Here is a 57671-nt window from a genome sequence, read left to right as displayed (position 1 = left end):
ATCAACAAGGTGCTGTGGCGTATCCTCGTGTTCTACATCGGCGCTCTGTTCGTCATCATGAGCATCTTCCCCTGGAATGAAATCGGCGTGCACGGCAGCCCCTTTGTGCTGACCTTCAAGAACATCGGCATCGCCGCGGCTGCGGGCATCATCAACTTCGTGGTGGCCACCGCCGCGCTGTCTTCCTGCAACAGCGGCATCTACAGCAACGGGCGCATGCTTTACAACCTGGCTCTGCAAAAACGCGCTCCGCAGTATTTTGCCCAGACCAGCAAGGCCAACGTGCCCGCGCGCGGTATCCTGGTGTCTTCGTGCATCATGCTTATCGGCGTGTTCCTCAACTATATCGTGCCTGAAGAAGTGTTTATCATCGTAACCAGCATTGCCACCTTCGCCGCCTTGTGGATATGGGGAACCATCATCATCGTTCAGATGAAGTCCCGTGCCAGCAAGTCGCCGGAAGAAACGGCCAAGATCGCGTACAAAATGCCCTGGTATCCCTACTCCAACTATTTCGCCCTGGTCGGCCTGGTGTTCGTGTGCGTGATTCTCACCATTGGTGAATCCACACGCATCGCCATGATAGTTGGGCCGCTTTGGATTATCGGCATCAACATTGTGTACAACCTGCTCGGTTGGAACAAGAAAGACGCTTAGTAACAGCAACATGTCCAGTACAGTGTGGCGACAACCGCGCGTTGGGCGTCGGCTGCCGCACAAGAGATAAAGAGTCTCTAACGTCTCAAGGAGTCTTATAATGAAGTTTCAGGGTATGACTATCGGTGTGCCGATGGAAATCATGCACGGCGAACGCCGCGTGTCCGCAACTCCTGATACCGTCAAGAAGATGGTTGGCGAAGGGGCCACAGTTCTGGTCGAGGAGGGGGCGGGCGACGGCGCGTTTTTCCCAGACGCCGCTTATGTTGAAGCTGGCGGCAAGATTATTGAAGACGTTCAGGAAATCTTTGCCAAGGCCGACGTGATCCTGAAGGTCAAGGAACCCCTGTTCAATAAAAAGGTGAACAAGCACGAAGCGGAAATGGTGCGTGACGGCCAGTACCTGATCACGTTCCTGCATCCCGCCGCGCCGGTGAACCATGAAATGATGAAAAAGCTGGCGGCCACGGGCGTGATCAGCATCACGCTTGACGGCATCCCGCGTATTTCGCGCGCTCAGGGCATGGACGCCCTGACCTCCATGAGCACTGTGGCCGGCTACAAGGGCGTGCTCATGGCCGCCAACCGCCTGGCCAAGTTCATGCCCATGGTGGGCACGGCCGTGGGCGTCATCAAACCCGCCAACGTGCTGGTCATCGGCACGGGCGTGGCGGGCCTTCAGGCCGTCGCCACCGCCAAGCGCCTTGGCGCTGTGGTAACCGCCGTGGACATCCGGCCCGACGCGCGCGAACAGTCCACGAGCCTTGGCGCCAAGTGCTTTGACGTGGGCGTGCCCGCCGATGTGGCCATTGGCGAAGGCGGCTATGCCCAGCGCCTGAGCGATGAATGGCTGAGCAAGGAACGTGAGGCCCTGAAGCCCCTGGTGAAGGATTCGGACATCATCATCCTGTCCGCCCTGATCCCCGGCAAGCTGGCCCCCATCCTGATCACCGGAGATATGGTGGCCTCTATGGCTCCCGGCTCCAGCATCGTTGACATCTCCATTGACCAGGGCGGCAACTGCGAGTTGACCGAGGCTGGTGAAGTGGTGGTCAAGCACGGCGTGACCATTGACGGCACCAAGAACATCCCCGGCATGATGCCCACGAGCTCCACCTGGATGTTCGCCAACAACGTGTACCAGCTGCTTTCCTTCCTGGCCAAGGACGGCAAGATTGTGCTGGACAAGAGCGATCCCATTATCGAATCCACGCTGACCACCATCGACAAGCAGATTGTCCACCGTGGCGCGCGTGAGGCCATGGGACTGTAGAACCGAGCGCCAGTCTGCCGGAAATGGCATTTCCGGCAGACTCCACGCCGCTAGCGGCGCGCTGCACTCCCGTGCAGCGACAGGGCATGTGGACTTTTTCAAAGGCACATGCTCTGGGTTACAGCGAAAGTGCCCGGACGGCGCTTGCCGCCCGGGCATCCCGCATAGGCCCCGGAAAAAAAATTCAAGGAAGAGCATATGACCCCAATTACCCTGCTGGCAGTGTTCGTTGCTGCGACGCTGCTCGGCTACAAGATCATCAGCCATGTGCCAAGCCTGCTGCACACGCCCCTGATGTCGGCCATGAATGCCCTTTCGGGCGTCATCATTCTTGGTGCGGTGACGGCGACCTATCTTGCGGGCTCCGTCTTTTTCACCATCCTGGGCGCCATTTCCGTCGCCATGGCCATTGTGAACGTTTTCGGCGGGTTTGACATTACTCACAAAATGCTTCGAATGGTCGCCGGGAAAAAGAAGTAACCCTTCATTCTGGCCTTTGCTACAACCATAAATCAGAAGAAAGGGTTGCTGTGACATGAATGCACTAACCTACAACATCATTGCCGGACTTCTTGTGGCGTCGGTACTCTTTGGTCTGCGCCTCATGAACAAGGTTCCCACTGCGGTCAAGGGCAATCTTTTTTGCGCCTCGGCCATGGGCCTCGCCATTCTTGTGACCATGTTCAAGGACGGCTCCATGACGTCTCCCACGCTTTGGCTGGCCATTGCCGTGGGTATGACGCTGGGGCTTACCCTGTCCAACAAGGTCAAGATGATCCAGATGCCGCAGATGGTCGCCTTTCTGCACGGCATCGGCGGCGGCGCAGCGGCCATTGTGAGCTTTCTTGTCCTGACGGACACGGGTGCGCCCACGGCCTTTGAGCGCGGCAGCGCCTGCCTGGCCATGGCCATGGGCATGACCACCATTACCGGCTCCTTTGTGGCAGCAGGCAAACTGCATCAGATCCTGCCGCAAAAACCCATTATCCTGCCCGACCATACCCGGATCATCCTGTCCATTCTGGGCGTTATGGGATTTTCCGTGCTTATGGGCACGGTGTTTCCGCACTTTTTGTTCGGCTTTTTCATCTTCATGATGCTTTTGTCGGGCACGGCCTTTGGCATCGGGTTCACCATCCGCGTGGGCGGAGCCGACATGCCCATCACCATTTCGCTGCTGAACTCTATGGGCGGCGTCTGCGCTGCCATTGCGGGTTTTGCGGTGAGCGATCCCCTGCTGGTGGCCATTGGCGGCATCATCGGTTCTTCGGGCTTTTTGCTGACGCGCATCATGTGCAAGGCCATGAACAGAAAGCTGCTGTCCATCCTGCTTGGCGAATCCTCTGTGGTCACGCCCGCCCGTGGGGCCGCGCCCAAAGCCGCCGCCGCTGCCCCGGTTCCTGTCAAATCCACTGAGGCCGAAGTGGCCAAACTGGTCCAGAACGCCAAAAATGTGGTTATCGTGCCCGGTTACGGCATGGCTCTTGCCCAGGCCCAGTACAAGGTCAAGCAGCTTGCCGACCTTCTGGAAAGCAAGGGAGCCAAGGTGAGCTACGGCATCCATCCCGTGGCGGGGCGCATGCCCGGCCACATGAACGTGCTGCTCGCCGAAGCCAATGTGGATTACGAACACCTGCTTGAAATGGACACGGTAAACCCGATGTTCGCCGATGCCGACCTTGTGGTCATCGTGGGCGCCAACGACGTGGTGAACCCTGCGGCCAACAGCGCGGAAGGCACGCCCATTTACGGCATGCCGATCCTTGATGCCGAAAAGGCCAAGAACATCATCATTTGCAACTATGACAGCAAGCCGGGTTACGCCGGCGTGCCCAACCCCCTGTATGAGCGCGCTGGCGTGCATCTCATGCTGGGCGACGCGGCCAAGACCTTTGATACCCTGCTGCACTACGCCCAGGGCAATGCCCCGGCCGAAGAAAACGCCGCCTCGTCCGGCGGAGACAGCAAGGAAGCTGCGGCCGCAAAGCTGGTGCAGAACGCCAAGAGCGTTGTTATCGTGCCAGGCTACGGTATGGCCCTTGCCCAGGCCCAACACAAGGTCAAGCAGCTTGCGGACACGCTGGAAGCCAAGGGCGTCAAGGTGAGCTACGGCATCCATCCCGTGGCGGGGCGCATGCCCGGCCATATGAACGTGCTGCTCGCCGAAGCCAATGTGGACTACGAAAACCTGCTCGAAATGGATACCGTGAACCCGATGTTTGCGGAATCCGACCTTGTGGTGGTCATCGGGGCCAACGACGTGGTGAATCCTGCGGCCAACACCGCCGAGGGAACGCCCATCTACGGCATGCCTATCCTCAAGGCCGAAGAAGCCAAGGGCATCATCATCTGCAACTATGACGACAAGCCGGGCTACGCTGGCGTGCCCAACCCCCTGTATACCCGCGAGGGCGTAATCCTCATGACGGGCGACGCGGCCAAGACCGTGGACCGCCTGGTGAGCTTCGCTCAGGGCGAAAGCCCTGCAGCCGCCGCCCCATCCGGCGGCGACAGCAAGGAAGCCGCGGTCGCCAAGCTGGTGCAGAACGCCAAAAATGTGGTTATCGTGCCCGGTTACGGCATGGCTCTTGCCCAGGCCCAGTACAAGGTCAAGCAGCTTGCCGACCTTCTGGAAAGCAAGGGAGCCAAGGTGAGCTACGGCATCCATCCCGTGGCGGGGCGCATGCCCGGCCACATGAACGTGCTGCTCGCCGAAGCCAATGTGGATTACGAACATTTGCTTGAAATGGACACGGTAAACCCGATGTTCGCCGATGCCGACCTTGTGGTCATCGTGGGCGCCAACGACGTGGTGAACCCTGCGGCCAACAGCGCGGAGGGCACGCCCATCTACGGCATGCCCATCCTCAAGGCAGAAGAAGCCAAGAACATCATCATCTGCAACTACGACGACAAGCCGGGCTACGCCGGGGTGCCCAACCCCCTGTATACCCGCGAGGGCGTGATCCTCATGACGGGCGACGCCTCCAAGAGCTTTGACAAGCTGCTGGCCTACGCGCAGGGCGAAAGCCCGGCGCCTGCGGCGGCTCCGGCTGGCGGAGATCAGGTGGATCAGGTTCTCAGGGATGCCAAGAGCGTTGTTATCGTGCCCGGCTACGGCATGGCCCTTGCCCAGGCCCAGCATAAGGTCAAGCAGCTTGCCGACCTGCTGGAATCCAAGGGCGTCAAGGTGAGCTATGGCATCCACCCGGTTGCGGGACGCATGCCCGGCCACATGAACGTGCTGCTTGCCGAAGCCAATGTGGATTACGAACACCTGCTTGAAATGGATGTCGTTAATCCGATGTTTGCCGAAGCCGATCTGGCCATCGTCATCGGGGCCAACGACGTGGTGAACCCTGCGGCCAACACGGCCGAAGGCACGCCCATTTATGGCATGCCCATCCTCAAGGCTGGCGAGGCCAAGAACGTCATCATCTGCAACTATGACGACAAGCCCGGCTATGCCGGGGTGGACAACACCCTGTACGGCAAGCCCGGCGTCATCATGATGCTTGGCGACGCCGCCGCCACTATGGACAAGCTCATAGGCATACTCCAGAAGTAGCACCGCTGCGCAATTACCCCTGCGCAAGTATCCTGAGGGGGCGCATTCTTCCATGAGAAGAATGCGCCCCCTCGTCACTTTGGGCATTGAGGAGCGGCGGCAATGGGCGTATGCAGTGCGGACGGCGGGCTGTGCCCCGTCATATCATGACGCGGTCAGCGCAAGGATTTTGCGTCGTTGAAGCAATGCCACGTTGAAATGCTTTGTGGGAGAGGGACCCTCTTTAGACCTGATTACCTTTGAAATGTTTTACCTTTCAAAGGTGTCATTCTGCCGAAAATGCGATTTTCGGCAGAATCCACGCCACGTTGTGGCGCGCCGCACTCTTGTGCAGCGTGAGAGCATTTACCCTTTTTTATAAGGGTAAATGCTCTAAAAAAGGGCCTCCTCCCCACGCCCCCACCCCCTAAAACTCTTGGTGTATTTTGTCAGAGTACGAAGAGTTTTCTGATCTGAGGAGGGGCGGAGACAGTATTTTTCAGGCAGCACACCACCTCAAAGGGTGTTTGCTTCAGCGTAGAGGCGCTCCCTGTGCAAAGACTACAAAGCCGCGTGAAGGAAGGATTTATGACGACCCTGATCACACTTTTTGCCGTGGGCCTCGCCGGAGGCCTGGTTTTTGATTACTTTGACCTGCCGGGCGGCCCCATGACCGGGGCCATGGTGGCAGTGGTTATTTTTAAAAGTTTCGGTTCCGTCGCCACGCCGTACATGCCGCACTGGATCAGATATGTGGTGTACGGCTGCGTGGGCGTGATCGTTGGCAATATGTACAGCCCCGGCATGCTGAGCGTTGTGCGTGAAACGTGGCCCATCATGCTGCTTTCGACCTTTATCATTCTTGCCGCCGGTCTCGGCTGCTCCTGGATAAGCATGCGCTTTGGCGGCATGAGCGCCGAAGGCGCCTACCTTGCCACCAGCCCCGGCGGTTTCAACGCCATCATGGCCCTGGCCGGAGATGCGGGACGCGAAGCGCCTATGATTATGGTGTACCACCTGGTGCGCATCTATGCCATTGTGCTGCTCTCGCCGCTTATAGCCAAACTGCTGGTTCTTATGGCCAAGATATAGCGAATCCGGCTCACGCAGCCGCCGTAGCAATTACGTAAGTTGCTCCGGCGGCTGCGCCGTTTTGTCAGGCAGACAGTTCCACCCGCACCCGCAGGGCGGCTGCTACCATATTTTCCAGAGCCGGATACGCCTCTTCCCATCGCCGCGTCTTGAGGCCGCAGTCGGGGTTGACCCACAGCTGGTTTTTGTCGATGTGTTGCAGCGCCAGGCGCAGCAAGCGCACCATCTCGTCCGCCGTGGGAATGCGCGGGCTGTGGATATCATACACGCCGGGGCCGACCTCGCCCACATAGTGAAAGCGGGTGAAGGCGTCCAGCAGTTCCATGCCGCTGCGGCTGGATTCGATGCTGATGACGTCGGCGTCCATACGCGCGATGGCGGGCAGAATGGCGTTGAATTCGCTGTAGCACATGTGCGTGTGCAGCTGCGTGCGGTCTTCAATGCCAGTGGACGCCAGAAGAAAGGCGTCCACGGCCCATTGCAGATACACGGCAGCCTCGGCGGCGGTAAGGGGCATGCCTTCGCGCAGGGCGGCCTCGTCGATCTGGATGATGTGTATGCCTGCCGCCTCAAGATCGGTCACCTCATCACGGATGGCCAGAGCGATCTGGCGGCATACCTCGTTGCGGGGCAGGTCGTCGCGCACAAAGCTCCAGCAGAGGATGGTCACAGGCCCGGTGAGCATGCCCTTGACCGGCTTTTGCGTCAGGGACTGGGCATAGCGCGCCCATGCTACGGTCATGGGCGCTTTGCGGTACACGTCACCATAGATGACGGGCGGCTTGACGCAACGGCTGCCGTAGCTCTGCACCCATCCATTGCGCGTAAAGCAGAATCCGCCAAGCTGCTGCCCAAAATACTCCACCATATCGTTACGTTCGGCCTCGCCGTGCACGAGAACGTCCAGCCCGAGTTCCTCCTGCTTTTTGATGCAGGCGGCAATCTCGGCCTTGATGGCGGTTTCGTAGTCTGCCTGGGCCATCTGTCCACGCTTGAAGGCCAGCCGCGTTTTGCGGATATGGTCTGTCTGCGGGAAGGAACCGATGGTCGTGGTGGGCAGAAGCGGCAGACGCAGCCATGCCTGGGCCTGTTTGCGTGCGGCGAACTGCGATTTGCGGGCCAACATGTCCGGGGTCACGGCGGCGGCGCGTTCACGCACCCGTGCCAGCACCGTGTCGGCATGAGCCTGAGCCTCGGCCAGCACGGCGGCGTTGGCTGCAAGAATGTCCGCGCCCTGGTCTTGCGCGATGGCCTTGAGGTCGGCCAGTTCCGCGCATTTCTGCACGGCAAAGGCCATGCGGTTCTTGATGTGGGCAGGCAGGTCTGTCTCTTCCGCAAGGTCAACGGGGCTGTGCAGAAGCGAGCAGGATGAAGCCAGAAGAACACGGTCAGCGCCAAGGGCGTTCACGGCGCGGTTCATGAGGCTGGCGGCCTGCGCGTAGTCTGTCTTCCAGATATTGCGTCCGTTGACCAGCCCGAGCGAAAGGGCCGTATGATCGGGCAGGGCGGCGAGCACGGCGTCCAGCTGGCCGGGGCCGCGCACAAGGTCGATATGCAGGGCCGCGCAGCCGCTGTTTATGGCCAGGGCAAGGTGCTGGCCCAGCGGCCCGAAGTAGGTGGCCAGCAAAAGCCTGGCTGATCCGGCACGGGCCGCCGCCGCATTGAGCGCCATATACGCTTCGGCAAAGCGCGCGGCGGCAGAGGCGGGCAGAAGTTCAGTGCAGAGCACGGGTTCTTCAATTTGAATGCATGGGCAGAGCGGAGCCAGCTGTTCCAGCAGCGCCGTATAGGTTGCCAGCACTTCGTCCAGCCGCGCCCACGGGTCTGCGCCGTTCTGGCCCTTGGCCAGAGCCAGCCAGGTGAAGGGGCCGATGATGGCGGCTTTGGGCGTGAAGCCCTTGGCGGCAGCGCGCCGCGTGGTTTCCAGCACGGAGTGTTCGCCGGGCGTCCAGACGGCGTCGGCTTCGATTTCCGGCACAAGATAGTGGTAGTTGGTGTCAAACCACTTGGTCATCTCCATGGCCGGAATGTTGCGTGAGGCGTCGCCGCGCGCCAGAGCGAAATAGCGCGTCAGGGCGTCCTTGCCGCAGTGGGCAAAGCGGGCGGGCACGGCCCCGAGCATGAGGCTCGTGTCCAGCATGCGGTCATAGAGTGAAAAATCGCCTGTGGTCACGTAGCTTAGTCCGGCCTCGCGCTGGATAGCCCAATGGGTTTCCTGAAGCTGGTGCGCAGTGCTGGTGAGATCCTGGGCGGAAGTGTCGCCACGCCAGAAAGATTCGAGAGCCTGTTTCAGCTCACGCTGCCTGCCCATGGAGGGAAAGCCGAGAATGTGGGTACGCATGGTTGCTCCTTTCATATGGTGTTGAAAGGGCAGTCTTTTTCACGCTAGAGCTTGTATACCTGAAATGACGCGCGACCCGCCGGTCCCGTCGCCACTTCACAATACGGATGCAATCCGTACCGACGCGCGGCACTGGTTATGCCGCACGGCTCTGGCCGGGCGCAGCAACGCCTGACCGGGCACTTGCCTGAACGCGAGACAGTACTGCCTTGCCGCCGGATGGCGGCAGGTGATGAGGCGTCTCCTGGCTTCCGGCCCCTGCGCGTTTGTGGTTGCGCGTGGCCGTACCTTCCCGTCCCTTGAAGCAGAGCTCTGTTGGGAATACGCATTCTCAACAATGTTGCTGCTTCCGTTGGTGGACAGTGGTACGGCGCGGGTTTGTGCCGATTACAGTGGCGCGTCCGCAACGGATTTTCACCGTTTTCCGTTTCTCATCACAATATCTAGATAAATTGATATATAACGATGGGCACGGTGTCAAGCGCGGGCAGCAAAGAATGCGGGTGGCTTGTTCCTGAACCCCAAGGGCGGGGTGCTGCTGAGCCGCCACCGCAAGGCTGCTTTGATCTGGGACAGTTTTGATTTCGTGTGGGCTGCAAAGCGCGGGCATAACCGGCCACCTGCTCAGGTAGTCCAGTAACAGACGGAAATAAATAAAAGTTTTAGGGGGAGAGGGTGTGGGGGAGGAGATCCTTTTTTAGATCATTTAACCTTTTTTAAGGTTAAATGATCTAACGCTGCGCGAGAGTGCAGCGCGCCACAACGTGGCGTGGATTCTGCCGAAAATCGCATTTTCGGCAGAATGACACCTTTGAAATGTGAAACATTTCAAAGGTAATCTGGTCTAAAGACGGTCCCTCCCCCACAAAGCTTTTCAACCGCAGAGCACCCCCAAAAGAAAGTGCTCTGCGTCTAGTCCTGGCGGGTGAGATGATAGACTGCGGGGATCATATACATGAGGCTCACGAGCTGGCGCGCGGGTTCATACCGCGTGGCCACAACAACGGAGCCGAGATTCCAGAGGTGGTCGTCGTCGTTTTCTCCGGCAGAGGGCGCGCCGAAGCGTTCGCTGACCATGCGTACGATGGCCTGTGCCGTGGCCTTGTCCGGAACGGCGTACTCCAGTTCCACAAAGCCCAGGGGGGAGGGGCGGCCTGGCCCGTAGCAGAAGGCCGCCTGCCGCGCGCCGGGCACAAGCGCGCCGGGCGTGTAGGTATCGCAGATATAGGCGTCGTCCTGGCGGGATGCGCGCATGCCCGCCTTGGCGAGGGCGTCGCGCATGGCGGGCCGGGTGGCGGTATCCAGTCGCAGGCCGAAAAGCACGGCTCCAGGGCGCGAAGCGGAAGGCCCGGCCATATCTTCCAGTTCCTTCATGGCGTGGATGGATCCCCGCATGGCGGCCGCGTAGAGCAGAAGCGTGGCGCGCGCCTGATTTTTTTCCACCCCCTGACCTGTGCGGTAAAGATGGCCAAGGCGGGCCAGGGCGTCTGTCTGCTGCTGCGCCGCCGCACGGCTGTACCAGGCTGCGGCTGCTGTGTAATCTTGCGCTACGCCGTGCCCGCCCTCATACATGAGGCCGAGATTGTACTGGGCCTCGGGTTGGCCCTGACGCGCTGCGAGGTCAAACCAGCGGGCGGCTTCTTCGGGGTTGGCGTCAATGCCGCGCCCCTGTTCCAGCATGCGCCCGTAGTTGCTCATGCCGGACGGGTTCCCCGCTGAAGCGGAGAGGGCAAACCAGTGGAGCGCGCGGCCTTCGTCCGGCTCCGTACCCTGGCCGAGGTCAAAAAGCACTCCAAGGTTGTTCATGGCCTGGCCGTCGCCGCTCTCGGCCATGTGCTGCCAGATGGCACGGGCCTGGGCGTAGTCGCCCTTCTGATAGGCTTCATTGGCCTGGGCCTCGGGGCTGCCGGGGGTCACGGGACTTTCCGGCTTTTCCTCATCCTTGGTTTTTTCGTGTCCGCCATTGGCTGGGGCATGAGGCGTGGAAGCCGCCTCGTGCGCTTTGGGGGCATGTGCCGCAGGGGCCGCCTCTTTATTATTGTCGGCGGCCTTGGCGCGCGGCGCGCGCTGCGGGGCCTGGCGTCCCCGTTCCTGTCGCTGACGCTCCCTTTCCTGATTCAACTGCTGCTGGCGCAACTGGGCTTCCGGCGACTGCGGCTGCATGCCGTCAGCAGCGGGGTTTCTGGGACTGGCGGGAGCGGGAGCGGCAGGCGTTGGGGCCACAGGCGCAGGCGGCGGCACGGGCGCTGGCGAAAGGGTTGGGGCTTGCCCAGGAGCCGTGGGGGCCGCAGCTGTGTGGCCGTTGCCATTTTGTCCCGTCTGGCTGCCCTGCTGCCCCGTCTGGCTGCCCTGCTGTTGCAGTGTGGCCGCTTCGGCTTCTGACAGATGACCGCCAAAGAGAATTCCCATTATTTCGCGCCCTCTGGTGGGCTGACCATTTTCTGCCGGCTGGCCGCTGCCTGCCCAGCCCGGCCTTTGCCCGCCGCTGGAAGGTAGCAGGGCGGGAGCCTGAATTGTGGGAGCAGGAACAACAGGCGCCTGAACTGTGGGCACGGTGACGGTGGGCTCGTGAACCCTGGGCTCGGTGTTGGTTGGGGTGGGAATGGAGGCCGCCGCAGCCAGAGCCGTGTGTGGCGTCATGCCCCCCAGGGCGGCTGAGCAGAGGAGAAAGCTCCCCAGCGCAAAGGCACGCAGAAAAGAACAGGCCCGAACTGAAAAGGCTAAAGTGGCGGCGTGCAGGGCAGCAGCGCCCGGGACTGTTGCGCCCGTAACTGCTGCGCCCGGAAAAATGGTGTGCGACACGCTGTTGCGCATAACAGATGCGTGCGTGACGGAAGCTCCCGGAATCCTTACGCTCGGTATGGGGGCGGCTATGCCTGAAGCGTCCACAACAGAGTCATGCTGGGCAGAATCATGCGAACCAGAAGCGTGCTGGCCAGAATCATGCGAACCAGAAGCGTGCGGGCCAGAAGCGTGCGGGCCAGAACCGTGCGGGCCGGGATTACGTGGGTCGGCATTTCGCGGGTTGCGGTCGTACAGGGCATGTCCGTGCAGTTGGGCGTCTGCGTCAAGGCCGCAAAGAGCGTGAGCCCGCAAGGCCGTCAACGCGACCCTGCGGGCAAACAGACTGTTTTGAGCGGAACCCTGGGGCTCTGCTGTACAATTGGAAGTATTCCGGCGCATGGCTCCCATCCCTGACCAGGCCTCGCGGCCTTGGCGCTCCTGCGGCTCGGCGTTGCGTCAGTCGCTCGCGCCGGGTCCGGGTCTTGCCAGGCCGTTTACGGCCTATGGTTTACGTTTGGGACAGTTGAAATTGTTGAAATCAATTTCCGGCTTGTCCGTGAGGCGCTGGTCAAAAACCAGGGCGTGACCGCGCCAGTCGCGGATGGTCGCATTGATTTTTTCCATATTCACGTAGCCCAGCAGGGCGGGCCAGCGATCGGCCATATCCCGCAGCATACGCGCGTAGGTTACTTCGCCGCCGTGGAAGCCGTCAACAAATTCGCAATCACTGGAGCCGAAGGTGCGCGCATCCGTAAAGTCCATAACCTCAATGCCGCGTGCCAGCAGGGCTTCCCGCAGGTGGAAGAGGTGCGGGTAATCGGCCTCGTGCTGGCGTATGGCGTCCAGCACTTTCACGGACAGGGGCGAAATAAAGACAAAGGTGGCAATGCCGCGTGCCTTGAGGCGGCAGTAGATTTCGGCAAAGGCGTCCAGATGGGCGGAGCTTATGCCGCCGGGGTCACGGCTGCCTTCAATGGGCTTGGCGCGAAAAAAGGCCTTGATGCCGTGCCGTACCTGCTTGAGCGTGTCTTCGAACTGGTAGTCGAAAGGCCGCTTCTGCCCTGTGGTTTCCGCTGTGTAGTACCATGCGCCGTCAGGGCCGAACCCGTCGTCCGTCTGTTGGGCCATGATGCCGTAGCGTCCGGCGCGAAAGCCGCCAGCCGATTCCAGCAGGACGGGAGCAATAAGGTCGTGAACGGAGATCTTTCCTTCGAGCAGCCAGGCCCAGGGCTTTTTCAGGCTTTCAAACCCGTAGTTGTAGGAGCCGCTGGTGGGGGGCTCGTCCTTGAAGGGATCGGGCTGCCACTGGGGCATAAACCACCAGAAATCCAGGCCGATGATGACGGCATCGGGCTTGTGCAGGGCCAGCATGGCGTCAAGGGTGGAGCGCAGCACCGAAAGGTTGCCTGCCGTGCCGCCCACGTTGAGAAAGGATTTACGAAAGTAGGCTCCCCGGAACTGCATGACGCGGGATGAGCCCACGGCGGCGATTTCCGGTTTGACCTTGGCGTAAAGCTGCAGTTTGTAGTCCACAAAGTCCTGTGAGACGCCCGAGCCAAAAATGGCGAACTGCCCGGCGGACTGCGCCGCCACCGCGCGCTCGACGCCCACGTCGCCGCTTTTGTAGAGCCACCACAGGGTATAGGGCAGCGCCAGCAGGCCGACCACAAGGGCCAAAAGCAGCAGCACACGGAAGTAACGGGAAAGATAGGCGGATTCGGTGAGGATTTTGCTCATGATGTGTCCGCCTCTTTAAAATTGGAAGTACAGGAAGGTCGCCTTGCGCGACACCAGGATGAGCGTCACAAAGGCCAGACAAGCGAGGCTGGTGGCCCATGCCGCTGAAGGCCGCCAACTGAGGAACGGGCGCGAACCGTCGCGCCTGCCGTGCAGCATCTCGTGACTGTTGGGGAATGCCCAGCACAGCACAAAGCTTATGCCCAGCAGGGCAAAGGGCAGCCAGCCCTGAAAATAGTTGTTGGGCAGCCACCGGGTCGCCAGAACGCCCGTGGCGGAAAGCCCCGCGTAATCAGCCGTCAGGCCTGCGGCCTCGGCAGTGAAGGGGCCGGTAAACATGGCCCCGAACATGGCGGCGGCTCCGTCAAGGCTCACCGTGCGGAAGATCACCCAACCAAGGTTGATGCACAGGAAGGTGAACAGGATGAAGAAAATCCGCATGGGCGGGGTGGCCAGCACCTTTTCAAGCAAGGTGCCCTTGATGCAGGCCCGGAAAAAGTGGTTGACGCCCAGCATGGAGCCGTGCAGTGCCCCCCAGATGATGAAGGTCCAACCCGCGCCGTGCCACGCGCCGCCGATAAGCATGGTCAGAAAGAGGTTGCGGTACTGCATGAGCCGCCCTTTGCGGTTGCCGCCAAGGGGGATGTACAGAAAATCGCGCAGCCACGAACTCAGGGTAATGTGCCAGCGCCGCCAGAAGTCCACAATGCCCGTGGACTTGTAGGGCGAATCGAAGTTTTCAGGCAGGCGCAGGCCCAGCATGAGGCCAATGCCAATGGCCATGTCCGTGTAGCCGGAAAAGTCGAAATACAGCTGGAAGGTGTAACACAGGGAACCCAGCCAGGCCTCGGCTCCGCTGATGGGAAAGGCTTTTTCCGCAGCGTTGAAGACGGCGTTGGCGTAAACGGCCAGCCCGTCCGCCAGCAGCACCTTTTTGGCAAGACCAATGGTGAAAAGCGTGAAGCCCTGCGCCAGATCCTCAGCCGTGGAGCCTGAAAGCTCGTCAAGCTGCGGGCCCATCTGCTCGTAGCGCACGATAGGGCCGGAAATCACGTAGGGAAAGCAGGCCGAAAACAGCGCGTGGCGTGAAAAACCCTGCGGCACTACCTGCCGCCGGTACACGCTGACCAGCCATGCGATCTGTATAAAGGTATAGAAGGATATGCCGAGCGGAAGCCCCGGCGGGGTGAAGTTCCATTGCGTGCCCATAAGCAGGGCCAGGTTCTGGGCGAAAAACCAGGAGTACTTGAACCAGAGCAGGGGCAGCAGGTTCAGTATGAGGGCCAGGACCAGCAGCCCTTTGCGGCTGCACGCCCAGGCGCGGACTCCCTGCAGCCCGTTGCCTTGGAAAAATCGTCTGCCCCTGCGGAACTTAGCTTGGCGGGGGCCAGCGGCATCCGCCTGGGCGTCCGGGGACTCCAGGGGAGAAGCCAGCGCGTCTTCCTCGGGGATGACATCCGCATCCGCAGTTGCGCCGTCAGGCCGGTTTGGGTCGGCCAGGGCCAGCGCGAAAGCGTAGTTCATGCCCAGAATGACCGCCAGAAGCAGCAGAAAGGGCAGGCCCCAAAGAGCGTAAAAAACTACGGAAAAGAGCAGCAGAACCAGACTCAGCCGCGTGGCTCCGTAGCCTGCGGTCAGCCGCCAGCACAGCAGCAGAAGTGGAAGGAAAAGAAATATAAAGGAATAGGAATTGAACAGCATGCGCAGCTCCCGTGACGTTGACCTCGAGCATTTGTGGCGAAAAGGCCCAGGATCAGGCGATAACGCAGCCCCAGAACGGCAGAGGCCGGACACGAAAAAGCGCAGGGCAAAAAAATACCCTGTCCGTGCTACGGCTGACGGCTAAATAAAATGCGCGCCAAACCAGCGCGGCAGGGCCCGACAAAGCCCGCCGTGAAGGCGCAGGCGTGTTGTTGCCGGCTAGGGGTTCAGTTCCGAGCGGAACTTCCGCGACAGACGGAACACCATAACCTTGCGCGGGGGCAGAGTGATGGTTTCGTCCGTTTTGGGGTTGCGCCCCTTGCGTGATGCCTTGTCATAGCATTCGAACTTGCCAAAGCCGCTGATGAGCAAAGCCCGGTCCTTTTTGATGGCGGACTTCATTATGTCCAGCAGCTTTTCAACCACGTTCTTTACATCAACGCGGTTCTTGTCGGTTTCTTCGTAGATGGCCTCCACGATGTCCGCTTTGGTCAGTGTTTTTTTCATTGTGAGTTCTCCGGCGCGTAACAATGCGCTGGTATGGCTGTCACAAAACATGATCTTGACAGGTATGGCCCAACGGGCAACGAAGGCGCACTTCACATGAAGCGCACTTTTGTGTAAAATACACGCAACTAACGGGCAGAGCAAGATTTTTCTTAAAAATTGTCTTCTTACGTATGAAGAGCCATTGTGCGCGCCGTACGTGGCTTCGCAGCCATTGAGCATATATGAAAGCGGTATCTGCCCGAATTTTTTCTTCAACCTTGCCCTGGTTCATACCCCGTCCCCAAGGGCACGCCCTGATCCCCCTCTTTCTCCCTTTCAGAGGGTGCCCGGTACGTTGCGTGTTTTGCGCGCAAGACGTGCAGACGGGACTTGCTGGCTGCATGGACCCTGCCGCCCCGTCATCTGGCGCGCCGGTTTTGCCTGCGTCTTCCCTTGCGGCCCTGCTACGGCATGCCCGCGAAAATCTTGAATATCGTCACGCCACTGGCCTGCCGCCAGCCGAGCTGGCCTTTTACGGCGGCACCTTCACTGCCATGCCCGGGCAGGACCAGAACGCCTGTCTTGATCTGGCGCGCATGGCCCTTGAGCGCGGCTGGATACGCAGCTTCCGCTGTTCAACCCGGCCGGATTGCGTGGACGCGCCAACCCTTTCGCGGCTGCGCGAGGCCGGTTGCCGCTGCGTGGAGCTTGGCGTGCAAAGTTTTGCGGATGAAGCCCTTTTTGCCTCAAAGCGGGGCTATGACGGAGCCACGGCCCTTCGTGCCTGCGCCCTTGTGAAGGCCGCGGGTCTGACGCTTGGGGTGCAGCTCTTGCCGGGCATGCCGGGCAACAGCACGGAGGATTTTTTGCGCGACGTTCCCCTGGCGCTCGACGCCGGGGCGGACATGCTGCGTTTTTATCCCTGTCTTGTGCTTGAGGGTACGGCCCTTGCCCGCATGTGGCGGCAGAATCTCTACGCGCCGTGGCCGCTGGAAGCTACGCTGGACACCCTCGCGCAGGGCTGGCTTCTGGCGCAGGAGGCGCGCGTGCCCGTCATCCGCATGGGGCTTGCGCCCGAAGCCGCGCTGGCCGAGGCCGTGCTGGCCGGACCCGTGGACAATGCCCTGGGCAGCCGCGTTATGGGGCGGGCCTTGCTGCTGGCGGTGCGCCGCGCCCTGACCGCGCTGGCGGCATCCTCAGGGGGGGGCGCACTGTCGGCTTCTTCAGGCATGGCCGCGTCGCCGCGCTTGCACGCTCTGCACGTCCCCCCTTCCTGCCAGGGATATATGTGGGGAATGCGCGGCGAGCTGCGTTCCGCCTGGGCGGGCCTGGGGCTTTCGCCTGAAAGCCTGCGTTTTGATGCCGCCTGCCAGCAGGAACTGCGTTTGACCGTGACCTTTTGATTATGCGCTTTTGCTTGCGTCCTTCTCTTCTGCTCGCGTCCTTCTGATCGCGGCCTGACACTCCCGTACGCCTTTTCATCGCGCCCCAGATATCGACCTTCTGAGAATATATATATCTTAAAGGATATGGCCCGCCCTTTTGCCATGCGTGGCCGCGCGCGACAACCATGATCGCGTGCAAAACAACCACGACCGCGCTGCTGCTGGCGCGTTTTAATCGTGGCCTGCTCGGGCGTCGTGCTGCCCACTGTTTTGAAGCTGCGGTTCCCGCAGACATACAATACTGCGAATTTCGTGCGAAATGGCAGCCGTGTCGTGAGGCGCGCGCTGCCATTTTTTGGCTCCAGCCGTTGAAATTCGCCCCTGCGCCACGAGCGGGAAAAACTTTTTTGGAATAATTGCGCATTTGGCATAATATTTTTTGCAAAAAAATGCGAAAAGCTATATAGGTAATTTAACCTGGACAGCGCAGTCAGGAATCCACACCCTCCTTCCGGCTTCTTTCCTCATCTCCTTCCTAAGATATCCCTCGCATCCCAGGCTCAATCGGCGTGATTTTATCTTCCGCCAGTAATCTGAAATACACATGAATCCAGAGGTCTTGAATATGAAAATGGGAATTATGAACAAGATGATGCTTACCATTCTGGTTCCGTCCCTACTGGGCCTGACTGCGGTATGCGGTCTCAGTTATTGGCAGGCAGAAAATTCGCTCACACAGCAGGTCGCGCACGAATTCGACAGCGTTATAGACAAACAGATCGAAGGGCTGGGCTCCGTGCAAAAAATGACGCACGGCCTCATCAGAACCAATGCCGAATCGGCCCACGTCAAAAAGGCTCTGTTCGCCCGGACAGGCGATCAGGCTGCCCTTGAAAGCCTCGGCGAACCGGATGTCCAGAGCGTGCTTGACGACCTTGCGCAGCATTTTGGCATGGTTGATGGCGCGGGGCTGATAGATGCGTCCGGCATTGTTGTGGCCCATACCACCAGGGAAATGATCGGCGGCAACCTGCGGGACCGAAAATCTGTGCAGGTGGCCCTGGCCGGTCAGATGAGCATGGAAAACACCCGTAACCATGCGGGCGAAATGTCCACTATGGTGGCGGCTCCCGTTATGGCTCAGGGCAAAGCGCACGGCGTTATGTACGCTTATATGAGTCTGGCCCGTCTGAGCGCGAGCACCACAGACACCATCAAAATGGGTAAACACGGATATTGCGCGGTTTATGACAGTGCGGGAACGGCCATCATGCATCCCGACAAGACCATGCTGGGCAAGGACTGCAGTCAGGAACCCTTTGTGAAGGCAGCCCTGATGAACGGAAGCGGACGTGTGCAGTTCGCCCGTGGCGAGCAGCAAATGGTGGCCTACTACCGGCATATGCCCGAAAGCAACTGGCATGTGGTTATGGTCGCGGACAGGGATGAGATGCTTGCCCCCACAAGCAGGCTGCTCAAGGCCAACGTATTAGTGGGTATTGTTACTGCCCTTGTGCTGGGCGCCGTCATTGTCTTTGTGTCGCGGGGCATAGCGCGATCACTGAAGATCAGCGAAAAGTACGTACAGGTGGTGGCTGGCGGCAATTTTAATCCTGAGCCGCAGGAAGAGGAAGCCCTGGCAAAAGCCGCCAGCAGAAGTGATGAAATTGGCGGGCTTTCAAGCGGCATCCAGAGCATGGTGGGCAAGTTGCGTGGCCTGTTCAAGGAAAGTGAAGAGAAAACCCATCAGGCGGAGATGGCGACGGGCGAAGCCCGCGTCGCCATGGAAGAGGCCCAGGAGGCACGCAAGGAAGCCGAAACCGCACGTCAGGACGGCATGCTGGCCGCCGCCGGGCAGTTGGAAACCTCTATCGGCGTTATTTCTTCTGCTTCAACCCAGCTTGCCGCCCAGATCGAGCAGTCAGACCGCAGCGCCTCAGAGGCGGCGCAGCGTCTTTCCGAGGCCGCCACAGCCATGAACGAGATGAACGCCACCGTGCAGGAAGTGGCCCGCAATGCGAGCGCGGCTTCGGAAGCCTCGGTGCACACCAGAGAAAAGGCCCGGGCTGGCGCGAACATTGTTGAGCAGGCCGTGCAAAGCATCGAAGCTGTGCGGCGCATGTCCGAGGAACTCAAGGGCGACATGGCCGAGCTTAACGAGCACGCTCAAAGCATTTCGCAAATCATGAATGTCATTTCCGATATCGCCGACCAGACCAACCTGCTGGCCCTCAACGCGGCCATTGAGGCCGCCCGGGCGGGTGACGCCGGACGGGGCTTTGCCGTGGTGGCCGACGAGGTGCGCAAGCTGGCTGAAAAGACAATGGATTCCACAAAGGATGTCAGCCATGCCATCAGGTCCATTCAGGACAGCACCACCAAGAGCATGGGATCAATGGACAACGCGGTCGGCCAGATTGCCCAGGCCACGGACTTTGCCAGTCAGTCCGGGCAGGCCCTGGAAGAAATAGTGGCAACCGTTGAGGCCACGGCGGATCAGGTTAACGCCATTGCCACTGCCAGTGAGGAACAGTCCGCAGCCAGCGAAGAAATCAACCAGAGCATTGTGCTCGTCAACGAGATATCGCGTCAGAGCGCTATGGCCATGGCGGAAGCGACTCAGGCGGTTGCCGATCTGGCTGGCCAGGCCCACACCCTGAAGAACCTTGTGGCGCAGATGAAGCTCGGCTAGGGCAATATGACTTTGGAATGCTTTGTGGGGAGGGTCCCTTTTGCAAAAGGGGCCCCCACCCCTAAAACTTTTATTGTTTTATAGCATAGCGCAACAAGTTTTCTGGTCTGAAGGGATAAGTCCAGAGAAAAGGCCAGAGTAAAGGCCAGAGACAACATCACCGTCGCATGCGGCTCTCTTTATGAAGGTAGCGCACTTTTTGTGCCCACTGGAATGAAGAGGGCCGCTTGCCGTGTTTGGCGCGTGGGACATTTTATGCGCAATGCAAAATATAGTGTGCGTCAACCTTAGCCGCACACGGGTCCCCCTTTGCTGCTGCTGTTGTTGAGGGGCGCGCGGGGCATGTGGGAAGGCCGGATATTCCGCTCGCTTGCGGACGCTTCAGGGAAGGATTTGGGGCAGTGCCGGGTTAACGGGCGCAAGAGCCGTCTGCTCATGAAACGAGTTCACTGGACTGCAGGGATGTGCTGAAACCCCTTGCCGCGAAATGCGATCAGGCAGGCTTTTGCCTGCCGTACGCAAGCATTTCAGTAGGTAGTTGCGCTAAAATGAGAGGCGGCCGCCGGGGGCAACCGGCGGCCGAGAGAGGGAGGATGTTCCGATGGTTAGAGGTTCTGTTCAAAGGAGGAGGTTTTCGGGGGGGGGGATCCGGAGGCCCTCAATGGGGGCGGAGGACTTCACGGAAGTTTGGTGTCATGTATATCTCTACCGCCCGTCGGCGGATTGGCTGGGTTGGCGACGCGTTGACGTTATGGCCTGCCCTGTTTTGTGCGCCTCGTTTTGTCGGGCGCCTCGCTTTGGGCGGGATGCTATTGCCAATTGCCGGGTTTGGAATATCCGGCAGCGTTCACTTCTGTCGGATCCGTGGCGGCGTTGCTTACAGCCTAACTTTATAAATACAGCCAGTAGACGCTGTTCTGCCGCTTCACGGGATTTTTTCCGAAACTCCGTCTTCAGACGGATTGAGAAGCTTGCTCTTGCGCGGTTAGACTTTGTTAACTTGTTTATATGTTTTTTTCTATCCGTTTTCCGTATTCTTGTATTATAAAAAGCAATTCTTGTGCCACTATCGATATTGTGGAATGCTTTTTGATAATCGATTAAAATTATTTGAGTTTTGCGATTTAGCTTTTCGTGGGGCCGAAAACAGGGTGCATGTTTTTTATACAGTTGTATCTTTGTATGTTTAAATATTAGACAGTCGTGGTCAGGTAGAGCGGCTTCCTTTCCGGGGGCGACAAGCCAATGCCGTTCCTGTCGCCGCGCTTGAGGCCGTAAACTTATCCTGTAATATTATGGTATTCAGTTTGAGATGGGCTACTTCAGCCCGTCACGCCACAACATCTGCTCAAAGTCCATACTACAGCCTCTGCTCGCCAGTGTGCCCAATGGAATGCCTACTTCAAGGCGCATTCTCTGATCGGCATTCATAAGTACGGCGCGCAATTCGTCGCGCAGGATCTGCAGCTCACACCCCAGGCGCGGAAGCGCCTCAGGCGGCGTGTTTTGATTAAAACTCAGACCTTCAAGCTCATTTTTTTTCACATCGATAAGATGGCGTAAATAAAAACTTTTTCTCTTAAAGTCGTCCATGATGGCTATGGCCTTTGCGCATTTTTGCGGGGGGAGCTGCTCCAGCGGCCCCCCCAGTGCGCCCATGGGTATACATGGTTGAGTTTGGGGTGAAATATCATACTGCTGGTTTTGAGCCAAAGAAGATGTGGGAAGCACCAGACTGACCATAGCGATGAAATAAAAGAATATTTTTTTCATGTCGCAAGTATTCCCGAATCATTTGCATGAGCCGTTAACAGAGAGGCCAATGCCGCATGCTTCCATCTGACAATAGAGGCAGTGGCATGTTGCCTTGGCAACATAAAATGGACTATATATAAATTGCGAAGCAAGATTCGTGCAAAATATTGAAGGCCCGCTTTGTGCACAGGGTGACAGTGCGGCCTCATGACGCTATATCTGTCCTATGAGTGCAAAACACGATGAAATGTGTGAAGGAGCCGGGCCTGCCGCGCCGAAAACCCCCGTGGGGGGGCTTTACGCTTCCCTGAAGGGCGCACGGGGCGTCCTGCGCACGCCGCTTGGCCTGCTCATGGGTGGAGCCGCGCTTGTGCTGGCCCTCATGATCAGCCTGCTGGCCTATATATCCATTGAGCGCAGTGAAGCCGCCATGGGACGCTTGCTGGCCGAAAAGGGCTCATCCTTTATTATTGCTTTTGAAAGCATCTTGCGCTCCGGCATGCGTAGCGAGGCCGGGGTGCGTCTTCAGGTGCTGCTGGAAGAAATGGCGTCCAGTCCGGGCATCATTTTTATAGCGGTGACCATGCCCGATGGAACCATAGTGGCGCACAGCGACCGCTCCCGCCTGGGCGAGATACTGCGGATGGAAGGCAAGGAAATGGACGAGGCGCGCATGCGCGCGCTGAACCCCGGCATGCTGGCGCGCTGGGGCATCATGCATCTGGAGGGACGCAGGGTTTTTGCCGTGTACCGCCAGTTTTCGCCCGGAATGGCCGACGCCATGCGGGGGTATCCCACGCCCATCATATTTCTTGGACTGGATATCTCGCCCTTTGAAATTACGCGCAGCCAGAACAGGGACTATGTAGCCATGCTCTCGGCAGTGACCCTGCTTGTGGGGCTGGCCTGCCTTCTGGCCCTGTATTACGCCGAGCGCGCGCGGGAATCCCGCCAGCGGCAGCGCAAGGCCGAGGTGGAAATACGCCGCCTTGAAGGAGAGGTGCGGCGCAAGGAAAAGCTCGCGGCTGTGGGCAATCTCGCCGCCGGGGTGGCGCACGAAATCCGTAACCCTTTAAGCTCGATCAAGGGCTACGCCACCTACTTCGGACAGCGCTTTCCCGAGGGCAGCGAAGACCGCGCCGCAGCCAACGTCATGGTTAACGAGGTCGACAGACTCAACCGCGTCATCATGGATCTGATAGGCCTTTCCCGCCCGAGCGACGTGTCCCCGCGTCCTGGCAACGTCGAGGACGTTGTGCAGCATGTGGTGCGCCTTATCGGCCAGGATGCGGAAAAACGCGGGGTTGAGGTCGAGTGCAAGATCTCCCGCGAGGTGCCCAAGGCCCTGGTAGACCCCGAGCGCATGGGCCAGGCCCTGCTGAACCTCTGCATCAACGCGCTGGACGCCATGCCCGAAGGCGGGTGCCTGACCCTGGCGGCGACCCGGAACAAAAAAGGCGTATGCCTTATGGTGCGCGACTCCGGCGTGGGTATTCCGCCGCGGCAGTTGCCGCATATTTTTGACCCCTACTTCACCACCAAGGGGCAGGGAACCGGGCTGGGACTGGCCATGGTGCATAAGATCGTTGAGGCGCATAACGGCGAGATCAGCGTCGTTTCCAGGCAGGCGAAGGCTGGCGGGCAGGGCGAAACCCTGTTCCGCATCTGGCTGCCGGAGGCGCTCAATGAATCGCAGCTTTTTGTGGAGCGCAGAAAAAGAAAGCGCGTCTAACGGCCATGTTCGCCAGGGTGATGACAATCCCGATCCGGCGGCATTCGCAACAGACCAGCCGCGCCAACCGCTGTGTTGCGCGGACTGACAGTCAGCGCCGCGCACGCAGCAGACCAGGAGGAATGTGCAGAGTGAGCAACAGTATTCTTGTGGTTGATGACGACCAGGCGCACCGCGGCATGCTGCGGACCATGCTCCGCTCGTGGGGCTATGACGTGGAAGAGGCCTCGGACGGGGACGAAGCCGTGGCCATGGTGCGCGAAAAAAGTTTTTCCGTTGTGCTGACAGACGTGCGCATGGCCCGGATGAACGGCATAAACGCGCTCCGAGGTATTCTCGAATATAATCCCGCCCTGCCCGTGGTGCTCATGACGGCGTATTCTTCCGTAGAAACCGCTGTGGAGGCTCTGCGCCTCGGGGCCTATGACTATCTGGTCAAACCTCTGGATTTTGACAACCTGAAGCACACCCTGCACCAGGCCATCGAGCATTCGCGCTTGAGCGTTGAAAACCGCGAACTGCGCCGCCAATTGAGCCACACCGCGTCCGCGACGGGCATTATTGGCCGCAGCAAGGCCATTGCCCGCATGCAGGAGATCATGAGCACAGTGGCCCCCACCGAGGCTACGGTGCTGATTTCCGGCGAGTCGGGCACAGGCAAGGAGCTGGTAGCCCGCGCCTTGCACGCCTTAAGTTCCCGTGCCGACAAGCCCTTTATCACGGTTAACTGCGCCGCCCTGGCGGAGAACCTGCTGGAATCGGAGCTGTTCGGGCATGAAAAAGGCTCCTTCACCGGGGCTGAGCGTCGGCGCGAAGGCCGTTTTGCCCAGGCCCACGGCGGCACGCTTTTTCTGGATGAAGTGGGCGAAATGCCCCTGTCCATTCAGGCCAAACTGCTGCGCGCCCTGCAACAGGGCGAGGTGCAGCGCGTTGGCTCCGACACGCAACTTACGGTGGACGTGCGCGTCCTGGCCGCGACCAACCGTGATTTACGGCAGGAAGTGGCGCAAAAGCGTTTTCGTGAAGACCTGTTTTTCCGGCTCAACGTCATCAGTGTGGATGTGCCGCCTCTGCGTGAACGGGCGGAGGACATCCCCTTGCTGGCGGCCCACTTTCTTGAAGAATTCGCCAGCCGCAACAGAAAGTCCGTGCGGGGCTTTTCTGCGCAGGCGCTGGACACCATGCTGCGGTATTCGTGGCCGGGCAATGTGCGCGAACTGGAAAACGCGGTGGAGCGCGCCGTCATTCTCTGCCATGGCGACCTCATTACCGGGCGCGAGTTGCCCTCTATGCTGTCCTGCGAAACCCGGATAGAGGAACGCCCGGCGGAGCCGGACGCCTCCCTGGCGGGCCTGCCCCTGGATGAAGTGGAGCGCAGGGCCATTGAGGAAACACTGCGCCAGGCCGGAGACAACAAGAGCGAAGCCGCGCGGCGTCTTGGCATCACCCGTGCCACCCTGCACAACAAGCTGCGCAAGTATGGCCTGGAATAGCATTTTTGCAGCGGGCCGGTTTTTGCGCCCATCATCGAATCGGAACAGTTATGAGTGATACAGACAGCAAAGCAGAAGCCGGGGAGTTCAGTGCTGCCCGGTTGGAACGTCTCGTCGATTTTTTTAATGAGGTTGGCATGCTGCGGCACACGCCGCGCACCGGCTATGCCTTTCTTGGCTCTGGCAAGGAAAATGTGGCGGAGCATTCCTACCGGGTCAGCGTCATAGGCTATGTGCTGGCGCGCATGAGCGGCCTTGACCCTGCAAGGGTCACCTTTCTTTGCCTGTTTCATGACCTGCACGAGGCGCGCACAGGCGACTTCAACTATGTGAATCACCGCTATGACCAGTGCCAGGCGCGCCGCGCCCTGGAAGACTGCGTGGACGGCACCGGCCTTGAAGCCGACGTGCTGCCCCTGTGGGACGAACTGGACGCGGGCGCAAGCCCGGAATCGGTTTTGGCCCACGACGCGGATCAACTGGACCTTATCTGCAACCTCAAGGCAGAGCTCGACAAGGGCAATGCCTTTGCCGCGCAATGGCTCGAGAGCGCGGTCAAGCGGCTGCGCAGCCCCGAAGCTCAGGAACTGGCGGAGGTTGTGTTGCGCACAGACTATAATCGTTGGTGGTATGGCCGCGTGGAAAAGGACTGGTGGGTGCGCCGCGACCAGAAATGATAGTGATAGCTGTTGTTGCGACTGCTGAAATTTCTTTACAAAATATTTCAGATTAGGCTAGCCTTGGCCGCCCAGAATTGTAGGGTGCTCCATTGTGGAGCCTTGCGCCGGACCAAAAAGGGGGAGGCATGCATTTTCTGGATGATGAGAGGGGACGGTACGGGGGCGATGTCTGGCCAGCTGAACTGGCGATGGAAAACTTCGCGCCCGAACTGGACCTGAAAACCTCTGAAAGCTGCCAGATTCGCCGTCTGCTGAGCCGTATGGAGCAGTATGACCGCACCACATGGCTCATGCAGTATGAATCATTTCTGCAAAGGGCTTTGTGTGTGGTGCGCTCTGACCGTACGTCAAAGAGCTTTGGCATTCTGCATGCCGATATGCAGGGTTTTCAGGTGCTTAACCGTATTTACGGTGAGCGGGCTGGCAACAGCATGCTGCGCGCCTTTGCCGCCTTTTTGCGGCGGCGCGAAGAGTATGTGTGCGGCAGCCGCATTTTTGCCGACAGGTTCGTCATACTCTTCACCATCCCCAATGGCTACAGTCTGCAGGCCATCACCGACAAGCTCGTGGCCGAAGGCGAGCAGTTTCTTGCGGAAAAACGCAGGCTGCATCCACGCAGCCATCTGGCCTTTGTGGGCGGCGTCTGCCCGGTCGAGGGCAGGCCAGAAAGCCTGCATTCCCTTGTAAGCCGCGCAGATCAGGCACGGCGTTCCCTCAAGCCCACACTGCGCTCACGCGGCGGCGTGTTCACCGAGGCTATGGAGATCTGCCGCCTGCAGCGGCAAAGCCTTTACGAAGACGTGACCAAGGCGCTGGAGCACGGCGGCGTGTTCTTTCTGCTGCAACCGCAGGTGGACATCACCACCGGAGCCGTTGTGGGGGCGGAGGCCCTGGCCAGGATGCGCACGCCGGACGGCAAGCTGATCATGCCCGGAAATTTTGTGCCGCTTCTGGAAGAGTCGGGCGACATCACGAGTCTTGATTTCACCGTATATGGTCAAGTCTGCCGCTATCAGCAGGCACGTCAGCGTGCCGGCAAGGCATTGCTGCCCATATCCGTGAATATTTCACGCGAACACTTCAGAAACCCGGCCTTTGTGGACGAGCTTCATGCGCTGGTGCAGTCCTACGGGCTTGAGCCCCGCTGGCTTGGCCTTGAAATCACAGAGAGCGTGTTTGTAAAGAATCTTGCAGAAATCAGCGAAAGCGTGCGCCAGCTCAAGCAGTATGGCTATTCCATATGGCTTGACGATTTCGGCGCGGGCTATTCCAGCCTGAACGTGCTCAAGGACGTGCCCTTTGACGTCATTAAGATCGACAGGGGCTTGCTGGGGACGGAAGACATCGCGCCCACGAACAAGAGCATCATCAACAGCATTGTGCGCCTTTCTGAAGATCTGGATATGGGGATTCTGTGCGAAGGCGTTGAAAAAGCTTCGCAGCGCGAGTTTTTGTCCCGGTTGGGCGATATTCAGGCGCAGGGATTTCTCTATGCCCGCCCCATGAGCCCTGAAAACTTCACAAACCTGCTTGAAGGCGACAAAAAGCTCCTTCCGGTGAGCGAAGAAATCCCCAACGCATAGCGCAGGCCTTTGACGGATACTGGCGCGATCTAGTGCGCGCTGCTCTTGCGCCCATACATCCTGCCTGCTTGCCTTATTGTCCTGTCTGTTTGTTCTGGCTTGCCGCTCTGGCTGTCTGCTTTTCGACCAGCACGCTTTCGCCGGGCAGCCGCAGTGCCAATACCAGCCCCATCCTAAATTACGGCGCATACGGCGCATTTCCGCAGCAGGACGTGTCCACGCCGCGCCTGCTCTGGGACTGCGGCAGCCTTGCCCTCGTAAAGGCGTGCGCGTGGCTTGGTCGCACCGTTCCGAGTTATCCTGGCCCGCCCTGCTCCGTGCTGTTCCGCGCTGTAAAGGGCGTGCCGAAATTTTACCAGTAGCCCGGCGTCTGCCCCAACTGGCGCAGCGCGCCAACATTACCCGCGTTATCCGCGCTATCCACGCTATCCGACCCGCCCGAATGCGGCCGCTTGAAAGCTGCCGCCAACAGCAGCATACTTCAGGCGTCTTGTCTGCCCATAAAAAAATCTTCGGGCGCGTCCTTTTGCGCCCACGGGCGGCAGCCATTAATGGAGGATTTATGATCCGCAGTATTCGACTTGGTCTTGCCTTTTGTCTGTCAATGGCCTCTCTGGCCGTGCTTCCCCCGGCTTCCGTCAGCGCCGCTGCGGCGGATGCGTCCGCCCGTCGCATGAAACTGCCCGCGCCGGATAAAACCGGCGGCATGCCGCTTATGCAGGCTCTGGCCCAACGGCATTCAACCAAAAGCGGATTCGACGGCGCGCCGCTTCCGGCGCAGCAGTTGAGCGACCTGCTCTGGGCTGCCTGGGGCGTCAACCGCGCGGACGGACGTCGCACCGCGCCTTCGGCCATGAATCGGCAGGAAGTGCAGGTTTTTGTGGCGCTGGACAATGGCGTATGGCGTTATGAACCCGGACACAGCCTGACCATGGCGCAGGAGGGCGACTGGCGCTCCAAACTTGGCGGCGGTTCGCTGGTCTTGCTGTATGCGGCCCCCACGGCAGGCAAATGGTCGGGCATGCATGTGGGGTCGCTGTATCAGAATGTGGGGCTGTTCTGCGCATCGGCGGGGCTGGGCAACTATGTGCACGCCTCGAATTCTTCGGCGCTGGACGGCAAGCTGCCGCTGCCAGAGGGCTGGAGCGTGCTTATAGCCCAGAGCGTGGGTTCCATCAGGTAGCTCGTTCAACTGGCCAGCGTGCCTTGGGAGTATTCACCCAGAGGTAAGATGTTCCAAGTCTGCTTCGTAAAAATACGCCTTCCCGTCCTTGAGCAGGATCAGGCGGGTAGCCAAGGCATGCGCCATAAAAAAGAGGCAGCCGGAAATTCCGGCTGCCTCGCGATATTTTTGTGGGGTCGCATGGGCTCAGTTCATAACCACAGTGCCCAGCGGCGCGTCGTCCAGCAGATAGCGACGCAGGCTTGACGGGGAACGGCCATCAAGGATAAGCGCGCGCTGGCAGCCCGCGTCAAGAGCGTGCAGGCAGGATTCGACCTTGGGAATCATGCCGCCGGTAATGACGCCTTCGGCCCGGAGTTTTTCTATCTCTGCGCGGGTAAGGGCGGTAATGAGCCTGCCCTCGGCGTCCAGCACGCCCGGCACGTCGGAGATAAGCACAAAGTAGTCTGCCGCCAATGCTCCGGCCAGCGCGCCTGCCGCCGTATCGGCGTTAATGTTCAGGGCCTGGCCGTCGGGGCCGTTGGCCACCGGAGCCACCACGGGCACAAAGCCCCCTTCAAGCAGGCAACTGATCAGGGCCGGGTCCACGGCCTCCACCTCGCCCACAAGACCCAGGGCGGGATTTTTTACAACAGCGCGCAGCAAATTGCCGTCCCTGCCGGATATGCCCGCAGCCCGCGCGCCCTGGGCCGCAAAAGAAGCCACCACGGCCTTGTTCACCTGGCCGCACAAAACCATTTCAACGGCTTCCATTGTGGCTTGGTCAGTGACTCGCAAGCCGTTTTCAAAGCGGCTTTCAATATTCAGGCGCGCCAGCAGCGCAGATATTTGCGGCCCGCCGCCGTGCACCACCACAAAGCCCATGTCCTGGGCCGAAAGTTGGGCCAGGTCAGTGGCAAAGGCCGTGCAAAGCTCGGGTTTATCCATGGCGTGCCCGCCATACTTGATAACGACGGTGGCGTTGTTCATGCGTCTTCCTCATTTACGGGCGGTCAGCCGCGCTGCATGGGCGCGGCAAATCCCCAGTGACGTGGTATTCGATATATCCTTGTAGTTGTCTAAACTAGCACCCTGTCATGCTGCGTGCAAGCCGGCAACATGTCGGATGTGCGACAAAAGCTGTATGATTCGGGTAGTAGTCGCCCAGAAATGCCATGTGGGCACAGGCACGGGGGATGGCGCAAAACGGCATTGTATTGCCGGGCCAAAAGCGCTAGCCTGCACAACAAGTTTATGGAGGCACAATGGTGTTAGAGGCGCAACAGGGTTTTGGAGAAGGACTCGCCTGGGGGCAGGAGGCCCTGGCGGCGGCCAGCGTTGGCCTATGGGTTCTTGAGTATGATATGGGCAGCGGCCATTCGCGGCTGCTCACCAACGCTATCACCCGTCGCCTGATGGGCGTGCCCGATAACATCACCCCCGAAGAGTGCGCAACATTCTGGCGCAGCCGCGTGGACAGGCGCGATATAGACTCCATATGGAAGAAGCTTGAAAATTTCAAAAACCACGGCGAAATGCGCGAGATGCGCTACTGCTACAACCACCCGGAGTGGGGCCCCATACATGTGCGCTGCGGGGGCAGGCGTGTTTCGGGCGACGGCGAGCAGGTTTTGCGCGTTGCCGGCTTTCATCAGGACATAAGCGAGCTGCATGCGGCCCATCAGGCCCTGCGTGAGAGCCTGTCGCGGCTTTCTCTGGCCTGTCGTCTGGGCTGGCTGGGCGTGTTTGAACTGGGCCGCCGCAAGGACAGGCTGGAATTTACCTGCAACGAGGTTTTTTACGAACAGTTCGGTCTGCGGGAAGGGGCCAACGCCGAAGAACGGCTTGAGGCCGTGGAAAAGTGCATCCTGCCGGAAGACCGGCGGCGCTGGCGGAGCCTTTGCCGTTCCGAAGGCTGGACTGTGGGCTTTCAGGAACATGTGGAGCTGCGCGTCAATCACCCCTGGCGCGGCCTTTGCTGGTTCGCCGTGGCCTGCGAAGTGGTGGGCACGCCGGAAGAACCGCGCATCGCGGGCTATGTGAGCGACGTTACAAAGCACCGCCAGCACGAGCGTATGCTGCGCGAAGCCAAGGAAAGCGCGGAGGCCGCCAATGCGGCCAAAAGCATCTTTCTGGCCAACATGAGCCATGAAATCCGCACGCCCATGAACGGCATCATGGGCATGGCCCACCTTGTGCTCAATACGGACCTCAATCCGCAACAGCGGGACTATGTGGAAAAAATTCATTCCACATGTGAATCGCTGTTGGACATCATCAATGATCTTCTGGATTTTTCAAAGATTGAGGCCAACCATATGGAGCTGGAAAATCTTCCTTTCCAGCCCGAGCGGGAGCTTGAGGCCGTGCTGGCCCTGCTGCGCCCGCGAATGCAGCACAAAAACTGCACGATCGAAAGCCGCATAGACCCGCGCATACCGCCAACCCTGGTGGGCGACGCCCTGCGCCTGCGCCAGATACTGCTGAACCTTGGCGGCAACGCCATCAAATTTTCAGAACGGGGCACGGTGCGCATAGACTTGCAGTTGGTGCGCCGCAAACAGCATGACATCACTCTGGCCTGTCTTGTGAGCGATGAAGGCATAGGCATGAGCAGGGATGAACAGGCGCGTATTTTTACGCCCTTTTCCCAGGCGGACTCATCCATAACCCGCCGCTTCGGCGGCACGGGGCTGGGCCTTGCCGTTTGCCGCCGTCTGGCCGTGCTCATGGGCGGGCGCATAACCGTGCAGAGCGAGCCCGGCAAGGGCAGTGTTTTCAGGGTGGAATTGCCCTTTGCCGTGGGCCAGGAGGATATGTTCGCCCCGGCCACTATGGAGGCCGATACTGCCCTGGAGTATGCCTGTCTGCGCGGTCTGCGGGTGCTCATGGCAGAAGACGGGGACATAAACCGTGAGATTATGGAAGTGCTGCTGAGCGGCATGGGCGTGGAGTGCATGGCCGTGGGCAACGGTCAGGAAGCGCTCGATGTCTGGCGCAAGCAGGCGGACGATATTGATCTTATACTTATGGACGTGCAGATGCCCATTATGGACGGCTACACGGCCACGCGCGAGATCAGGGCCAGCGGTCTGCCCGGCGCTGTGGACGTGCCCATTATTGCCATGACGGCCTATGCCATGCGCGGGGATGCGGAACGCAGCCTTCAGGCGGGTATGAACGCCCACCTGACCAAGCCCATTGACGTGCGGGAACTGACCCTGACCCTCAAGCGTCTTGCCCGAACCTGTGATGAGCGGCGCGAAGCCGCATATGACACGGACAGCCAGGGCCTTTGAACACTCTGCCGAAGTTCGGTCAAGGTTTTTCGGGGGCGCTTGCCTTCAGAACCCGCTTTGGCCCGGGAGCGGTTTTGCAGCACCATAGCGGCGTTGGCGCAGATCGCCTTGGGAATGCGTATTTTCAAAGTTTACAGGACGCTCGCTTTGGCGTTTACCAGCGCAGGTTGCCTGCGCTTACGCCTGCGCGGCGGGCGTCTGCTCACGCAGCCGCCAGAACAATTTCAAAGTGAAATTGTCCAGCGCAGATCAATGTTGGGAATATGCATTCCCAACGTTTACAGGACGCTCGCTTTGGCGTTTACCAGCGCAGGTTGCCTGCGCTTACGCCTGTGCGGCGGGCGTCTGCTCACGCAGCCGCCAGAACAATTTCAAAGTGAAATTGTCCAGCGCAGATCAATGTTGGGAATATGCATTCCCAACGTTTACAGGACGCTCGCTTTGGCGTTTACCAGCGCAGGCAACCTGCGCTTACGCCTGCGCGGCGGGCGTCTGCTCACGCAGCCGCCAGAACAATTTCAAAGTGAAATTGTTCTAACAAAGATACGAGAACAAACAGGCTGACAGCCAGTTTGTCTCACAAGCCCAGTCAAGGATAGCAACATGACGCAAGTGGTTACACGATTCGCCCCCAGCCCCACAGGGCATCTGCACATCGGCGGGGCGCGCACCGCCATTTTCTGCTGGCTTCTGGCCCGGCATTTCAAGGGCCGCTTTCATCTGCGCATAGAAGATACAGACCTTTTGCGCTCAAAGCAGGAGTATACCGATTCAATCCTGGCTTCCATGCGCTGGCTGGGCCTGGACTGGGACGGCGATCTCACCTATCAGACGCAGCGCACAGACCTGTACAACGCCTATGTGGACAAGCTGCTGGAAACCGGCCACGCCTACTGGTGCTCGTGTACCCCTGAAGAGGTGGAGGCCATGCGCGAAGAAGCCCGGCAAAAGGGCCTCAAGCCGCGCTATAACGGCTGCTGCCGCACCCGTGATCTGGGGCCGGGCGAAGGGCACTGCGTGCGCCTCAAGGCGCCGCTGGCGGGCAAGGTGGTCTTTGACGATCTCGTCAAGGGCAAGATCGCCGTGGATGTGGGCGAACTGGACGACATGGTCATCCGCCGCGCCGACGGCATGCCCACCTACAACATGGCTGTGGTGGTGGACGATCATGATATGGGCATTACCCACGTCATCCGCGGTGACGACCACGTATCCAACACGCCGCGCCAGATCCTCATCTATGAAGCCCTGGGTCTGCCCGTGCCGCGTTTCGGCCATGTGCCTATGATTCTCGGCCCTGACCGGCAAAAACTCTCCAAGCGCCACGGCGCGCGCGCCGTCATTGAATACCAGCAGGACGGCCTGCTGCCGCAGGCGCTCGTGAACTATCTGGTGCGCCTTGGCTGGTCCCACGGCAATCAGGAACTGTTCACGCCCGAAGAACTGGTGGAATATTTTGACGGCAGCAATCTCAATCCTGCGGCTGCGGCCTTTGACCCGGCAAAGCTGGAATGGTGCAACGCCCACTTCATGCGCGAAATGCCCCTGGCCGAACTGGGCGCGCTGACGGCTCCCTTTGTGGAGCAGGCTGGCCTTGGCGTGCTGACGCAGGAAAGGCTGGAGCCCCTGTGCGCCATGTTCCGTGAACGCGCCAACAATCTCAAGGCCCTGGCCGAAAGCTTCCGCCCCTTGCTGGTGCCCGCCGCTGATCTGGAATACGCGGAAAAAGACGCCGCCAAGCACCTGACGGACGGCGGCAAGGCGCACTTGCGCGCTATGGCCGCGATATTCGCGGCTTGCGAGCCCTTTACTGCTGAAAATATCGAGGCCGCCCTTAACGCCTATGTGGCGGACAACGGCCTCAAGTTCAAGGAAGTGGCACCGCCCCTGCGTACCGCCCTTATGGGCTTTATGGGCGGCTCGCACCTGAACGAGATCATGGCCTTTCTCGGCAAGGACGAAACCCTGGCACGGCTTGCAAGGGCTGCGGGGTAGGCTGGATCACGCCTCTTTCGGTGTTTTTTCGATACCAATGCAAAAGGGCCGCCCCTGAGGGCGGCCCTTTTGCATTGGCGCAAGCCGTTTCGTTAAAGCTCTCTTGCCGTATGCGGCATGGGCATATGCGCGCCATCGCCCGCCGCCCGCTTGTTGGCGCGTCCGGCCGTGCAGCTGCTACTGATACAGAGGGCTCATGGACCGCAGCAGGTTGGTGAACAGGCCGTCCAGCCCCAGAATGAACGTCTCAACATGGTCAGCCATAATGACCAGCAGCAGGCCCACAAAGAAAAAGCCCACGCCGATCTTGGCCGGAAAGCCGAATTCCATAATGTGTATCTGCGGCGAGGTGCGGGCCACGAGGCCCAGGGCCACTTCCACCATAAAAAGCGCCACCATCACCGGGGCCGCGATCTGCAGGGCCAGCACGAACATCTGCGCGGCAAGGTGCAATATCTGCCACAGGATTTTGGAGCCGATGAAGAGCCCGCCCGGCGGGATCAGCTTGAAGGATTCGGCAAAGCCCTTGATCATGTAGAGGTGGCCGTCCAGCGCCAGAAAGGTCAGCAGCGAGACCATCCAGAGAAAAAACGCCGTGATGCCCGTCTGATTGCCGGTGAGCGGATCGGCGAAGTTGATCATGGTAAAGCCCATCTGAAAGCCAAGCAACTCCCCACCGGCCTGTATGGCCATGAACAGAAAATTGACGGCCATGCCCAACACCAGCCCCATGACCGCTTCACCCAGAATCATGATCACAATGTCAAAAGGGTGGGCGGGCATCTGGTTTCCCGGCAGCGCCAGATGCGGCCATATGCCCAGCGTGAACACCAGGGTTATGGCGGCCTTGACCTGCACGGGAATATTGTTGGTGGAAAACACAGGCAGCATGAACATGACGATGCTTACCCGCATCATGGTAAGAATGAGGCTCAGCACCTCTGCCTGGTTATAATTGAACACGTCCATGTCGGGGGGATTTGCAAAATGGCTGCCAAAGAAAACAGCCTGTTGGGGCCGCCGCGCGTCAGAAGGGTGACGCGCGGCGTTTTAGCATGAAAGGGGAAGCCGGGCATGAAAGAGGCATGCGTCGGACATGAAAGAGGGCATGGGCCGGGCATGAGCCGAGCGCGTGATAACGCGCCACGTCAGGCAGAAGCCACGTTCGAACCGTGATAATCCGGGCATGAAGTGAGGCCCGCCAAGTACAAAATCCCGGCAGTACGTTTGCGGGGGTGAGTCTCCTGCGGGATGAGGCTTCCGACGGATCAGACTCTCATCGCTATCAGGCTTTGTCCTGCTCGCCGGGATTGTAGTTGCGCAGCCCGTTGAAGACCCAGATTCCCAGCAGGCACACCAGTATCGCCGCTGAAAGCAGCACTGTGCTGTGCGCGGCGGAAAAGGCCGCCTGTCCGGCCTCGGCAATGGCCCTGCCCTGTTCCCCGCCTGCCAGTTCCGCTGCCACCATAGTGTCGCTGATGGAATCCGCGACGCTGTGCGGCAGGCTTTGCCGCAACTGTTCCGGCAGGCGCAGGGCGGAACTGTAATTGGCGGCCAGCAGCACGCCAAAACCTGTAATGCCGAGCCCAGCGCCCAGGTCATACCCCAATGCCTCGATGGATCCGGCGGCCCCGCCTTTTTCCGGCGGCACGCTGCCCATGATGGCAATGGACGAGGCCGTCAGGCCGATGCTGAGTGAAAGGCCCAGCACCACCATATAGAAAACCACAAGCCAGCCCGCGTCGTGAAAGCTTGCCAGGCCAAGCCCGGCAAGGCTGGCCCCTGCGGCCAGCAGCGAGAGCGTACAGACCTTTCGCAAGCCCCCAAAGACCACCAGTTTGCCTGCCAGCGGCCCGCCCACGGCGGAGGCCGCCATGATGGGCAGCATAAAGATGCCGGCCTGCAAGGGCGTGCGCCCCAGAACAAATTGCAGTTCCTGGGCAATGGTCAGTTCCACGCCAGCCAGAGCGCCCGAAACGACAAGGGCTGTCACAAGGCCCACGCGGATGGCGGGCAGCCTAAAAAGCCCCAGATCAAGCATGGGCGTGCGCGCTGTCAGCTGACGGCGGACAAAGAGTGTCAGCAGCGTGACGCCGCAGACCAGCGCGCCGCCGCACAGCAAAAGTGACGCGCCCTGTTTGAAGAGGGCCTTTACCGCGTACACCGTGGCCATGAGGCCCGCCGCCAGCGTGAGCGCCTGGCCGATGGGCCATGCGCCGCGCGTTTTTACCTGAGGTTTGGGCAGCAACACAGCAGCCAGGGGCAGAATGCCCAGAATAATTGGCACGTTGATGAGAAAAACCGAGCCCCACCAGAAATGCTCAAGCAGAAGACCGCCCGCCAGAGGTCCCATGGCCGCAGCCACGGTGCTCACCGTGCCCCAGATGCCCAACGCCATGGCCCGTTCTTTCCAGTCCTCAAAGGTGATCCGTATGATGGCCAGCACGCTGGGCACGATCATGGCCGCACCCACGGCAAGAAGCGCTCTGGACATGATCAGGATCCTGGCCGTGGGCGAAAAGGCCGCGGCCAGCGAAGCGACCAGAAAGATAGCCAGCCCGACCAGCAACAGCGCCCGTGGCCCGATGCGGTCGCCCTGGGTGCCCATGGGCACCAGCAAACTGGCCATGATCAGGGGATAGATGTCTATGATCCAGAGAATTTCCGTGCCTGTGGCCTGCAATGAAAGCGTCAGCGAAGGCACGGCGATATGAAGAATGGTCATGTCCATTGCAATGGGCAGCCATGCGATCATGACGGCAATGAGCACCCGCCAGCGGGCGGCCCTGCTGAGGGCCTTATGGACAGGAGCGTTTGGCGGGGGCGCACGATGCGTATCAGGAGTATCCGTATTCATAAAAACTCATGGAAGGCTTTTGTGCGGCGGCAGCGCCAGGGGCGCTGCCGCCGCAGCTTCAACTTTGTTGCTGGTTGCCGCCTCCGGCCAATGGTCTGCCCAGCAATTTTACAATCAGGACAAAGAATAGCGGCGTAAAGTAGATGCCAAGCGCGGTTGCCGTAAGCATGCCCGCCATCACCACAGTGCCCAGGGCGTTCTGCGCTCCGGCCCCGGCTCCGCTGCTCAGCGCCAGAGGGATGACGCCCAGAATAAAGCACAGGGAGGTCATGATGATGGGCCGCAGCCGCAGCCGTGACGCCTCAATGGCGGCGGCTGCCAGACTTTTGCCAGCCCTGTGCTGGGCGCGGGCGAATTCCACAATCAAAATGGAATTTTTGGCGGAAAGGCCCACAATGGTCAGCACCGCGATCTGAAAGTAGACGTCATTGTTCAGCCCACGCAGCCAGGCCCCGGCAAGCGCGCCCACAATGCCGGTGGGCACGGCCAGCAGCACGGATACGGGGATGCTCCAGCTTTCATACAGGGCCGCGAGGCTGAGAAAGACCACCAGCAGGGATATGGCATAGAGCATGGGGGCCTGATCACCCGATAGCATCTCCTGATAAGATAGTCCTGTCCAGGCAAAGTCAAATCCCGGCGGCAGGTCTTTGACGCTGGCCGTCATGGCCTTCATGGCCTGACCGGAACTTTGCCCCGGCGCGGCGTCGCCCTCAATCTTCACCGCAGGCACGCCCTGATAGCGGGTGAGCTTGGGCGAGGCGTTGATGGATTCCACATCAATAAAACTGGCAAAGGGGACCATTTCTCCCACATTGTTGCGCACATGATAGCGGCGGAAGTCCTCCGCGCTGGAGCGAAAGGCCGGTTCCGCCTGCAGGTACACCTTCTTGGTGCGCCCCTTGTCCACAAAGTCATTGATGTATTCCCCGCCCCAGTATGCGCCGATGGCCCCGTTGACCACGGCCATGTCCAGGCCCTGGGCTCCGGCCTTGTCGCTGTCGATAATAAGGCGGTACTGCTCGGCGTCATCCAGGCCGCTGTACCGGGCAGAGCCGATGGCCTTCTGCCCGGCGGCCTTTTGCAGCAGGGCGTCCTTGGCGGCCATGAGGGCATGGTGCCCCCTGTTGCCCCTGTCCATCAGCTGCATGCTGAAGCCGGAAGAATTGTCCAGTTCCATAACCGCAGGAGGAGCCATGACAAAAAGTTGGGCTTCGGGAGTGTCCGCAAACCGGGCATTGGCCCTGTTCATGATGTCAAAAACCCCTTGTCCCTTGCCGCGTTCTCCCCAATCCTTGAGCAGGGCGAAAGCCATGCCCGAACCCTGGCCCGTGCCGCTGAAGCCCCAGCCCATGACAGTAAAGACGCTCTCCACGGCTTCTTTTTCGTCCTGGCGAAAATAGTCTTCCACCTGCGCCAGCACCTTGGCCGTGCGCTCAAAAGAGGCCCCCGGCGGCAACTGGATATCGAGAAAAAGTATGCCCTGATCTTCTTCCGGCAAAAACGCGCCGGGCAACTGGAACAGCAAAACAACGCATACAGCGAGGCCCGCCACAAAAAAGCCGACCCAGCGTTTGGGTTTGTCGAGCATGGGGCGCAGGCTGACGGCGTAGCGCCGCGTCAGACGGTCAAACCAGCGGTTGAAGCGGCCAAACAGGCCTTCGCCCTGGCCGATGGCGTGCCTGTGCAGCATGGTGGCGCACAGGGCGGGCGTGAGCACAATGGCCACCAGTACCGACAGCACCATGGCCGTGACGATGGTTATGGAAAACTGGCGGTAGATGACGCCTGTGGACCCGGACATGAAGGCCATGGGCACAAAAACCGCCGAAATGACCACGGCAACGCCCACAAGCGCGCCCGTGATTTCCCGCATGGACTTGAGCGCGGCTTCCCTGGGGCTGAGCATTTCGTCCCGCATGAGGCGCTCCACGTTTTCAACAACCACAATGGCGTCGTCCACCAGCAGGCCGATGGCCAGCACCATACCGAACATGGTCAGGGTGTTGATGGAATAACCCGCCAGCGACAGCACGGCGAACACGCCCAGCAAAACCACAGGCACGGTGATGGCGGGAATGAGCGTGGAGCGGAAGCTCTGCAAAAACAGAAACATGACGGCAACCACAAGAGCCACGGCCTCCAGCAGGGTACGCACCACCGAGCTTATGGATTTTTCCACAATGGGGGCTCTGTCGTCTGCGAAAGAATACTGCATGCCCTGAGGAAAAAAGCGTGAGAGGGAAGCCAGCTCGGCCTTGATGGCGTCCGTGGTCTTGATGACGTTGGCCCCGGATGCCAGCTTTACGGCCACGCCCACGGCGGGGTGGCCGTTGAAGCGCGATTGTCCCATAAAAGTTTCTTCATTGATCTCCACGCGGGCCGCCTGACCGAGCCGCAGTATGGAACCGTCAGCCTCTGTGCGCAGGCGTATGCGCTGGAATGCATCCACTGTCTGCAGGCGCGACGCGGCATTGACCGTGATGCTTGTTTCCTGCCCCGGCAGGGCGGGCGCTGCGCCTGTCTGCCCGCCAGACACCTGCGCGTTCTGCGCCTGCACGGCGGCCACAATGTCCTGCGGATTCAGGTGGTATTGCTCCATTTTTGCCGGGTCGCACCAGATGCGCATGGCATTGACGCCGCCGTAGAGCGTGGTGGAGCCGACGCCCTCCACACGGTTGAGCTGGTCGATGAGGTTGCTGGCCACATAGTCGCTGATTTCGCCCGCGCTCATTGAGGCGTCATCGACATAAAAGGCTATGGTCATAAAGGAGTTTTCCACCGCCTTGCTGACCTGCAAGCCCTGACGCTGCACGGATTCTGGCAGCATGGGCAATGCCTGCTGCAACTTGTTTTGCACCTGCACCTGGGCAATGTCGATATTGGTGCCCGCCTCAAAGGTGAAGACCATTTCCACGCTGCCGTAAGCGTCGCTGGACGAGTGCATGTAGAGCAGATTGTCGATGCCCTTCATCTGCTGTTCGATGAGCTGGGTCACGCTCTGGTCCACGGTTGCCGCCGAAGCGCCGGGGTACTGCCCGAAGATGGATATCTGCGGCGAGGCAATGTCGGGGTACTGGGCAATGGGCAGGTTGCGCAGGGCAAGACCCCCGGCCAGCATGAGCAGGATGGCCAGTACGGTGGCGAATATGGGTCGGTTGATAAAGAAGGCGGCCATCTATCGTCCATCCTGATTGTTGTGGCTGTCCTGCGTGTCGGCCCTGGGCTGCGCGCTGACTTGCGCGCTGGCCCCCGCCTGCCACAGGGTTCCGGCGGCCTTGCCGCCGGGCACGGCTTTTTGCAGCCCCTCGATGACCACAAGGTCGCCAGCTTCAAGGCCGGAGCGCACGAGCCAGCGGTTGCCGTGGGGGCGGTCAAGCTGCACATTTTTTCTCTGCACCGTAAAGACCGGGGTCGCGTCCTTGCCGGATGGCGGCGTTTCAGGGCCTTGCAGGGTCATGACAAAATGGCGTCCCTCACTGTCAGCCATGACAGCGCGTTGGGGAACAAGAAGCGCGTTTTCGATGACGCCTTCTTCGATCAGCACGCGGGCATACATGCCCGGCAAAAGCAGGCCTTCGGGATTGGGAAACAGGGCGCGCAGGCTCACATTGCCGGTGGACTGGGCCACGCTTATTTCCGCAAACAGCAGGTCGCCCGTGATCCAGTGCGGTTCGGCCCCTGCCGCATTGGCTGGATCAGGCGCATTTGGCGCGGCGTACGGCGCCGCCGCAGTAGGTATGTCCGGTGCTCCCGCCGCCTCCGCTTCTCCCGCAGCATCAGGCGTTTTTGGCGTTCCCCCCGGCGCCGCCGTATTCGTTGCATTCTGCGAATCTGTTGCACCCGCCACATCTGGCGCACCCGTTGCATTCGACGCGGCGTAGGGCGTGCCGTCTTCAAGAATAAGGCGCGCCCCGCTGGCCCCCTTTCCCCAGGCGGGGCCAAGGGACGCGGCAAGGCGGCGCAGGCGCAGCATGTTGGCGCTGGGCTGCGTGATGTCCACATACACGTGGTCGATCTGCTGTATGACCGCCAGGGGGCTTGTCTGGTTGGCGGTTACAAGCGCGCCCCGCGTGACGGCGGATCTGCCGATTTTTCCGGCCACAGGAGCCTTGATGCGCGTGTAGTCAAGATTGATCTCCGCCGTTTCAAGCGCGGCGCGCGCCCTGGCCACGCGCGCCCTGGCCCGGCCCAGTTCGGCCTGCACGTCGTCCAGTTCCTGCTGGCTCACGGCATTGGCCCTGGCCAGCACCCTGACGCGGGCTTCGCGTTTTTGCTGGGCCGCCGCATGCACCTGGGCTTCCTCCAGCTCGGCTTTGGCGGTGTTTCTGGCTGCCTCATAGACGGCAGGGTCTATCTGGTAAAGCGTCTGTCCCTTGTCTACAACCGCGCCTTCTTCAAACAGACGTTGCTGAATGATGCCATCCACCTGCGGGCGCACTTCGGCCGTGACCAGGGCCGCCACACGACCGGGCAGTTCGCTGGTCAGTACAAGACGTTCGGGGGTCACGGGCAGATAGCGCGCCTGTGGCGTGTCGCTTGCGGGGGGCTCCTGATCGCTGCAACCGGCCTGCGCCAGACAGAGGCAGAGCAGGGCGGCGAGGGCGGTGAAAAGTCGGGAATTACGGGGATTCGTGGTTTTTGGGGGCATGGTCATCGTTTCCTCTTGAGGCAGGAGCTGCGCTATTTATTGGCTATTTGTCTTGCTTTTCACGGTAGCGTCAGTCAGCATAAGGTATGGAGTAACTCCAGAGTCAAGGGGGACGCATGAAGTATTTGAGCACGGGAGAATTCGCCAGACTGTGCAGAACGCGAAAAGACACCTTGCTGTTTTATGACAAGGAAGGATTACTGAAGCCGCGCCTTGTGTCGGAAAATGGCTACAGGCACTACTCCATCGGGCAGTTTTATGAATTTGACATGGTGACCATGCTCAAGGAAACGGGCAGTTCGCTGAAGGAGATACGCGCCTTCATGCAGGAGCCTGACCCGGCGGGCCTGCTGACGCATCTTGAGGGAAAAAAACGGCTCCTGCACCGAGAGCGCATGCGTATGGCCGCCAGGGAAAAAATGCTCGAAGCGACCATAGCCTTTGGCCATGAAGCGCTGAACGCCAGCTATGACGTTCTGGACCTTGTGGAAATGCCCGAAGAGCGCCTTGAAATGACGCCCGTGAGCGAGGAAGACCAGGCGACCGAAGAAAGCTCCATTGAAATATTCGTCAAACTATTTGAAAAGTATGAAGCGCAGGGGCGTCCTGTGCCCATGCCCCTTGGTGTTATGATGGAAAAGGAAAAGATTGCCAACCGTACGTATCTTGTGGATTATTTTTTTTGCGGCGCATCAAGGGAAACCAGACGCGAAAATCTGTACATCCGCCCTGCCGGTTTGTATGCGAGGTTTTACCATAAAGGTGATACCCAGAATCATGCAGATGCCTACAGCCGCATGGTGGACGACATCGAGCGGCGCGGCTGGGTCATCAATGGCCACGTGTATGGCTATGACATGGCCAGCTACATCGTTTCCACAAATCCCATGGAATATGTGGCTAAGTACTGCGTTCCGGTATGCGTCACCGGAAATGAGGCGCAGGGACAGGCACAGAAGCGGGATCAGGCCCAGAAACAAAGACAGGCCCAGAAGCAGGGACAGGCACAGGCCCGGGGACAGTCTCAGGGGCAGGAGTAGAGCGCGTACTCTTTTTCAAGGGTACCATGCACGAGCATTTACCACTTGAAATGCTTGTGCCCAGCAGGCAAAGCCTGCCTACGCGCACGCTAGAACAAGAGTTTTTGGGGGTGGGGGCGTGGGGGAGGGACCCTTTTGCAAAAGGGTCCCTCCCCCACAAAGCGCTTCAAAGCTTGGACAATGGCTCTCTGGCCACGGTGCTGCCCGTTCCCCCACCCACAAAGCGCTCAAAGCCCCATTGCAGCGCAAGTGGCTGCAATGGGGCTTTTTAAAACAGCACGCGCCTGTTGGGGGCGGTTATTTGTTCAGCTTTTCGGCAATGAGCTCACGAATGATCTTGCTGAGGCCGGGCAGGTCGGGTTTGGACACCTGCTTGTCTGCCCCCACCTTGACGCCCTTGGCGTACAGGGCCTCGGTGATGAGCGAAGAAAAAAGGATGACGGGCAGGGTGCTCATGCCGGGAGTGTCGCGTATTTTTGCCGTGAGCATGTGACCGTCCATTTCGGGCATTTCGATGTCCGAAATGACCAGATGGACGATGTCGGTAAGTTCCTTGCCCTGGGCCTGGGCCTCGTCGCGGGTTTTTTGCAGAAAATCCCAGGCCTGACGGCCACTGGCCACAGCCGTGACCTGAAAGCCGGATTTTTGCAGCGAGGACTTGATGATGTGGCGCAGTGAATTGGAGTCGTCGGCCACAAGCAGATGAAACTGGGCCGCGCCCTCAACGGGCGAGGTGTCCACCTTGACCTGCGACATGTCCAGCGTGCTGTCCAGGCCGGCCAGAATTTTTTCCATATCCAGAATGAAGAGTACCCGATCCTGGATGCGCAGCACGCCGGTGATGCTGTCGCGCGAGTAGGTCTGCACGTACTGGTTCGGCGGTTCGATGCGATCCCAGGTCATGCGGTGGATGCTCGTGACGGACGAAACCAGAAATGCCGCCTGCACCCCGCTGAACTCCGTTACAATAACCTTGGCGTTGGACTCCTCGGCCATGGTTTTGCCAAGCCAGGTGGCAAGATTGAGGATAGGCAGCACCTTGCCCCGCAGATTGAAGGTGCCGAGCACCGAAGGGTCGCACTTGCTGGGCACGCTGGTGATGTTGGGCAGGCGAATGATTTCAAGCACCTTGGCCACGTTGATGCCATAGTGCCCGCTGTAGGAGCTGCCGTCCGGCTGCTTCTCGTCGATGATAAATTCAATGATCTCAAGTTCATTGTTATTGACGTTGAGCAAGCTGTTCTGCGACATGGCTTTCTTCCTGTCTATCCGAGCCGGTTGAGCGGCTGAGTCTTGTACAAAACGTGGGGGGGCGCCTGGGGCAAACAGTCTGGCGCTGCTCTTCTCATCGACCAGAAAACCGAAATCTTAAGGCGTAACCGTTTTCTTGCGTTGCGGACGCGGCGTTTTGGGGGGCTCGAGCTTTGGGCAGAACGCCGCCATTTCACACTGGCCGCACAGAGGCTTGCGCGCCTCGCACACTTCACGGCCAAACCAGACCATACGGTGGTTCACATCGCCCCAGTCCTCGCGCGGAAAAAGCTTCATAAGGTCGCGCTCAATGGGCACCGGGTCGGTTTCTTCAGTCAGGCCAAGGCGGTAGCTGATGCGTTTCACGTGCGTGTCCACAGCAAGCCCTTCGTTGATGCCAAAAGCCCCGAACAGCACCACATTGGCCGTCTTGCGCGCCACGCCCGGCAGGGTGATGAGTTCTTCAAGGGTTTTGGGCACCTGCCCGCCGTAAACTTCACATACGCGGGCAGCCGCGCCCAGCAGATTTTTGGCCTTGCTGTGGTAAAATCCTGTGGGGCGGATAACCGCTTCTATTTCTTCAATGCCTGCTTTCGCCATCTCTCTGGGGCCAGGCCAGAGGCGGAACAGTTCCGGGGTGACGGTATTGACCCTGGCGTCTGTACACTGGGCGGCCAGCACCGTGGCTACCAGCAGCTGCCAGGCGGTTTCGGCGTCCAGATGGGTATGCGGATGGGGGTAGCGGGTCCGCAGCGCCTCAAGAACTTTTTTCGCCCGGGCCGGGCGGGTGTTCTTCGTGCTCATGGCTGACATATGCCACAGGCGCAAGCTGCCCGCAAGTTTTACGCAGGATGCGGCGGCCCAGGGCGGCCAGTCGCAGAAATGCGACATGGCAATCGCCTTCCGCCGCAAATTTGCCCCTGGCTGCCCGGCCTTTGTTTTTTTACGCGTTTGCGTATAAACTTGCCGCCAGATCCCCACAGGCGGAGAACGATCATGTCCTTTCTGGTTTACGTCACTGCTCCCGATGAAGCGCTTGCCCTTGCTCTTGCCAGAACGCTGGTGGGGGAGGGGCTTGCCGCCGGAGTCAACATTGTGCCCGGCGCGCGCTCCATATACCGCTGGCGCGGTCAGGTGCATGACGCCGAGGAGCATCTGCTTGTGGCCCAGGTGAGCCGTGCGGCCCTGCCAGCCTTTGAGGCGACGGTAAAACGCCTGCACAGCTATGAGGTCCCCTGCGTGGTGGCGGTGCCCATTGAGGCGGGGCACGGGCCTTTTCTGGACTGGATCAGGGAAAACAGCCGTCCGGCCGCGCCCGCAGAGGACTAGAGCATGTGACACGTCAAATGCTCGCGCACGGCAGGCAAAAGCCTGCCTGCTCGCATTTCGTGGCAAGGATTTTCAAAAAAATCCATGCAGAGCAGTGAACTCATTTTATTCGTTAACTGCTCGAGAGCAAAATTTTTTGAGAATGTATGTTCTCAAGGATTGAAAGCGCCCGTTTCGACGCGTGACAACGCGGATACCTGGCGCTTATGTCGTTATGGCGCGTGCCTTTGCCCGCAAATGCCAGCGTCGCCAGAGTCGCCCGAGCCCGAGGGGGCATTTCAGTATGTTTTTCATCATATAACGCGAGGACCCTATGGCCATTTACGTTTCCGGTTCGCTGGCCTTTGACCGCATTATGACCTTTCCCGGCAATTTTCAGGATCATATCCTCATGGACAAGCTGCACATGATCAATGTCAGCTTCATGGTGGACGCCATGGACGAAAGGCGTGGCGGCTGCGCGGGCAATATTGCCTATACCCTTGCCCTGCTAGGCGAAAAGCCTGTGATTGTGGCGGCGGCCGGACGCGATTTCGAATCCTACGCCCTGACGCTGACCGCCCAAGGCCTGCCCCTGAACGGCATCCGCCGTGCGGACGACGTGTTCACGGCCCTGTGCTATATCACCACAGACATGAACAGCAACCAGATCACCGGCTTTTACCCCGGAGCCATGTCCCTGCCCGCAGAGTATGATTTTCCCGGCCTTGACGCCCGGCAGGACCTCGCCATCGTGTCTCCCGGCAATGTGGACGACATGCGTCGCCTGCCCCGCCTGTACCGTGAAAAGGGCGTGCCCTATATTTTTGATCCCGGCCAGCAGTTGCCCGTGCTCACCAGCCAGGAACTGCTTGACGCCATTGAAGGCTCGCTGGCCTGCATCACCAACGACTATGAACTGAACATGATCTGCAAGGCCACGGGCAAGAGCGAAGATGAGATTGCGGCGCGCACCCAGTGGCTTGTAACCACCCTTGGCGCGGAAGGCGCACAGGTGCGCGGCAATGGCGAAAACATCCGCATCGCGCCCGTGCCCATTGACAAGGTGCTGGATCCCACCGGTGCGGGCGACGCCCACCGCGCGGGGCTTATCAAGGGGCTGGTGAATGGTCTTGCCATGCCGGAAGCCGCCATGCTTGGTTCCGTCAGCGCCAGCTTTGCTCTGGAAAAACTGGGCACGCAGGAACATATGTTTACGCCCGCAGACTTTTGCCAGCGTTACGAGGCTGTTTTCGGGCCGATGCCCAAGGGCATTTTGGGCATCTAACAATATTTGCCCATCAGGCGGCCGGGCGGCGTAGAAGCATCGCGCCCGGCTCGCCGCTCGGGCCGGTAGGAGACGGCATGCAGCATACTCTGCCGCAAGGCATAAAGGTGCTTTTTATTTCAGGCTTCGGCCCCGTGGTGAGCAGGCAGCAGGAGAGCGAGCATCTGTACAGGGATATGCTCGGCCTGCCGCTTGAACATACCGAGGGCTACGACGGATACTGGCACACGCAGGCTGTGGACGGAGTGAAGCATTTTGCCCTCTGGCCGCTGGACAAGGCCGCGCTTTCCTGTTTTGGCAGCACGCAGTGGCCGGAACATCTTCCGGCGCCGCAGGCGTGGCTTGAAATGGATGTGGAAGATATTGAAGCGGCCACCCAACTGCTGGAAGAAAACGGCTACACCCTGCTGGTACGACTGCAACTGGAACCCTGGGGGCAGACCGTTACCCGTTTTCTCAGCCCGGAAGGCCTGCTCATGGCCATTGCCCACACGCCTTTTCTGCGGGACGGCCAGTAACCCGCCGTGCGGGCGCAGCACTTCGGGACGTGGACGGAAGTAAGCCGTCCCCCTGAAGCGGAGTGCCCTTTGGGCGTATGCACGCTCAAAAGTGTGTCGCATGCCAGCCGCTGTGCTTGACGGCGGCAGGCAACGACAGGGCGTCTTTATGCGCCGTGCGCTGATCCGCCGTGCAGGAGGATGCCGCCAATGGCGGCAGACCTTGCGGCAAACCCCCACGCTCTGTTTACGCCGCCCTGTCGGACGCCGGTTCACGCCGCCGCCCAGGCATGGTACGGCGAGCGTCTGCGCGTGCAGTTGCCAGAGCAGTTTCAGGGTGAAATCGCGCTTTGATCCGGGGATTCTTTTTCAGACTTTGCCGGAGGAGTTATGCTGTATGTCACTTTCATGATTCTGGCGGGCTGTCTGACGGCCATGCAATCGCCCATCAACGCGGCCCTGAGCCGTACAGTGGGCGTGCTGGAAAGCAGCTTCGTCTCTTTTGCCTGCGGTGCGCTGTTTCTTGGGCTTGCCACGCTTTTTTTTGGGCGCGGGCAAATATGGCGGTTGACAGAAGCGCCTTCCTGGCAGTGGATTGGCGGCATTTTCGGGGCCATCATGGTGCTGAACACCATTATCGCCGTGCCGCGCATTGGGGTGCTGACGACGGCCATGGCCATGATTTTTGGCAATCTGCTTATGGCGGCCATTATTGACAATTACGGCTGGTTCAGTGTGCCTGTGACGCCGTTTGACTGGCGCAGGCTTTTGGGCTTTATTCTGGTGCTGGCCGGGCTGGCCCTGGTGTTTCGGCGTTAGGTAAAAGGCGTCAGGCTGGGCCTTCTGCCCATGCGCGCAAAGGGTGCCGGGCAGCGGCAACTCTGGCGCGGGCAGGAGACGGTCCTGCATGCGCAGTCTGGCCGCGCGGCGTCAAAAAGGAACGCGGCGGGAATGCGCAAGGCGTTTGCATGAAGCGCGGACGCTGGTTATCTGGCCGCTGGGCGCTGTAGCGGGCGTGCCGGAAGCTTTGAGAATGGCTGCCCTCAAAAGGGCTTTGCCTGCCTGCGACAAGACATACAACCAAGGATGGATCATGCGTGTGGACGCGGTAAAGGCCGTGCTGGCAAGTCACGGTCTGGCTGAGGCCTATATGGAATTTGAGGTGTCGAGCGCCACTGTGGATCTGGCCGCAGCGGCGGTGGGGTGCGAGGCGGGGCGTATTGCCAAGAGCCTTTCCGTCATGGGTGCGGATGGCCCCATAGTGCTGGTCGTCATGGGCACGGCCCGGCTGGACAACCGCAAGTTCAAGGATGCTTTTGGCTGCAAGCCCCGATTCATCAAGCCCGAAGATTTGTTGGACATGGTGGGGCATCCCATGGGAGGCGTCTGCCCCTTTGCACTGCACGACACCGTGCGCGTGTATCTTGACGCGAGCCTCAGGCGCTTTGACCCCGTATACCCCGCAGCTGGCGCGCCCAATAATGCGGTGCGGGTAACGCTGGACGAGCTTGAGCGCATCACCGGGGGAACCTGGGTTGATGTGTGCAAGGAGGAGCAGCCCGCCTGAGCGGGCCGGACGCAGGGATGCACATGGCGGGATGCAATGAGCAAAACGGGGCGAGATGTGTCCTTGTCGCTGGCCACTTCTGGGGGTCTTAGAGGTTCTGCGCGCTGCACTTTCGTACAGGGTTGGCGCATGTGACTTTTTTCAACGCCGCATGCTCTAAAAGCGCCGCTTGTGATGGCAGCCCTCATGGCCGCAGGGCTGGTCCGAACCTTCGCAAAGTTTGTATTCGCCGCCCTCTATGCGCAGCATCTTGCCGTTGACCAGGGCATCGGCCAGCTTTTTGCGCGCCTCCGCATAGATGCTTTGCACGGTGGTGCGGGCGATCTCCATTTTTTCGGCGCAGGCTTCCTGCGTAAATCCCTCCAGATCTATCAGGCGGACGGTTTCATACTGATCCACAGTCATGACCACAGCTTCAGCGTGCATGCCGTGCCCGCCGTGACCCGATCCGGGGCCGCCGCCGTGTCTTCCGCGTCCGCCGTGGCCCGATCCGGGGCCGCCGCCGGGGCGCATGCCGCGCCCGGATGCGCCCCCCTCCGGCACGGGGCTGCCGTCAGGCCCGGCCATGGGGCCAAAGCAGGTGCTCTGGGGCATGCAGCAGACTCTGCGCCATTTTTTGGGTCTTGGCATGGGGCTTCTCTCGGTAACTTGTGAAGCCGCCCCGGTTGGGAGCGGCCTTTGAGAGCATTTAACACTTGGAATGCTCGTGTACGGCAGGCAAAGCCTGCCTGCTCGCATTTCGCGGCAAGGATTTTTCTGAAAATCCTTGCAGAGCAGCCAACGCATTTCATTCGTAAACTGCTCCAGCATCAGGCGATGTGAACCGGCAATGACGTCAGGATACCCTTAATCGTCCTTGCCGTCACCTGTGGGGGTGGCGGGGGCAGAGTCAGGGAGCGTGTTCCGGCCCTGGGACATGGCATTGCCGCTGCGGCGCTGGCACTGGCCCATGCCCTGTCCATAGCCCTGGCCGTTGCGTCCGCGGCCGCCGTTGCCGCCGTGGCGTCGGCACTGGGCCATACCCATGCCCGGACCGTCCTGGGGCATATCCGTGTTCTGCCCATCCTGGCCCGCGCCCTGACCATTCTGGCGCATGCCCATGCCCTGTCCATAGCCCTGGCCGTTGCGTCCGCGGCCGCCGTGGCCGCCGTGGCGACGGCACTGGGCCATGCCCATGCCCTGACCATCCTGGGGCATATCCGTGTTCTGGCCATCCCGGCCCATGCCCTGACCATTCTGGCGCATGCCCATGCCCTGACCATAGCCCTGACCGTTGCACCCACGGCCGCCGCGCCTGCCGCGTCCATTCTGGCGGAAATCCTGATTATTGTTCTGGTTGTCGTTGTACATATAACATCTCCTTGATGTTGGTGAGTTTGTTGTTTGTTGCATGCACACTTGGGCGCATGACGATTGTCGACATATGTCAAAAACAAAGTAAGGCTCATTTGTGGCATATGTCAATAACAAAAAATCAAAAACCGGAAATTGTCTGGAGCGGTGACTGTAAAAAACGTACGCTCAGGCAAGGATATTTTTTAAAAACGGCAGGTTGTCAGGAAGAAAAAATATTGTGGCACAGAAATTATCTCAGGTGGATTGCTTTGGCGGCTGCGTACAAGATGTTCCCGAGAAGACGTGCACGCTGACTGCCTGTGCAGGCACGCGCGTGAAGGACGCACTGAGGATGGGAGCCCCAACGGGTCTGCGGTCGCAGTGCTGGCACATCTGAGGCCGGCGCGCCCTGATCGGCGGGGAGGCAAGATTTCGGCGGACCGCTCCGGGCATGGTGCTGGCGAGCCTTTGCCAGAGCGCAGCAGTGCAAGGTTCCGCCGGACATCACGGGTATACAGGTTGACTTATATATTTGTGAAAAATGAAAATGACAATCATTCTGAAAACTTTTGCGCAAGAGCCATGCACGGGCGCGGCCTGCGGCGTCTGCGGGCGGCTTTACCTTATTTTTGTTTTATGGCTAACTTGGTGCAAACCAAGGAGCGAACATGCGTACATATTTGCAGTTCATCAACGGTAAACTGGTTCCCGGTCTGTCGGACGCCATGATAGAAGTGGAAAATCCATCAACCGGAAAAATAATGGCCCATACTCCCAATGGCGGGCGCGAGGACGCCATGGCCGCCCTTGAGGCCGCCACCAGAGCGCAGAGCGGCTGGGCCGCCCTGACCTCGGCTGCCCGCGCGGAGTATTTGAAAAAATTTGCCGCCGTCATCCGCAAGCACCGCCTTGATCTGGGGCGCATCCTCGCTGAGGAGCAGGCCAAGACCCACCCCCTGGCGCAGGTGGAAGTGGATTTTACGGCAGACTACTTTGATTATTATGCCGGTTGGGCGCGCATCTATGAAGGGGAGATCATCCAGAGCGACCGCCCGCGTGAAAACATCCTGCTGTACCGCCAGCCCATAGGCGTGGTGGTGGGCATCTGCCCCTGGAACTTCCCCTTCTTTGTCATGGCCCGCAAGGTTGCCCCCTCCCTTCTGGTGGGCTGCACCGCCGTCATCAAACCCAGCAGCGTGGCTCCGGCCACCACAATGGAATTTGCCAGGCTGGTGGCCCAAGAGGTGGATCTGCCCGCGGGCGTGCTCAACATCATCACGGGCGGCGGCGGCAGCATGGGCGAAGCCCTGGCGTCCAGTCCACAGGCGGACATGATCTCGCTCACCGGCAGTGTGGAGGCCGGACAACGCATTATCGCCGCCAGCGCGGAAAACGTAACCAAGGTTTCGTTGGAACTGGGCGGCAAGGCCCCGGCCATTGTTTGCCGGGATGCGGATCTGGATCTGGCCGTCAAGGCTGTTACTGCCTCGCGCACCATCTTCAGCGGTCAGGTGTGCAACTGCGCAGAGCGTCTGTATGTGCATGAGAGCATTGCCGACCAGTTCGCGGAAAAACTGGCCGTGGCCTTTAACAGCGTGCGTCTGGGCAATCCCTTTGATGATCCCGCGCCCGACATGTGCAGCCAGATCAGCGCCGAGCACCTTGAAAAGATAGAGGGCATGGTCAAGCGCGCCCAGGCCGACGGCGCGGAAACCGTCACTGGCGGGGCACGCGCGCCACAGGGAAACGGGTATTTCTACACGCCGACCCTGCTGCGCAACTGCCGTCAGGATATGGAGATCGTACGCAAGGAAGTGTTTGGCCCCGTACTGCCCATGCTGACCTTCCGCGAACTGGATGAGGCCATCATACTTGCCAATGATTGCGAATACGGCCTGACCTCATCCATTTACACGAGCAACATTTCCAACGCCCTTGAGGCGGTCAACAAGCTGAAGTTTGGCGAAACCTACGTGAACCGCGAAAACTTCGAGGCCATGCAGGGATTCCACGCAGGCTGGCGCAAGTCCGGCATCGGCGGAGCCGACGGCAAACACGGGCTTATGGAATATCTACAGACCCACGTTGCCTACATTCAGTATTAGACAGTGTCGTCACGAGCGCCTTTACAGTTATCTCTGCGTCGAACTTCGCCTTTTATTCCGGTCGAGTGCCGTCAGAGTACACCCCCTGCATAAAAGGCTCGTTCTCCTTGATATGACTGAAAATTCATCTCGTGACGACACTGTCTTGAGCAGTTTGCGAATGGAAGGAATTAACGGATCTCTGCGGAACAGTCGCCTGGGCACGGCAAGGTGAAATGCCCACGTAACGCCTGGCATCGGGCTGTAGAAAACTCCATCGGCCAAAAGCCAGCAGACCGAAAAAACAGCAGACGCAAAAACACAGGAGAAGCCGGAAGGCTTCTTCTGTGTTTTTGCGTTCAAGCCTTTGGGCAGAAGCCATTGAAGATGCACTTGAAGACGTTGCCTCTGCCCCCAGACCAGAAAATTCATTGGCATATACGAAAATACACCAAGAGTTTTAGGGGGTGGGGGTGTGGGGGAGGAGACCCTTTTGCAAAAGGGTCCCTCCCCCACAAAGCATTTCAACGAAACCTTGCCCCGGCATACACCCGGCAGACACGCCCGGCAGACTTGTTTGCCGGGCGCTGTCCGATGCTATTTCGTAAACAGGATAAGGGCGATCATATCCAGATCTTCAGTGCCGCTGTTGAGGATGCCGTGCACTTCGCCGTCGTTACAGACGGTGACGTCGCCAGCTTTGACCTGCACGGACGTGCCGTTGTCGTTATAGGTTCCCTGGCCTTTGAGCACATGGTAGATTTCCAGTTCGCCATTGTGCTTGTGGCTGCCAATGGCGCAGCCGGGCTTGAGGTTCACCACGTTGAACAGGCGTCCCTTGCCGGCGAGGCCGTCCTCATTGACGATCTTGGTGAACTTGGTGGTTCCGGGACCGCCGAACATTTCTTTTTCAAATCCGTCCAGAGCGTCAGCGCGATAGATCATATGTTCTCCTTGTGCCTTGTGTTTGGCTGCGGCCCTGGCGGGGCGGCAGCCGCGACGCAAAACGGCCCCGGGCGGTGGCGGGCCAGGCCGGGCACGTTCTGCCTTGCCTATGATTCGTCTTCGTCATCCTCAGCCTTGCTCTGTTCGGGCTTGGCCGTTGCGCCTTCCGCTCCCGCCGGGGCGGCTGGCCTGCGCCGGGGACGCCTGGTGGGCCGCTTGCTTATCGGTTGTTCCGATGACGGGCGGGCGCTTTTCAGGCGGGGCGCAATATCCTTGATGTGGACATCCAGCTGCGGGAAGGCCACTTCAATACGTTGCTTGCGGAACTCTTTTTCTATTTCCAGACGGATGTCCGACGCGGTGGACGTGCCCACGTCATAGTCGCGTACCCAGAAGGACAAGCTGAAATCAAGGGTGCTGGCGCCAAAGTCCGCAAAGTTCACGGACGGCGGGGGATACTTGAGCACATTGCTGTTGGCGTTGGCCGTGGCCAGCAAAATGCGCATGACAACGGCAGTGTCGCTGCCGTAGGCGACGCCTATCTTGATCTCCTTGCGCACAGTGCGGCTGTTGCGCGTCCAGTTGATGAGGCGGCTGGCCACAAATTCCGAGTTGGGCACGATGATCAGGGCATTGTCAAAGGTTTCCACCATGGTGGCGCGCACGCTGATCTTGCGTACCCGCCCCTGTGTGCCGCCCACTTCCACCACGTCGCCTGCTTGCAGCGTGCGGCTGAAAATCAGGATGAGGCCGGAAAGGAAGTTGTTGACGATGGTCTGCATGCCAAAACCGATACCCACAGAAAGACCACCAGCCACCATGGCGAGGTTGCTGAGTTCCATGCCAAGGGCCTTGAGCACGAAAAGGCCGAAGAAACACCAGAGGGCGTAGGAAAACGCCGTCTGTATGGGGGGAATGAGTGTGGCGTCTATTTGCAGGCCCTGCTTGGGCAGGCGGCCGAGAAAGCGCGAGCCCATGCTCACGGCTGTGCGCGTGATGTAGAAGGCGCTGACGATCATGAGCAGATGCAATATGTTAAACTGCGTGGCCCCTACGTTGACGCCCCGCAGAATGTAGTATTGCAGCAGGGGCAGGCCGCCGGGCAGGGTGCCCACCCACAGGGTGACGCCCATAAAGGCCACAACCAGCACCACGGGAGCGGCCAGGGCCACGGCCATGTGGGCCAGAGCGGCGCGTACGCCCTCCTGGGGCAGTTTTTCGCTGACGGTGGTCACAAAGCTCATGCCGCCCAGCGACAGTTGCAGCGCAAGGGAGCAGGACACAAAGCAGAGATAGAGCACCATACTGTACAGGTGCAGGCCGAAAATGGCCATGACAAGGCAGATCCACAGCACCACGGGTTCTGTTTCCAGCACCGACGTTTCCGCGTGCAGGGGGCCGAGGTCCTGTTCCTTGCGGCGGCGCATGCGGACAATGTCCACGATGAGCAGGGCCATCCAGATGAGAACCACCAGCGGCTTGACCAGCGGCAGGTACAAAAGCACATAGGCGCACAGAGTCAGCGGTATAAGATGCCAGAGGGGCGAGCGTTCAAGCTGCACCTCGGGGTATTTGAGCCGTCGCAGATCCCAGGCCAGATATATCTGGGCCACGATGAGGCTCAGGTTGCCGAATGCCAGAAACAGCCTGAAAAACTCGCCCGACGCGGACAGCGAACTGCCAAGAAGGGCCAGGCCCACGCAAAGCCAGGGCAGACTTACATGAAAGATGTGCTTGACGGCAGGGGTGGATTTTTCGTTGAGCCAGCGGCGTGAGAACATCACGGTAATGACGCCCGTGAACAGCAGGCAGACGAAGAACCGCAGAATGGCCGTGCCCCAGGTTTCCAGCGTGATAGGCATTTCAACGGGGATGCGCAGCAGCATGCCCTGGTAGGAATAGGTCATCTGCTTGGAAAAATCCGTCCAGGCCGATGCGCTGAGCCAGGGAACCGGCTTTTGCAGGTAATAGTCCTTCCAGAGGGCGGGAAGCTGGGTGGCGATTTCTTCACGGGTTTTTTCCAGCCGGTTGAGCAGGGCCAGCGAAGGGGCCAGTGCCGTGTCGTACTGGGCCAGCACCGCAGTGAGCCGCAGGCGGGTCATGGCGAGCGAGCGGATGTATTCCTGCATTTCCGAGCTCAGGCGTTCATCGTGCAGGTCTTCGGGCAGGCTGTCGGCAAGATAGCTGATGCGCTCAAGCAGGGACTGCGATTCTCCCCGTGCAGCCGTCATGGGCGCGAGAATTTTGTTCACTTCCGTGATGGTCACTGTCAGACGGCGGCTGACGGCCTCCATAGCGTTGGGCCAGTTTTTGTAGGTATTGCTCAGCACAAGCAGGCGGCGCGCCTCTTCAATAAAGGGCTGCACCTTTTCGCTCACGTTGAAGGCGCGGTCGCCAAAGGAGTCGCTCATGGCCAGAGCCTTGGCGTTGACCTCATCAAGCATGTTGTGCTGGTTGCTCCAGACCATTGACCAGGGGTCGTGCAGCACGCCTGTTTTTTCCTCTTCGGGCTCGGCCGCCGGTTCGCCGTTCTGGGCTTCTTTTTTGTCGGCTCCGGCAGAGCGGTCTTCACCCTTGTCGGTCTTGGGCGCGGCGGTTTCTTTTTTATCGGACTTGGGCTTGGCTGGGGCCTTTTTTTCGACCTTGGGTTTGGCAGGCTCTTTTTTCTCGGTTTTTTCCGGCTTTTCTGCCTTTTCCACCTTTTCCGATTGCGGCGCGGCGCTTGCCGCGCCGGAGTCAGCCGGGGGCGCGACAGGCGAAGCGGAGGCGGCCGGGGGCACGCCTTCGGGGCTTACGGGCACGGCAACCGGGGGTTCCGGCTGCGCGGCGGGCGCGGGCGTTGTATCAGCGCTACGGGCAGGGCTGCCGCCTGTGGGGGCGGCATTGTCCTGCTTGGGTTTTTCGGTGGTGGCGGCCGGTTCTTGCGGCGTGGCCGCGTCGGCGGCCAGTGCCCGCTGTTCCGTCATGAAACAGCACAGGATCAACAGAAAGAAGGCAAGAAAACGGGATATGGAGTGCATGAACAACCTCAAGGGGATATGCCGGATTTTTAGTCGCTGCCCGAATGGGGATTTCTCCCGTGGGCTGAGGAAAATGGCGTGACAGCGTTGCTATCACACCGTTCTGAATGCATACGCCAAGATCCAGACTTTGAAAAGAGCGCAAGGGGGGCAGAAGCCCGGCGGCCTTTGCCCCACGCCGCCCCTGACGCGGCGGTATTCGCACCACGCCACTTCTGACGCGGCGTTGTTGTTGCGGGCTCGTGAACGGCCCGCGTGGTCACGCGGGGGGGCCTGCCGCAAAAAAGAGCCGCGCGAGGCATACCCATGCGAAAAAAATCGGGCGGAATAGCGGTTTGCAGGGCTGGCGCAGGTATTTGGGCGAGGCCGGGGCTGGACAAGGCGACCGCTCAGCGGCATATTCGGCCAATGGAAAAACCGTCAGTTTCAGCCCATGCCGTGCCTGTGGCCCTTGCCCGTTGCGAAGGTTACGACCGCCGCTCCCTTGACCAGCTGGTGGGAGAAGTGCTGGACGCAGCCCGCATTGCGCAGTCCTGCTCCCTCAAGGTTGGAACCAAGGTGCTTGTGAAGCCCAATCTGCTCATGGGCAGGCCGCTGGCGTGCACCTCGCCGGGGGTGGTGGCCGCCGTCTGCCGCTGGCTGCGCGACCACGGCGCGCAGATGGCCGTGGCGGATTCGCCGGGGTTTGGCCGTGCGAGGTCAGTGGCGCGCGCCATTGGGCTTGAGAGCGCCCTGCGGCCCTTGGGCCTCGAGGTTCGCGAACTTGACAGACCCGTGCCCATAACGCTGCCCCTGCCGCAAGGCTCCCGGTCAGCGCATCCCGGCAAGGGCGCGACGCGCTTTCATGTGGCGCGCGCCGTGCAGGAGTGCGACTTCATTCTTTCTCTGCCGCGGGTCAAGGCGCACAGCCAGATGCTGCTTACCCTGGCGGTCAAGAACTGTTTTGGCTGCGTGACCGGGCTGCACAAGGCTGTGGCCCATGCCCGCGAGGGGCGCGACCCTACGTATTTTGCGGACTGCCTGGCCGCTTTGTGGGCCGTTTTGCCGCCAGTGGCGGCTCTGGCTGATGGCGGCGTGGCCATGCATGTCACCGGGCCGTCCGGCGGCAAGCCTTTTGTGCTGCATTTGATGGGGGCCAGCGCTTCGGCCGTGACCCTGGATGAAGCCCTGTACGCCGTCTTCGGGCTTGCGCCAGAGGCCGTGCCTCTTGGAGCCGCCCTGGCGCGCCGCAAGGCGCAGGGCAGCGCCGCGTCGGGCACGGAAGTGACCTTTCCCCTGCTGCGGCCCGAAAATTTCGACGCGCGCGGTTTTGAGCTGCCCAAAGAACTCTCCCACACGTCCTTTCATCCCGCGCGTTTTGTGCAGAGCTGCATACGCCGCGTCCTCGCAGCCGTAAAAAAATAAGGGAGCCGAACATGCCCAGAATTCTTCCCGGTGAAACGGATATATATGCCATCACGGATTCGCGTCTTTCTTTGGGCCGCCCGCTTGAGGAAGTGGCCTCAGCCCTGCTGGGGGCTGGCGTGCGCATTTTGCAGTACCGCGAAAAGTGCTTCAAGGGCGGTGAAATGCTTGAGGAGTGCCGCCTGCTGCGCCGCCTGACCAGGGAGGCCGGAGCCTGCTTTATCGTCAATGATCATATTGACATAGCCATGCTGGTCGGAGCTGACGGCGTGCACGTGGGCCAGGAGGATCTGCCTGTGCCCGAGGTGCGCAGCCTGGTGGGGCCGGACGTTATCATCGGCCTTTCCACGCATGAACCGGAGCAGGCGTTGGCGGCCAGGGGTCTTGGGGCGGACTATCTGGGCGTGGGGCCCATCTTTGCCACGCAAACCAAGGAAGACGTAGTGGCCCCCGTGGGCTTTGACTATCTGGACTGGATTGCCGCCAATAGTGATTTGCCCTTTGTGGCCATTGGGGGCATCAAGACCCGCAATATCGGCGATGTGGCGCGCCATGGCGCGCGCTGCTGCTGCCTTGTGTCCGAACTGGTGGGCGCGCCTGATATCGCCGCCAGCGTAAGGGCCGTGCGCGAAGCCATGGCCGAGGGTTTGCGCGGCTAGGACAAGTTCAAGGGTAATCAGCTTTACGAAAGGCGGGGCGCTCTGTTGCTGACAGGGCGTCCCGCCTTTGTTCGTGCGTCTGCCGCCTGCGAGGTGTGCCGCACAGCGGGGCAAGGCGGATAATCTTGTGATGGCGGACTGAAAGACGCTTTGGGGACCCTGCTTCAGGCCAAAAAACCTTAGAGCAGAGCGGCCATGCCCATTAGGGCGTTTGCCAACGCAAAAAACTGCGTTGACGCCTGCATAACTGGCGGCTGCGTGCAGACGCCAGAGCACTTCAGAATCGAAATGCTCAAGAACGCTACTACGCTAAGAGTTTTAGGGGGTGGGGGCGTGGGGGAGGGACCCTTTTGCAAAAGGGTCCCTCC

The 57671-nt window shown here is 59.9% G+C and carries 45 protein-coding genes and 1 riboswitch (1 of these 46 running past the window's edge); of the genes, 27 read left to right on the top strand and 18 right to left on the bottom strand.

The features are described 5' to 3' along the window. The 5 genes from BCS36_RS01320 to BCS36_RS01300 form a co-directional block, all read left to right on the top strand. Nucleotides 1-657, top strand: the end of a protein-coding gene (locus BCS36_RS01320; protein WP_291301131.1) for an amino acid permease. 726 nt of this gene lie to the left of the window's left edge; the window shows 657 of its 1383 coding nt (coding positions 727-1383); its start codon lies off the left edge, out of view; the stop codon is at nt 655-657. A gap of 100 nt (nt 658-757) precedes the next feature. After that, a complete protein-coding gene (locus BCS36_RS01315; RefSeq protein ID WP_291301130.1) occupies nt 758-1930 on the top strand; it encodes an NAD(P) transhydrogenase subunit alpha in 1173 nt (390 codons plus the stop codon). 198 nt (nt 1931-2128) lie between these two features. Next, nucleotides 2129-2410 (top strand): NAD(P) transhydrogenase subunit alpha, encoded by a 282-nt coding sequence (locus BCS36_RS01310; RefSeq protein WP_179980264.1) that lies wholly within the window; start codon nt 2129-2131, stop codon nt 2408-2410. 55 nt (nt 2411-2465) lie between these two features. Then, on the top strand, nt 2466-5498 hold the full coding sequence (locus tag BCS36_RS01305; RefSeq protein ID WP_291301129.1) for an NAD(P)(+) transhydrogenase (Re/Si-specific) subunit beta: 3033 nt from the start codon (nt 2466-2468) through the stop codon (nt 5496-5498). A gap of 567 nt (nt 5499-6065) precedes the next feature. Next, nucleotides 6066-6569 carry an AbrB family transcriptional regulator gene (locus tag BCS36_RS01300; RefSeq protein WP_291301128.1) on the top strand — a complete coding sequence of 168 codons (504 nt, stop codon included), beginning with the start codon at nt 6066-6068 and terminating at the stop codon, nt 6567-6569. A 64-nt stretch (nt 6570-6633) separates the two neighbouring features. Here BCS36_RS01300 and metE read toward each other — a convergent pair whose 3' ends face one another. From metE to BCS36_RS01270, 6 genes are all read right to left on the bottom strand, one after another. After that, complete coding sequence (metE, locus tag BCS36_RS01295; RefSeq protein ID WP_291301127.1) at nt 6634-8910, bottom strand: 5-methyltetrahydropteroyltriglutamate--homocysteine S-methyltransferase; 2277 nt, start codon at nt 8908-8910, stop codon at nt 6634-6636. Nucleotides 8911-9128: 218 nt separating this feature from the next. After that, nucleotides 9129-9372, bottom strand: a riboswitch (cobalamin riboswitch). A gap of 450 nt (nt 9373-9822) precedes the next feature. Beyond that, nucleotides 9823-11550 carry a tetratricopeptide repeat protein gene (locus BCS36_RS01290; RefSeq protein WP_291301126.1) on the bottom strand — a complete coding sequence of 576 codons (1728 nt, stop codon included), beginning with the start codon at nt 11548-11550 and terminating at the stop codon, nt 9823-9825. Nucleotides 11551-11780: 230 nt separating this feature from the next. Continuing rightward, nucleotides 11781-11954: a hypothetical protein gene (locus BCS36_RS01285; protein WP_291301125.1), complete on the bottom strand. Its 174-nt coding sequence runs from the start codon at nt 11952-11954 to the stop codon at nt 11781-11783. 241 nt (nt 11955-12195) lie between these two features. After that, entirely contained in the window at nt 12196-13431 is a 1236-nt protein-coding gene (locus BCS36_RS01280) for a hypothetical protein (RefSeq protein ID WP_291301124.1), read from the bottom strand. A gap of 15 nt (nt 13432-13446) precedes the next feature. Next, on the bottom strand, nt 13447-15132 hold the full coding sequence (locus BCS36_RS01275; RefSeq protein WP_291301123.1) for an MBOAT family protein: 1686 nt from the start codon (nt 15130-15132) through the stop codon (nt 13447-13449). Between the two features lie 219 nt (nt 15133-15351). Further along, on the bottom strand, nt 15352-15639 hold the full coding sequence (locus tag BCS36_RS01270; protein WP_179980258.1) for an integration host factor subunit alpha: 288 nt from the start codon (nt 15637-15639) through the stop codon (nt 15352-15354). Nucleotides 15640-15863: 224 nt separating this feature from the next. Between BCS36_RS01270 and BCS36_RS01265 the strand changes: the two genes are divergently transcribed. Then, the gene (locus tag BCS36_RS01265; protein ID WP_291301122.1) at nt 15864-17024 is read left to right on the top strand and encodes a radical SAM protein; all 1161 of its coding nucleotides are present in this window, start codon (nt 15864-15866) and stop codon (nt 17022-17024) included. Between the two features lie 622 nt (nt 17025-17646). After that, on the top strand, nt 17647-19698 hold the full coding sequence (locus BCS36_RS01260; protein WP_291301121.1) for a methyl-accepting chemotaxis protein: 2052 nt from the start codon (nt 17647-17649) through the stop codon (nt 19696-19698). A 1317-nt stretch (nt 19699-21015) separates the two neighbouring features. On the opposite strand, the gene BCS36_RS01255 is transcribed toward BCS36_RS01260, so the two are convergent. Then, complete coding sequence (locus BCS36_RS01255) at nt 21016-21471, bottom strand: hypothetical protein (RefSeq protein WP_291301120.1); 456 nt, start codon at nt 21469-21471, stop codon at nt 21016-21018. A gap of 208 nt (nt 21472-21679) precedes the next feature. On the opposite strand from BCS36_RS01255, the gene zraS reads away from it, so the two are divergent. From zraS to BCS36_RS01225, 6 genes are all read left to right on the top strand, one after another. Continuing rightward, the gene (gene zraS, locus BCS36_RS01250; protein ID WP_291301119.1) at nt 21680-23185 is read left to right on the top strand and encodes a two-component system sensor histidine kinase ZraS; all 1506 of its coding nucleotides are present in this window, start codon (nt 21680-21682) and stop codon (nt 23183-23185) included. 131 nt (nt 23186-23316) lie between these two features. Beyond that, nucleotides 23317-24678, top strand: coding sequence for a sigma-54 dependent transcriptional regulator (locus BCS36_RS01245; protein ID WP_291301118.1), 1362 nt, complete (start codon nt 23317-23319; stop codon nt 24676-24678). A gap of 50 nt (nt 24679-24728) precedes the next feature. After that, on the top strand, nt 24729-25355 hold the full coding sequence (locus tag BCS36_RS01240) for an HD domain-containing protein (protein ID WP_291301117.1): 627 nt from the start codon (nt 24729-24731) through the stop codon (nt 25353-25355). Nucleotides 25356-25483: 128 nt separating this feature from the next. Then, nucleotides 25484-26941: a GGDEF domain-containing phosphodiesterase gene (locus BCS36_RS01235; RefSeq protein ID WP_291301116.1), complete on the top strand. Its 1458-nt coding sequence runs from the start codon at nt 25484-25486 to the stop codon at nt 26939-26941. An 89-nt stretch (nt 26942-27030) separates the two neighbouring features. Next, on the top strand, nt 27031-27303 hold the full coding sequence (locus tag BCS36_RS01230) for a hypothetical protein (RefSeq protein WP_291301115.1): 273 nt from the start codon (nt 27031-27033) through the stop codon (nt 27301-27303). Between the two features lie 200 nt (nt 27304-27503). After that, nucleotides 27504-28124: a nitroreductase family protein gene (locus BCS36_RS01225; RefSeq protein ID WP_291301114.1), complete on the top strand. Its 621-nt coding sequence runs from the start codon at nt 27504-27506 to the stop codon at nt 28122-28124. Between the two features lie 186 nt (nt 28125-28310). Here the strand turns inward: BCS36_RS01225 and argB are convergent, their stop codons facing one another. Next, entirely contained in the window at nt 28311-29093 is a 783-nt protein-coding gene (gene argB, locus BCS36_RS01220) for an acetylglutamate kinase (protein WP_291301113.1), read from the bottom strand. A 275-nt stretch (nt 29094-29368) separates the two neighbouring features. Here argB and BCS36_RS01215 point away from each other — a divergent pair, with 275 nt between their 5' ends. From BCS36_RS01215 to gltX, 3 genes are read left to right on the top strand one after another with little or no spacing between them, the layout of a single operon-like run. Further along, nucleotides 29369-31402 (top strand): ATP-binding protein, encoded by a 2034-nt coding sequence (locus tag BCS36_RS01215; RefSeq protein WP_291301112.1) that lies wholly within the window; start codon nt 29369-29371, stop codon nt 31400-31402. Between the two features lie 39 nt (nt 31403-31441). Next, a complete protein-coding gene (locus tag BCS36_RS01210) occupies nt 31442-31966 on the top strand; it encodes a hypothetical protein (RefSeq protein WP_291301111.1) in 525 nt (174 codons plus the stop codon). Between the two features lie 39 nt (nt 31967-32005). Continuing rightward, nucleotides 32006-33397 (top strand): glutamate--tRNA ligase, encoded by a 1392-nt coding sequence (gltX, locus tag BCS36_RS01205; protein WP_291301110.1) that lies wholly within the window; start codon nt 32006-32008, stop codon nt 33395-33397. A 177-nt stretch (nt 33398-33574) separates the two neighbouring features. On the opposite strand, the gene fliR is transcribed toward gltX, so the two are convergent. The 4 genes from fliR to BCS36_RS01185 form a co-directional block, all read right to left on the bottom strand. Continuing rightward, nucleotides 33575-34366: a flagellar biosynthetic protein FliR gene (fliR, locus tag BCS36_RS01200; RefSeq protein ID WP_291301109.1), complete on the bottom strand. Its 792-nt coding sequence runs from the start codon at nt 34364-34366 to the stop codon at nt 33575-33577. A gap of 316 nt (nt 34367-34682) precedes the next feature. Beyond that, nucleotides 34683-36254, bottom strand: a complete 1572-nt coding sequence (locus BCS36_RS01195) for an MFS transporter (RefSeq protein WP_291301108.1) — start codon at nt 36252-36254, stop codon at nt 34683-34685. Between the two features lie 58 nt (nt 36255-36312). Beyond that, entirely contained in the window at nt 36313-39432 is a 3120-nt protein-coding gene (locus tag BCS36_RS01190; protein ID WP_291301107.1) for an efflux RND transporter permease subunit, read from the bottom strand. Next, a complete protein-coding gene (locus BCS36_RS01185) occupies nt 39433-40911 on the bottom strand; it encodes an efflux RND transporter periplasmic adaptor subunit (protein ID WP_291301106.1) in 1479 nt (492 codons plus the stop codon). A 110-nt stretch (nt 40912-41021) separates the two neighbouring features. Here BCS36_RS01185 and BCS36_RS01180 point away from each other — a divergent pair, with 110 nt between their 5' ends. Next, nucleotides 41022-41945 carry a MerR family transcriptional regulator gene (locus BCS36_RS01180; protein WP_291301105.1) on the top strand — a complete coding sequence of 308 codons (924 nt, stop codon included), beginning with the start codon at nt 41022-41024 and terminating at the stop codon, nt 41943-41945. Between the two features lie 297 nt (nt 41946-42242). Here the strand turns inward: BCS36_RS01180 and BCS36_RS01175 are convergent, their stop codons facing one another. Further along, nucleotides 42243-43196 carry a chemotaxis protein gene (locus BCS36_RS01175; RefSeq protein WP_291301104.1) on the bottom strand — a complete coding sequence of 318 codons (954 nt, stop codon included), beginning with the start codon at nt 43194-43196 and terminating at the stop codon, nt 42243-42245. Nucleotides 43197-43313: 117 nt separating this feature from the next. Continuing rightward, entirely contained in the window at nt 43314-44000 is a 687-nt protein-coding gene (gene nth, locus BCS36_RS01170; RefSeq protein WP_291301154.1) for an endonuclease III, read from the bottom strand. A gap of 192 nt (nt 44001-44192) precedes the next feature. Between nth and cutA the strand changes: the two genes are divergently transcribed. The 6 genes from cutA (at nt 44193) to BCS36_RS01140 (ending at nt 47856) form a co-directional block, all read left to right on the top strand. Next, on the top strand, nt 44193-44525 hold the full coding sequence (gene cutA / locus BCS36_RS01165; protein ID WP_291301103.1) for a divalent-cation tolerance protein CutA: 333 nt from the start codon (nt 44193-44195) through the stop codon (nt 44523-44525). Nucleotides 44526-44838: 313 nt separating this feature from the next. Further along, the gene (locus BCS36_RS01160) at nt 44839-45792 is read left to right on the top strand and encodes a carbohydrate kinase family protein (protein ID WP_291301102.1); all 954 of its coding nucleotides are present in this window, start codon (nt 44839-44841) and stop codon (nt 45790-45792) included. Nucleotides 45793-45869: 77 nt separating this feature from the next. Continuing rightward, nucleotides 45870-46310, top strand: a complete 441-nt coding sequence (locus BCS36_RS01155) for a VOC family protein (RefSeq protein ID WP_291301101.1) — start codon at nt 45870-45872, stop codon at nt 46308-46310. 189 nt (nt 46311-46499) lie between these two features. Continuing rightward, a complete protein-coding gene (locus tag BCS36_RS01150; RefSeq protein ID WP_291301100.1) occupies nt 46500-46643 on the top strand; it encodes a hypothetical protein in 144 nt (47 codons plus the stop codon). Nucleotides 46644-46679: 36 nt separating this feature from the next. Continuing rightward, the gene (locus tag BCS36_RS01145; protein ID WP_291301099.1) at nt 46680-47108 is read left to right on the top strand and encodes a DMT family transporter; all 429 of its coding nucleotides are present in this window, start codon (nt 46680-46682) and stop codon (nt 47106-47108) included. Between the two features lie 88 nt (nt 47109-47196). Next, nucleotides 47197-47856 (top strand): YbaK/EbsC family protein, encoded by a 660-nt coding sequence (locus BCS36_RS01140; protein WP_291301098.1) that lies wholly within the window; start codon nt 47197-47199, stop codon nt 47854-47856. A 156-nt stretch (nt 47857-48012) separates the two neighbouring features. Here the strand turns inward: BCS36_RS01140 and BCS36_RS01135 are convergent, their stop codons facing one another. Together BCS36_RS01135 and BCS36_RS01130 are read right to left on the bottom strand one after the other, a co-directional pair. Further along, nucleotides 48013-48450 (bottom strand): DUF134 domain-containing protein, encoded by a 438-nt coding sequence (locus BCS36_RS01135; RefSeq protein ID WP_291301097.1) that lies wholly within the window; start codon nt 48448-48450, stop codon nt 48013-48015. A gap of 252 nt (nt 48451-48702) precedes the next feature. Next, nucleotides 48703-49206, bottom strand: coding sequence for a hypothetical protein (locus tag BCS36_RS01130; protein ID WP_291301096.1), 504 nt, complete (start codon nt 49204-49206; stop codon nt 48703-48705). 107 nt (nt 49207-49313) lie between these two features. Between BCS36_RS01130 and BCS36_RS01125 the strand changes: the two genes are divergently transcribed. Together BCS36_RS01125 and aldA are read left to right on the top strand one after the other, a co-directional pair. Beyond that, nucleotides 49314-49505, top strand: coding sequence for a hypothetical protein (locus BCS36_RS01125; RefSeq protein ID WP_291301095.1), 192 nt, complete (start codon nt 49314-49316; stop codon nt 49503-49505). A 354-nt stretch (nt 49506-49859) separates the two neighbouring features. Next, a complete protein-coding gene (gene aldA, locus BCS36_RS01120; RefSeq protein WP_291301094.1) occupies nt 49860-51296 on the top strand; it encodes an aldehyde dehydrogenase in 1437 nt (478 codons plus the stop codon). Nucleotides 51297-51872: 576 nt separating this feature from the next. On the opposite strand, the gene BCS36_RS01115 is transcribed toward aldA, so the two are convergent. Then, entirely contained in the window at nt 51873-52220 is a 348-nt protein-coding gene (locus BCS36_RS01115) for a cupin domain-containing protein (RefSeq protein WP_291301093.1), read from the bottom strand. Between the two features lie 107 nt (nt 52221-52327). Beyond that, the gene (locus tag BCS36_RS01110; protein ID WP_291301092.1) at nt 52328-55240 is read right to left on the bottom strand and encodes a mechanosensitive ion channel domain-containing protein; all 2913 of its coding nucleotides are present in this window, start codon (nt 55238-55240) and stop codon (nt 52328-52330) included. 408 nt (nt 55241-55648) lie between these two features. Between BCS36_RS01110 and BCS36_RS01105 the strand changes: the two genes are divergently transcribed. Together BCS36_RS01105 and thiE are read left to right on the top strand one after the other, a co-directional pair. Further along, nucleotides 55649-56644 (top strand): DUF362 domain-containing protein, encoded by a 996-nt coding sequence (locus BCS36_RS01105; RefSeq protein ID WP_291301091.1) that lies wholly within the window; start codon nt 55649-55651, stop codon nt 56642-56644. 11 nt (nt 56645-56655) lie between these two features. Further along, nucleotides 56656-57303 carry a thiamine phosphate synthase gene (gene thiE / locus BCS36_RS01100; RefSeq protein ID WP_291301090.1) on the top strand — a complete coding sequence of 216 codons (648 nt, stop codon included), beginning with the start codon at nt 56656-56658 and terminating at the stop codon, nt 57301-57303. Nucleotides 57304-57671 lie beyond the last annotated feature (368 nt).

Source organism: Desulfovibrio sp. MES5 (assembly GCF_002237645.1).
Lineage (GTDB): Bacteria > Desulfobacterota > Desulfovibrionia > Desulfovibrionales > Desulfovibrionaceae > Desulfovibrio.
This window is presented reverse-complemented; position numbering and strand designations above follow the sequence as displayed.

What these genes read in the sequence shown, in the direction of transcription:
- BCS36_RS01315 (WP_291301130.1), top strand. Translation starts at nt 758, where the DNA reads ATGAAGTTTCAGGGTATGACTATCGGTGTGCCGATGGAAATCATGCAC.
- BCS36_RS01310 (WP_179980264.1), top strand. Translation starts at nt 2,129, where the DNA reads ATGACCCCAATTACCCTGCTGGCAGTGTTCGTTGCTGCGACGCTGCTC.
- BCS36_RS01305 (WP_291301129.1), top strand. Translation starts at nt 2,466, where the DNA reads ATGAATGCACTAACCTACAACATCATTGCCGGACTTCTTGTGGCGTCG.
- BCS36_RS01300 (WP_291301128.1), top strand. Translation starts at nt 6,066, where the DNA reads ATGACGACCCTGATCACACTTTTTGCCGTGGGCCTCGCCGGAGGCCTG.
- metE (WP_291301127.1), bottom strand. Translation starts at nt 8,910, where the DNA reads ATGCGTACCCACATTCTCGGCTTTCCCTCCATGGGCAGGCAGCGTGAG.
- BCS36_RS01290 (WP_291301126.1), bottom strand. Translation starts at nt 11,550, where the DNA reads ATGACGCCACACACGGCTCTGGCTGCGGCGGCCTCCATTCCCACCCCA.
- BCS36_RS01285 (WP_291301125.1), bottom strand. Translation starts at nt 11,954, where the DNA reads ATGCCCTGTACGACCGCAACCCGCGAAATGCCGACCCACGTAATCCCG.
- BCS36_RS01280 (WP_291301124.1), bottom strand. Translation starts at nt 13,431, where the DNA reads ATGAGCAAAATCCTCACCGAATCCGCCTATCTTTCCCGTTACTTCCGT.
- BCS36_RS01275 (WP_291301123.1), bottom strand. Translation starts at nt 15,132, where the DNA reads ATGCTGTTCAATTCCTATTCCTTTATATTTCTTTTCCTTCCACTTCTG.
- BCS36_RS01270 (WP_179980258.1), bottom strand. Translation starts at nt 15,639, where the DNA reads ATGAAAAAAACACTGACCAAAGCGGACATCGTGGAGGCCATCTACGAA.
- BCS36_RS01265 (WP_291301122.1), top strand. Translation starts at nt 15,864, where the DNA reads ATGAAAGCGGTATCTGCCCGAATTTTTTCTTCAACCTTGCCCTGGTTC.
- BCS36_RS01260 (WP_291301121.1), top strand. Translation starts at nt 17,647, where the DNA reads ATGAACAAGATGATGCTTACCATTCTGGTTCCGTCCCTACTGGGCCTG.
- BCS36_RS01255 (WP_291301120.1), bottom strand. Translation starts at nt 21,471, where the DNA reads ATGAAAAAAATATTCTTTTATTTCATCGCTATGGTCAGTCTGGTGCTT.
- zraS (WP_291301119.1), top strand. Translation starts at nt 21,680, where the DNA reads ATGAGTGCAAAACACGATGAAATGTGTGAAGGAGCCGGGCCTGCCGCG.
- BCS36_RS01240 (WP_291301117.1), top strand. Translation starts at nt 24,729, where the DNA reads ATGAGTGATACAGACAGCAAAGCAGAAGCCGGGGAGTTCAGTGCTGCC.
- BCS36_RS01235 (WP_291301116.1), top strand. Translation starts at nt 25,484, where the DNA reads ATGCATTTTCTGGATGATGAGAGGGGACGGTACGGGGGCGATGTCTGG.
- BCS36_RS01225 (WP_291301114.1), top strand. Translation starts at nt 27,504, where the DNA reads ATGATCCGCAGTATTCGACTTGGTCTTGCCTTTTGTCTGTCAATGGCC.
- argB (WP_291301113.1), bottom strand. Translation starts at nt 29,093, where the DNA reads ATGAACAACGCCACCGTCGTTATCAAGTATGGCGGGCACGCCATGGAT.
- BCS36_RS01215 (WP_291301112.1), top strand. Translation starts at nt 29,369, where the DNA reads ATGGTGTTAGAGGCGCAACAGGGTTTTGGAGAAGGACTCGCCTGGGGG.
- gltX (WP_291301110.1), top strand. Translation starts at nt 32,006, where the DNA reads ATGACGCAAGTGGTTACACGATTCGCCCCCAGCCCCACAGGGCATCTG.
- fliR (WP_291301109.1), bottom strand. Translation starts at nt 34,366, where the DNA reads ATGGACGTGTTCAATTATAACCAGGCAGAGGTGCTGAGCCTCATTCTT.
- BCS36_RS01195 (WP_291301108.1), bottom strand. Translation starts at nt 36,254, where the DNA reads ATGAATACGGATACTCCTGATACGCATCGTGCGCCCCCGCCAAACGCT.
- BCS36_RS01190 (WP_291301107.1), bottom strand. Translation starts at nt 39,432, where the DNA reads ATGGCCGCCTTCTTTATCAACCGACCCATATTCGCCACCGTACTGGCC.
- BCS36_RS01185 (WP_291301106.1), bottom strand. Translation starts at nt 40,911, where the DNA reads ATGACCATGCCCCCAAAAACCACGAATCCCCGTAATTCCCGACTTTTC.
- BCS36_RS01180 (WP_291301105.1), top strand. Translation starts at nt 41,022, where the DNA reads ATGAAGTATTTGAGCACGGGAGAATTCGCCAGACTGTGCAGAACGCGA.
- BCS36_RS01175 (WP_291301104.1), bottom strand. Translation starts at nt 43,196, where the DNA reads ATGTCGCAGAACAGCTTGCTCAACGTCAATAACAATGAACTTGAGATC.
- nth (WP_291301154.1), bottom strand. Translation starts at nt 44,000, where the DNA reads ATGAGCACGAAGAACACCCGCCCGGCCCGGGCGAAAAAAGTTCTTGAG.
- cutA (WP_291301103.1), top strand. Translation starts at nt 44,193, where the DNA reads ATGTCCTTTCTGGTTTACGTCACTGCTCCCGATGAAGCGCTTGCCCTT.
- BCS36_RS01160 (WP_291301102.1), top strand. Translation starts at nt 44,839, where the DNA reads ATGGCCATTTACGTTTCCGGTTCGCTGGCCTTTGACCGCATTATGACC.
- BCS36_RS01155 (WP_291301101.1), top strand. Translation starts at nt 45,870, where the DNA reads ATGCAGCATACTCTGCCGCAAGGCATAAAGGTGCTTTTTATTTCAGGC.
- BCS36_RS01150 (WP_291301100.1), top strand. Translation starts at nt 46,500, where the DNA reads ATGGCGGCAGACCTTGCGGCAAACCCCCACGCTCTGTTTACGCCGCCC.
- BCS36_RS01145 (WP_291301099.1), top strand. Translation starts at nt 46,680, where the DNA reads ATGCTGTATGTCACTTTCATGATTCTGGCGGGCTGTCTGACGGCCATG.
- BCS36_RS01140 (WP_291301098.1), top strand. Translation starts at nt 47,197, where the DNA reads ATGCGCAGTCTGGCCGCGCGGCGTCAAAAAGGAACGCGGCGGGAATGC.
- BCS36_RS01135 (WP_291301097.1), bottom strand. Translation starts at nt 48,450, where the DNA reads ATGCCCCAGAGCACCTGCTTTGGCCCCATGGCCGGGCCTGACGGCAGC.
- BCS36_RS01130 (WP_291301096.1), bottom strand. Translation starts at nt 49,206, where the DNA reads ATGTACAACGACAACCAGAACAATAATCAGGATTTCCGCCAGAATGGA.
- BCS36_RS01125 (WP_291301095.1), top strand. Translation starts at nt 49,314, where the DNA reads ATGTCAATAACAAAAAATCAAAAACCGGAAATTGTCTGGAGCGGTGAC.
- aldA (WP_291301094.1), top strand. Translation starts at nt 49,860, where the DNA reads ATGCGTACATATTTGCAGTTCATCAACGGTAAACTGGTTCCCGGTCTG.
- BCS36_RS01115 (WP_291301093.1), bottom strand. Translation starts at nt 52,220, where the DNA reads ATGATCTATCGCGCTGACGCTCTGGACGGATTTGAAAAAGAAATGTTC.
- BCS36_RS01110 (WP_291301092.1), bottom strand. Translation starts at nt 55,240, where the DNA reads ATGCACTCCATATCCCGTTTTCTTGCCTTCTTTCTGTTGATCCTGTGC.
- BCS36_RS01105 (WP_291301091.1), top strand. Translation starts at nt 55,649, where the DNA reads ATGGAAAAACCGTCAGTTTCAGCCCATGCCGTGCCTGTGGCCCTTGCC.
- thiE (WP_291301090.1), top strand. Translation starts at nt 56,656, where the DNA reads ATGCCCAGAATTCTTCCCGGTGAAACGGATATATATGCCATCACGGAT.